General features: G+C 74.8%; 54 protein-coding genes and 1 riboswitch (2 of these 55 running past the window's edge). Of the genes, 23 read left to right on the forward strand and 31 right to left on the reverse strand.

Translation table 11 applies throughout. From position 1 onward, the window contains the following. The 3 genes in view from ABUL08_RS00830 to ABUL08_RS00840 are tightly spaced (at most 52 nt apart) and all read right to left on the reverse strand, a layout consistent with a single transcriptional unit that may run on beyond the window. On the reverse strand, positions 1–947 hold the 5' portion of the coding sequence (locus tag ABUL08_RS00830) for a site-2 protease family protein (RefSeq protein WP_350933689.1). It extends 196 nt beyond the left edge of the window; the window shows 947 of its 1143 coding nt (coding positions 1–947); its start codon is at positions 945–947; its stop codon lies off the left edge, out of view. Positions 948–999: 52 nt separating this feature from the next. Then, positions 1000–1419: a PIN domain nuclease gene (locus ABUL08_RS00835; protein ID WP_350933690.1), complete on the reverse strand. Its 420-nt coding sequence runs from the start codon at positions 1417–1419 to the stop codon at positions 1000–1002. Further along, positions 1416–1625, reverse strand: a complete 210-nt coding sequence (locus ABUL08_RS00840) for a type II toxin-antitoxin system VapB family antitoxin (protein ID WP_350933691.1) — start codon at positions 1623–1625, stop codon at positions 1416–1418. Before ABUL08_RS00840 ends, ABUL08_RS00835 begins: the two co-directional genes overlap by 4 nt. A gap of 111 nt (positions 1626–1736) precedes the next feature. On the opposite strand from ABUL08_RS00840, the gene ABUL08_RS00845 reads away from it, so the two are divergent. Together ABUL08_RS00845 and ABUL08_RS00850 are read left to right on the forward strand one after the other, a co-directional pair. Next, positions 1737–3821: a prolyl oligopeptidase family serine peptidase gene (locus ABUL08_RS00845; protein WP_350933692.1), complete on the forward strand. Its 2085-nt coding sequence runs from the start codon at positions 1737–1739 to the stop codon at positions 3819–3821. 120 nt (positions 3822–3941) lie between these two features. Continuing rightward, positions 3942–4373 carry a DUF6463 family protein gene (locus ABUL08_RS00850; RefSeq protein ID WP_350933693.1) on the forward strand — a complete coding sequence of 144 codons (432 nt, stop codon included), beginning with the start codon at positions 3942–3944 and terminating at the stop codon, positions 4371–4373. Positions 4374–4381: 8 nt separating this feature from the next. Here the strand turns inward: ABUL08_RS00850 and ABUL08_RS00855 are convergent, their stop codons facing one another. Beyond that, a complete protein-coding gene (locus ABUL08_RS00855; RefSeq protein ID WP_350933694.1) occupies positions 4382–5548 on the reverse strand; it encodes an acyl-CoA dehydrogenase family protein in 1167 nt (388 codons plus the stop codon). Positions 5549–5751: 203 nt separating this feature from the next. On the opposite strand from ABUL08_RS00855, the gene ABUL08_RS00860 reads away from it, so the two are divergent. The 4 genes from ABUL08_RS00860 to ABUL08_RS00875 are packed head-to-tail and all read left to right on the forward strand — an operon-like array spanning position 5752 to position 9344. Further along, positions 5752–6720, forward strand: coding sequence for an ABC transporter ATP-binding protein (locus tag ABUL08_RS00860; RefSeq protein WP_350933695.1), 969 nt, complete (start codon positions 5752–5754; stop codon positions 6718–6720). 1 nt (position 6721) lies between these two features. Further along, positions 6722–7525 (forward strand): ABC transporter permease, encoded by an 804-nt coding sequence (locus tag ABUL08_RS00865; RefSeq protein ID WP_350933696.1) that lies wholly within the window; start codon positions 6722–6724, stop codon positions 7523–7525. Between the two features lie 29 nt (positions 7526–7554). Continuing rightward, complete coding sequence (locus ABUL08_RS00870) at positions 7555–8688, forward strand: sensor histidine kinase (protein WP_350933697.1); 1134 nt, start codon at positions 7555–7557, stop codon at positions 8686–8688. Beyond that, a complete protein-coding gene (locus tag ABUL08_RS00875) occupies positions 8685–9344 on the forward strand; it encodes a response regulator transcription factor (RefSeq protein WP_350933698.1) in 660 nt (219 codons plus the stop codon). Before ABUL08_RS00870 ends, ABUL08_RS00875 begins: the two co-directional genes overlap by 4 nt. 6 nt (positions 9345–9350) lie before the next feature. Here ABUL08_RS00875 and ABUL08_RS00880 read toward each other — a convergent pair whose 3' ends face one another. Beyond that, positions 9351–10250 (reverse strand): L,D-transpeptidase, encoded by a 900-nt coding sequence (locus ABUL08_RS00880; protein WP_350933699.1) that lies wholly within the window; start codon positions 10248–10250, stop codon positions 9351–9353. A 104-nt stretch (positions 10251–10354) separates the two neighbouring features. Continuing rightward, on the reverse strand, positions 10355–11800 hold the full coding sequence (locus ABUL08_RS00885) for an alpha-amylase (RefSeq protein WP_350933701.1): 1446 nt from the start codon (positions 11798–11800) through the stop codon (positions 10355–10357). A gap of 346 nt (positions 11801–12146) precedes the next feature. Between ABUL08_RS00885 and ABUL08_RS00890 the strand changes: the two genes are divergently transcribed. Genes ABUL08_RS00890 through ABUL08_RS00905 form a run of 4 tightly spaced genes read left to right on the forward strand, consistent with a single transcriptional unit; the run spans position 12147 to position 16669 of the window. After that, positions 12147–13649 (forward strand): ferric reductase-like transmembrane domain-containing protein, encoded by a 1503-nt coding sequence (locus ABUL08_RS00890; protein WP_350933702.1) that lies wholly within the window; start codon positions 12147–12149, stop codon positions 13647–13649. Further along, positions 13646–15112, forward strand: a complete 1467-nt coding sequence (locus tag ABUL08_RS00895; protein WP_350933703.1) for an NADH-ubiquinone oxidoreductase-F iron-sulfur binding region domain-containing protein — start codon at positions 13646–13648, stop codon at positions 15110–15112. Before ABUL08_RS00890 ends, ABUL08_RS00895 begins: the two co-directional genes overlap by 4 nt. Positions 15113–15131: 19 nt before the next feature. Beyond that, positions 15132–15770, forward strand: a complete 639-nt coding sequence (locus ABUL08_RS00900; protein ID WP_350933704.1) for a redoxin domain-containing protein — start codon at positions 15132–15134, stop codon at positions 15768–15770. Beyond that, positions 15767–16669 (forward strand): cytochrome c biogenesis CcdA family protein, encoded by a 903-nt coding sequence (locus ABUL08_RS00905; protein ID WP_377522862.1) that lies wholly within the window; start codon positions 15767–15769, stop codon positions 16667–16669. The genes ABUL08_RS00900 and ABUL08_RS00905 overlap by 4 nt, the downstream gene beginning before the upstream one ends. On the opposite strand, the gene serS is transcribed toward ABUL08_RS00905, so the two are convergent. The 5 genes from serS to ABUL08_RS00930 all read right to left on the reverse strand — a co-directional run bounded on the left by serS (position 16653) and on the right by ABUL08_RS00930 (position 21928). Next, entirely contained in the window at positions 16653–17939 is a 1287-nt protein-coding gene (serS, locus tag ABUL08_RS00910) for a serine--tRNA ligase (protein WP_350933706.1), read from the reverse strand. The genes ABUL08_RS00905 and serS overlap by 17 nt on opposite strands. A 109-nt stretch (positions 17940–18048) precedes the next feature. After that, positions 18049–19119, reverse strand: a complete 1071-nt coding sequence (locus ABUL08_RS00915; RefSeq protein ID WP_350938420.1) for a DNA polymerase III subunit beta family protein — start codon at positions 19117–19119, stop codon at positions 18049–18051. A gap of 46 nt (positions 19120–19165) precedes the next feature. Next, positions 19166–20344, reverse strand: coding sequence for a saccharopine dehydrogenase family protein (locus tag ABUL08_RS00920; RefSeq protein ID WP_350933707.1), 1179 nt, complete (start codon positions 20342–20344; stop codon positions 19166–19168). A 28-nt stretch (positions 20345–20372) separates the two neighbouring features. Next, positions 20373–21512, reverse strand: a complete 1140-nt coding sequence (locus ABUL08_RS00925) for a zinc-dependent alcohol dehydrogenase (RefSeq protein WP_350933708.1) — start codon at positions 21510–21512, stop codon at positions 20373–20375. After that, positions 21509–21928 carry a hypothetical protein gene (locus tag ABUL08_RS00930; RefSeq protein ID WP_377522864.1) on the reverse strand — a complete coding sequence of 140 codons (420 nt, stop codon included), beginning with the start codon at positions 21926–21928 and terminating at the stop codon, positions 21509–21511. Before ABUL08_RS00930 ends, ABUL08_RS00925 begins: the two co-directional genes overlap by 4 nt. 272 nt (positions 21929–22200) lie before the next feature. Between ABUL08_RS00930 and ABUL08_RS00935 the strand changes: the two genes are divergently transcribed. Beyond that, entirely contained in the window at positions 22201–24951 is a 2751-nt protein-coding gene (locus tag ABUL08_RS00935) for a helix-turn-helix transcriptional regulator (RefSeq protein WP_350933710.1), read from the forward strand. Between the two features lie 4 nt (positions 24952–24955). Here ABUL08_RS00935 and ABUL08_RS00940 read toward each other — a convergent pair whose 3' ends face one another. The 3 genes from ABUL08_RS00940 to ABUL08_RS00950 form a co-directional block, all read right to left on the reverse strand. After that, positions 24956–25507 carry a DsbA family protein gene (locus tag ABUL08_RS00940; protein ID WP_350933711.1) on the reverse strand — a complete coding sequence of 184 codons (552 nt, stop codon included), beginning with the start codon at positions 25505–25507 and terminating at the stop codon, positions 24956–24958. Further along, entirely contained in the window at positions 25504–26001 is a 498-nt protein-coding gene (locus tag ABUL08_RS00945; protein ID WP_350933713.1) for a redoxin domain-containing protein, read from the reverse strand. The genes ABUL08_RS00940 and ABUL08_RS00945 overlap by 4 nt, the downstream gene beginning before the upstream one ends. Before the next feature lie 66 nt (positions 26002–26067). Continuing rightward, positions 26068–26745: a BON domain-containing protein gene (locus tag ABUL08_RS00950; protein ID WP_350933714.1), complete on the reverse strand. Its 678-nt coding sequence runs from the start codon at positions 26743–26745 to the stop codon at positions 26068–26070. 215 nt (positions 26746–26960) lie between these two features. On the opposite strand from ABUL08_RS00950, the gene ABUL08_RS00955 reads away from it, so the two are divergent. Continuing rightward, positions 26961–28679, forward strand: coding sequence for a hypothetical protein (locus ABUL08_RS00955; protein WP_350938422.1), 1719 nt, complete (start codon positions 26961–26963; stop codon positions 28677–28679). Between the two features lie 52 nt (positions 28680–28731). Here the strand turns inward: ABUL08_RS00955 and ABUL08_RS00960 are convergent, their stop codons facing one another. Continuing rightward, positions 28732–29133 (reverse strand): hypothetical protein, encoded by a 402-nt coding sequence (locus ABUL08_RS00960; protein WP_350933715.1) that lies wholly within the window; start codon positions 29131–29133, stop codon positions 28732–28734. 422 nt (positions 29134–29555) lie between these two features. On the opposite strand from ABUL08_RS00960, the gene ABUL08_RS00965 reads away from it, so the two are divergent. Together ABUL08_RS00965 and ABUL08_RS00970 are read left to right on the forward strand one after the other, a co-directional pair. Continuing rightward, the gene (locus ABUL08_RS00965; RefSeq protein ID WP_350933716.1) at positions 29556–29918 is read left to right on the forward strand and encodes an STAS domain-containing protein; all 363 of its coding nucleotides are present in this window, start codon (positions 29556–29558) and stop codon (positions 29916–29918) included. Positions 29919–30004: 86 nt separating this feature from the next. Continuing rightward, a complete protein-coding gene (locus ABUL08_RS00970; RefSeq protein ID WP_350933717.1) occupies positions 30005–30466 on the forward strand; it encodes an SRPBCC family protein in 462 nt (153 codons plus the stop codon). 2 nt (positions 30467–30468) lie between these two features. Here ABUL08_RS00970 and ABUL08_RS00975 read toward each other — a convergent pair whose 3' ends face one another. From ABUL08_RS00975 to ABUL08_RS00995, 5 genes are all read right to left on the reverse strand, one after another. Beyond that, entirely contained in the window at positions 30469–30978 is a 510-nt protein-coding gene (locus tag ABUL08_RS00975) for a hypothetical protein (RefSeq protein ID WP_350933718.1), read from the reverse strand. Between the two features lie 123 nt (positions 30979–31101). Further along, positions 31102–32181 carry a coiled-coil domain-containing protein gene (locus ABUL08_RS00980; protein ID WP_350933719.1) on the reverse strand — a complete coding sequence of 360 codons (1080 nt, stop codon included), beginning with the start codon at positions 32179–32181 and terminating at the stop codon, positions 31102–31104. A 4-nt stretch (positions 32182–32185) separates the two neighbouring features. Further along, positions 32186–32315, reverse strand: a riboswitch (cyclic di-AMP (ydaO/yuaA leader). 143 nt (positions 32316–32458) lie between these two features. Then, positions 32459–33373 (reverse strand): cation diffusion facilitator family transporter, encoded by a 915-nt coding sequence (locus ABUL08_RS00985; RefSeq protein ID WP_350933721.1) that lies wholly within the window; start codon positions 33371–33373, stop codon positions 32459–32461. Between the two features lie 107 nt (positions 33374–33480). Next, positions 33481–35598 carry a HelD family protein gene (locus ABUL08_RS00990; protein WP_350933722.1) on the reverse strand — a complete coding sequence of 706 codons (2118 nt, stop codon included), beginning with the start codon at positions 35596–35598 and terminating at the stop codon, positions 33481–33483. 109 nt (positions 35599–35707) lie between these two features. Beyond that, positions 35708–36646, reverse strand: coding sequence for an alpha/beta fold hydrolase (locus tag ABUL08_RS00995; protein ID WP_350933723.1), 939 nt, complete (start codon positions 36644–36646; stop codon positions 35708–35710). Between the two features lie 150 nt (positions 36647–36796). Here ABUL08_RS00995 and ABUL08_RS01000 point away from each other — a divergent pair, with 150 nt between their 5' ends. Next, positions 36797–37432 (forward strand): carbonic anhydrase, encoded by a 636-nt coding sequence (locus ABUL08_RS01000; protein ID WP_350938424.1) that lies wholly within the window; start codon positions 36797–36799, stop codon positions 37430–37432. A 38-nt stretch (positions 37433–37470) separates the two neighbouring features. On the opposite strand, the gene ABUL08_RS01005 is transcribed toward ABUL08_RS01000, so the two are convergent. After that, positions 37471–37800, reverse strand: coding sequence for a hypothetical protein (locus tag ABUL08_RS01005; protein ID WP_350933724.1), 330 nt, complete (start codon positions 37798–37800; stop codon positions 37471–37473). 325 nt (positions 37801–38125) lie between these two features. Here ABUL08_RS01005 and ABUL08_RS01010 point away from each other — a divergent pair, with 325 nt between their 5' ends. From ABUL08_RS01010 to ABUL08_RS01025, 4 genes are all read left to right on the forward strand, one after another. Further along, complete coding sequence (locus ABUL08_RS01010) at positions 38126–38617, forward strand: DUF3145 domain-containing protein (protein ID WP_350933725.1); 492 nt, start codon at positions 38126–38128, stop codon at positions 38615–38617. Positions 38618–38642: 25 nt separating this feature from the next. Then, a complete protein-coding gene (locus ABUL08_RS01015) occupies positions 38643–40370 on the forward strand; it encodes a glycoside hydrolase family 3 protein (RefSeq protein ID WP_350933726.1) in 1728 nt (575 codons plus the stop codon). Between the two features lie 105 nt (positions 40371–40475). After that, positions 40476–41456 carry a glycosyltransferase family 2 protein gene (locus tag ABUL08_RS01020; protein ID WP_350933727.1) on the forward strand — a complete coding sequence of 327 codons (981 nt, stop codon included), beginning with the start codon at positions 40476–40478 and terminating at the stop codon, positions 41454–41456. Beyond that, a complete protein-coding gene (locus ABUL08_RS01025; RefSeq protein WP_350933728.1) occupies positions 41453–43732 on the forward strand; it encodes a hypothetical protein in 2280 nt (759 codons plus the stop codon). Before ABUL08_RS01020 ends, ABUL08_RS01025 begins: the two co-directional genes overlap by 4 nt. Before the next feature lie 38 nt (positions 43733–43770). On the opposite strand, the gene ABUL08_RS01030 is transcribed toward ABUL08_RS01025, so the two are convergent. The 7 genes from ABUL08_RS01030 to ABUL08_RS01060 all read right to left on the reverse strand — a co-directional run bounded on the left by ABUL08_RS01030 (position 43771) and on the right by ABUL08_RS01060 (position 51226). Beyond that, on the reverse strand, positions 43771–44487 hold the full coding sequence (locus ABUL08_RS01030; RefSeq protein ID WP_350933729.1) for a class I SAM-dependent methyltransferase: 717 nt from the start codon (positions 44485–44487) through the stop codon (positions 43771–43773). A gap of 55 nt (positions 44488–44542) precedes the next feature. Continuing rightward, positions 44543–45868, reverse strand: coding sequence for an acyl-CoA carboxylase subunit beta (locus tag ABUL08_RS01035; RefSeq protein ID WP_449288913.1), 1326 nt, complete (start codon positions 45866–45868; stop codon positions 44543–44545). Positions 45869–45987: 119 nt separating this feature from the next. After that, complete coding sequence (gene fabF / locus ABUL08_RS01040) at positions 45988–47214, reverse strand: beta-ketoacyl-ACP synthase II (RefSeq protein WP_350933731.1); 1227 nt, start codon at positions 47212–47214, stop codon at positions 45988–45990. Position 47215: 1 nt separating this feature from the next. Continuing rightward, positions 47216–47455 carry an acyl carrier protein gene (locus ABUL08_RS01045; RefSeq protein WP_350933732.1) on the reverse strand — a complete coding sequence of 80 codons (240 nt, stop codon included), beginning with the start codon at positions 47453–47455 and terminating at the stop codon, positions 47216–47218. 77 nt (positions 47456–47532) lie between these two features. Beyond that, on the reverse strand, positions 47533–48477 hold the full coding sequence (locus tag ABUL08_RS01050) for a beta-ketoacyl-ACP synthase III (protein ID WP_350933733.1): 945 nt from the start codon (positions 48475–48477) through the stop codon (positions 47533–47535). A gap of 118 nt (positions 48478–48595) precedes the next feature. Continuing rightward, positions 48596–49768, reverse strand: coding sequence for an acyltransferase domain-containing protein (locus ABUL08_RS01055; protein ID WP_350933734.1), 1173 nt, complete (start codon positions 49766–49768; stop codon positions 48596–48598). 117 nt (positions 49769–49885) lie between these two features. Next, the gene (locus ABUL08_RS01060; protein WP_377522824.1) at positions 49886–51226 is read right to left on the reverse strand and encodes a PucR family transcriptional regulator; all 1341 of its coding nucleotides are present in this window, start codon (positions 51224–51226) and stop codon (positions 49886–49888) included. Between ABUL08_RS01060 and pyrE the strand changes: the two genes are divergently transcribed. The 3 genes from pyrE (at position 51225) to ABUL08_RS01075 (ending at position 53205) form a co-directional block, all read left to right on the forward strand. Next, positions 51225–51767 (forward strand): orotate phosphoribosyltransferase, encoded by a 543-nt coding sequence (gene pyrE, locus ABUL08_RS01065; RefSeq protein WP_350938425.1) that lies wholly within the window; start codon positions 51225–51227, stop codon positions 51765–51767. The two genes, ABUL08_RS01060 and pyrE, sit on opposite strands and share 2 nt — an antisense overlap. Positions 51768–51915: 148 nt before the next feature. After that, positions 51916–52242 (forward strand): hypothetical protein, encoded by a 327-nt coding sequence (locus ABUL08_RS01070; RefSeq protein WP_350933736.1) that lies wholly within the window; start codon positions 51916–51918, stop codon positions 52240–52242. A gap of 36 nt (positions 52243–52278) precedes the next feature. Beyond that, positions 52279–53205, forward strand: a complete 927-nt coding sequence (locus tag ABUL08_RS01075; RefSeq protein WP_350933737.1) for an NADP-dependent oxidoreductase — start codon at positions 52279–52281, stop codon at positions 53203–53205. A 24-nt stretch (positions 53206–53229) separates the two neighbouring features. Here ABUL08_RS01075 and ABUL08_RS01080 read toward each other — a convergent pair whose 3' ends face one another. After that, on the reverse strand, positions 53230–53898 hold the full coding sequence (locus tag ABUL08_RS01080; RefSeq protein ID WP_350933738.1) for a hypothetical protein: 669 nt from the start codon (positions 53896–53898) through the stop codon (positions 53230–53232). Between the two features lie 260 nt (positions 53899–54158). On the opposite strand from ABUL08_RS01080, the gene ABUL08_RS01085 reads away from it, so the two are divergent. Beyond that, the gene (locus tag ABUL08_RS01085) at positions 54159–54725 is read left to right on the forward strand and encodes a copper resistance CopC family protein (RefSeq protein WP_350933739.1); all 567 of its coding nucleotides are present in this window, start codon (positions 54159–54161) and stop codon (positions 54723–54725) included. 316 nt (positions 54726–55041) lie between these two features. On the opposite strand, the gene gltX is transcribed toward ABUL08_RS01085, so the two are convergent. Both gltX and ABUL08_RS01095 read right to left on the reverse strand, forming a co-directional pair. Next, positions 55042–56451: a glutamate--tRNA ligase gene (gene gltX / locus ABUL08_RS01090; protein WP_350933740.1), complete on the reverse strand. Its 1410-nt coding sequence runs from the start codon at positions 56449–56451 to the stop codon at positions 55042–55044. Positions 56452–56497: 46 nt separating this feature from the next. Beyond that, a protein-coding gene (locus tag ABUL08_RS01095; protein WP_350933741.1) for an MFS transporter crosses the window boundary here: on the reverse strand, positions 56498–56695 show its final stretch. Its footprint extends 1080 nt past the window's final position; only the last 198 of its 1278 coding nucleotides appear in the window; its start codon lies off the right edge, out of view; it ends in the stop codon at positions 56498–56500.

A 56695-nucleotide genomic window follows, 5' to 3' on the forward strand; every position in this document is an offset into this window, starting at 1 on the left:
CAGGAGACCTCCGCCAGGCTCGTCGACGCCCGCCGGTCGGCGGGGATGCCCCGCACCCGGTCCAGGGTGACCAGCCCCACCGGCCGCCCCTCGTCGGTCAGCGGCAACGCCGAGTGCCGGTACGCGAAGAGGTAGTGGTCGACGAAGTCCGCCACCGTCATCTCCCCGGAGGCGGTCTGCGGCTGCGGCGTCATCACGTCCGCGACCCGCACCCCGCGCAGGGCGCTGCCCATCCGCGCCTGCCGCTCCTCCACGCCGGCCGCGCCGATCAGGAACCAGCCGATCAGCGCCAGCCACAGCCCGCCCACCCCGGCCCCGGCGATGAACTGCCACAGTCCCAGCCCGATCAGCAGCGCGCCGAGCACCCAGCCGGCCCGGGCCGCCACCACCGACGCCTTCGTCCGGTCACCGGTCGCCTTCCACACCGCGGCGCGCAGCAGCCGCCCGCCGTCCAACGGGGCGGCGGGCAGGACGTTGAAGATCGCGAGCAGGATGTTGATCCCGGCCAGCCAGGCCAGCGAGCCCAGCAGCAGCCCGCGCACGCCGGCCAGGGTGAGCAGCACCGCGATGCCACCGAAGAAGAACCCGATGATCAGGCTGACCAGCGGCCCGATCCCGGCGATGCGCAGCTCCGCGCCCGGGTCGCGGGCCTCGCCCTTCAGCTCGGAGACGCCCCCGAAGAGCCAGAGCGTGATCCCCTCGACGCCGATGCCGTTGCGTTTGGCGACCACCGCGTGCGCCACCTCGTGCGCCAGCAGGCCGAGGAAGAACACCACCGCGGCGGCCAGGCCGGCCAGCACGTACGCCCAGGTGGGCCGGTCCGGGTAGGCCCGGGGGAACTGGTTGGCGGCGAGCGCCCAGGCGATCAGCAGGAAGATGACCAGGACACTCCAGTTGACCCCGACCGGTACGCCCGCGATCCGGCCAAGCCGGAAGCTCGCCCTCATGCCCCCGTCATACCCCCGGTACGCCCCGACATGCCAGGGCCGTGGGGACTGGTCAGTCGGCGGTGCCGGCGGGGGCGACCCAGGTGGTGGGCTGACCGGTGATCGCGGTGATCATGTCGTAGTCGCCGTCGTAGTGCAGCACCGTGACCCCGTGTCGCTCGGCTGTCGCCGCGATCAGCAGGTCGGCCATGGACAGGGCGCGATGGTTGCCCTTGTGCAGAGCCTGCACCTGGACGTCGATGGCACGGTCCCAGATGTCGTCGGGCATCGCCAGCCAGTCGAAGCCGCGGAGCAGCCAGCGGGCACGCTGGGCGTCCTTCGCCGTGCGGGCGCTGTGGATCACTTCGACCTCGACCGCCCCGCAGACCGCCAGCAGGCCGCGGTCGGACAGCTCGTCAAGGACCGGTGCGACGGTCGGCTTCGGCCAGCGGGCGAGCGCCGATGTGTCGAGCAGGTAGCGTTCCCGGCTCACGCGGCGTCTGACTCCGCAGTGTCGGCCGGATCGGTGAGGTCGGGGAGGCCGCCGCTCTTGAGCCAGTCGGCGAACTCGCGCCGCTTTTCCCGGTTGACCGCGGCTTGGAGGGCTGCGTTGACGGTGGCCTTCTTGGTCGTGGTGCCGAAGATCTTGGCGGCCTCGGCGAGTAGTGCGTCATCGACATCGAGGATGGTCCGGGACACGTGCGACGCCTCCTGGTGCTGGTGAGGTACCAGGTGATGATATCAAGAATCTCTCAGCTTGATATACGACTGGGCATGATTTCAGGCCACGCATCCGGGATAGTGGCGAGGGTGAGCGACGACGGTGATGACCCGTACCTCTGGTTGGAAGATCTTGATGGTGCGGACGCCGCCGGGTGGGTGCGGGAGCGGAACGCGGCGACCGTCGCGGCGCTGACCGGCGGCGAGACGTTCGGCGCCCTGCGGACCGAACTCCGGCAGGTGCTCGACGCCGACGACCGGATCCCCTGGCCGGGCTGGCGCGGGGACGGCTTCTGGTACAACTTCTGGACCGACGCGACGCACCCACGCGGAATCTGGCGGCGGACCACCCTCGACCAGTACCGCCGGCCGGAGCCCGAGTGGGACGTGCTGCTCGACGTGGACGCCCTGGCCGCCGCCGACGGCGAGAACTGGGTCTGGCAGACGGTGACCGTGCTGCGCCCCGGCTACCGGCGCTGCCTGATCAGCCTCTCCCGGGGCGGCGCCGACGCGGTCGTGGTGCGGGAGTTCGACCTGGAGCGCCGCGCCTTCGTCGAGGACGGCTTCACGCTGCCCGAGGCGAAGACCGACGTCTGCTGGATCGACGCCGACCACATCTTCGTCGGCACCGACTTCGGGCCCGGCTCGCTGACCTCCTCCGGATATCCGCGCGTGGTCAAGCGCTGGCGGCGGGGCACGCCCCTGTCCGCCGCCGAGGTGGTCCACGAAGGCCACGTCGACGACGTCGCCGTCTACGCCGCGCACGACCCGACGCCCGGCTTCGAGCGCGACTTCGTGGGCCGCAGCCGCGACTTCTGGCGTACCGAGAACCATCTGCTGACCGGGGCGGGCGAGCGGATCCGGATCGCCGTACCGGAGGACGCCGGCTGGGACGCGCACCGGGAGTGGCTGCTGATCCGGCTCCGCTCACCGTGGACCGTCGACGGGACGACCCACCCGGCGGGCGCGCTGCTCGCGACCCGGTTCGACGACTTCCTCGCCGGTGGGCGGGAGTTGACCGTGCTGTTCCGCCCCGACGAGCGGACGGCGCTGAGCGGGCACGCCTGGACCCGGAACCAGCTGATCCTCACCACCCTCGCCGACGTGAAGAGTCGGTTGGAGGTGCTGACCCCGGGTGCGGGGGAGTGGCGGCGTGAGCCGCTGGCCGGCGTGCCGGAGTTCGACCACAGCGACGTCATCGAGACCGACCCGGACCACGACGACGCCTACCTGCTCAGCTCCGAGGGCTTCCTGGAACCGGCGACGCTGCGCCTCGGGCAGGTCGGCGGCGAGGTCGAGACGCTCAAGCGGCAGCCGGCCTTCTTCGAGACCGACGGCCTTGCCGTACGCCAGTTCTTCGCGACCTCCGCCGACGGCACCCCGGTGCCGTACTTCGTGGTGGGTGAGCCCGGCGCGACCGGGCCGACGCTGCTGAGCGGGTACGGCGGCTACGAGATCTCGCTGACCCCGTCCTACAGCGGCGTCATCGGCCGGGGCTGGCTGACCCGCGGCGGCACCTACGTGGTGGCGAACATCCGCGGCGGCGGCGAGTACGGCCCCCGGTGGCACCGCGCCGCGCTGCGCGAGAACCGACCCCGGGCGTACGAGGACTTCGCGGCCGTCGCCGCCGACCTGGTGGCGCGCGGGATCACCACGCCGGAGCGGTTGGGCATCGAGGGCGGCAGCAACGGCGGCCTGCTGATGGGAGTGATGCTCACCCGCTATCCGTCGCTCTTCGGCGCGGTCGTCGCGCACGTGCCCGTGCTGGACATGCGGCGCTACCACCGGCTGCTGGCCGGCGCCTCCTGGATGGCCGAGTACGGCGACCCGGACCGGGCGGAGGACTGGGCCTTCCTGCGGGAGTACTCGCCGTACCACAACGTGCGGAGGGATGTGGCGTACCCGCCGATCCTGCTGGTCACCTCGACCCGCGACGACCGGGTGCACCCGGCACACGCCCGCAAGATGGCGGCCCGGCTGCGCGAGCACGGCCACGAAGTGACCTACTACGAGAACGTCGAGGGTGGACACGGCGCGGCGGCCAACAACGAGCAGCGTTCCTTCGTCTGGGCGCTCACGCTGGAGTTCCTCTGGCAGAGGCTGACAGCGGCCGGAGCCCTCCCGCGCCAACCCACCCCGGACTCCGCCGCCGAGCAGACCAGCCCCCGCAGCTGAGGGTGCCGAGCCCAGGCGCCGTGCCTCGTCCCCGCTCAGCGCTCCTGGGTCCTCCGACGGGGGAGGGGCTCGCTCCGGTGGGGGAGGTGCGGACCCGGTGCGGCGGCGGACGCTGTTCGTATGATCAAGAAGCGATTGACGGTCGTTGCCGGCTGGTCGATGGTGGCCATCGGTACCCTGCACGCCGCGGTCTTCCTGCCGCAGCCCTACTGGGGCCAGTGGTTCGCCGGTGGCCTGCGCTCGGGCGAGGGCGGTGACGCCTCCCTGGCCATGTTCTGGGCGCTGCCCGGGGGCTTCGTCGTTCCGCTGGTGCTGTGCGGCCTTCTGGTGGCGCGGCTGGGGCGGCGCGGCGAGCGGGCGCCCGGCTACGCCGGCTGGCTGCTGGGTGGCTGGGTGGCCGGCTGTGTGACGCTCATCGGTCCCAGTGGCTTCCTGCTGGGCTTCGTCCCGGCCGGACTGCTCATCGCCGAAGACCTGCTGGCCCGCCGCAGGGGCACCGGGGCGGGGGTGACCGAGCCGCCACAGCGCGCGGTGGGCCGCCCCGCCTCCTGACCGCCCCGCTACAGCCGGGCCGTGTCCACCTGCTGCCCGAGCAGGACCGCGCCGGCCAGCTCCACGATCTCCGGCCCGACCATGGCGTGCTGGGTGGCGACGTGCACGTCCCGGAAGTGCCGCTGCAACGGGCTGCTCGCGTACACCGAGGTGCCGCCGCCGGCCTGGTAGGCGAGGTCCACGGCGGCGGCGGCCGAAGCGGCCGCGTTCGCCGCCGCCAGTCGGAGCCGGGCCCGCTGCTCCAGCGTGACCGGGTCCCCGGCGAGCGCCGTCCGCCAGCACTCGGCCACCGTCGCGCGGAGCAGTGCCGTGCCGCTGCCGAGCAGCGCCTCGGCCCGGGCGACCGCGGTGCGGACGGCCGGTCTGCCGGCGATCGTGCCGCCCTGGCCGGGGACCGGCTTCGCCCGCGCCAGCCGGCCGATCTCGTCCACGGCGGCCCGGGCGATGCCGAGCGCGGCGGCGCCCACCCCGAGGGAGAGATAGCTGAAGACCGGGAAGGCGTAGAGCGGCCCGGGTCGGGGCGGCAGCGGCCCGAAGAGCGAGAACGACCGGTCGGCCGGCACGAACAGGTCGCGCGCCTCCACGTCGTCGCTGCCCGTCGCGCGCAGCCCGGCGACCTGCCAGGTGTCGTGCGACAGCACCTCCGCCGCCGGCACGACGAGGTGCCGGACGGCCGGTCGACCGGTCGGCTCGGTGACCGGGCCGGTGTCGTCGACCAGCACGGCGCCCAGCACCAACCAGGTGGCGTGCCGGCTGGCGCTGGCGAACGCCCACCGGCCGGTGAGTCGGTATCCGCCGTCCACCGGTCGGGCCCGGCCCAGTGGGGCGGCCACCCCGGCGATCAGGAACCCGGGGTCGGCGAGCAGGTCGGCGGCCACCCGTTCGCCGAGGTGACCGAGCGTCACGCTGGTGGCGGCGGCGATCATCGCGCACCAGCCGACCGACCCGTCCGCCCTGGCCAGATCGTGCACGACCGTGCAGAGGGTCAGCGGGTCGGCCTCCAGCCCGCCGGCCGACCGCGGCGCGGCGAGCCGGAACACGCCCAGCTCGGCCAGTCGGCCGACGAGCGGCTCGGGCAACCTGCCGGCCTGCTCGATGGCGGCGGCGTCATCCCGGACCTGCGTCGCGAGCGTGGCCACCGACTCCACGAGCGGCGCGAGCGTATCGACGGACATGGTCGTCAGCCTAGGGCCGATCGCCGTGCCGGCCGACCGTCGTCGTGGTCCGATACCGGTCACTACGGCGATCGCGGCCGGCCGGTGCGACGCCCGTCGTCCCGGAGCCGTCCGCCGGAGGTCCGGGTGGCCTGACAAATGTCACGGTGCAGAGGTGACGCGCGCTCCGGGGGGCGGGCCGGCGTGGGCCGCAGAGTAAGGGCATGACCGACACCCCACTGGCCGTCGAGCTGGCCGGACTCACCAAGACCTTCGGCCCGGTGACCGCCGTCGACGGGCTCAACCTCCGGATCGCGCCGGGCGAGGTGGTGGCCTTCCTCGGCCCCAACGGCGCCGGCAAGACCACCACGGTGGACATGCTGCTCGGCCTGGCCCGGCCGGACGCCGGCAGCGTACGGCTCTTCGGCGGCACCCCGGCCGACGCCGTCCGGCACGGCCGGGTGGCCGCCGTCATGCAGACCGGCGGCCTGCTCAAGGACCTCACCGTCGCCGAGACGGTACGGATGACCGCGCACTTCTACGGGCAGGCCCGGCCGGTCGGCGAGGTGCTGGCGCGGGCCGGGATCGCCGACCTCGCCGACCGGCCGGTGGGGAAGTGCTCCGGCGGCCAGCAGCAGCGGCTGCGGTTCGCCCTGGCGCTGCTGCCCGACCCGGACCTGATGGTGCTGGACGAGCCGACCACCGGCATGGACGTCGAGGGGCGGCGCGAGTTCTGGCAGGCGATCCGGGCCGACGCCCGGGCGGGCCGGACCATCCTCTTCGCCACCCACTACCTGGACGAGGCGGACGCGTACGCCGACCGGATCGTGCTGGTCCGGCAGGGGCGGGTGGTCGCCGACGGCACCACCGCCGAGATCAAGAACCTGGCCGCCGGCCGGATCGTCCGGGCCACCCTGCCGGGGGCGGACCAGGCGGTGCTCGCCGCGCTGCCCGGCGTCCGGACCGTCGAGGTACGCGGGGACGCGGTGCTGATCCGCACCGACGACTCCGACGAGGTGGCCCGGCACCTGTTGACCCGGACCGCCGCCCGCGACGTGGAGATCACCTCCCGCAACCTGGAGGACGCCTTCCTCGCCCTCACCACCGACAGCGCCCCCGTCGACGCCGACACCCCGACCACCGGCCGCGCCGACACCACCGACCGCCGTACCGCGCAGACCCTCGGAGCCTGAGATGACCGTCGCCGCCTCGCCCGCCACCGCACCGGCCGTCCCCGCCGACCGCCGGCCGCCCGCCCTCGGCGGATTCTCCGTCGCCGTCCTCGGCATCGAGATCCGCCGGGTGCTGCGCAACCGCCGGACGCTGATCTTCATCCTGATCATGCCGGCCGTGTTCTTCCTGCTGTTCGGCCTGCCGCAGAAGGGCCAGCACCTCGACAACGGCCTGCCGGTGATGGGCTGGATCATGATCAGCCTCGCCGTCTACGCGGCCATGGTCGCCACCACCAGCGCCGGCGCGGCCGTCGCCACCGAACGGGCGCTGGGCTGGAGCCGCCAACTGCGGCTGACCCCGCTGCACCCGGCCGCGTACGTGGCGACGAAGCTCGCCACCGCGATGGTGCTCGGCCTGCTCGGGGTGCTGGTGGAGTTCGCCGTCGGTGCCGCCGCCGGGGTACGGCTGCCGGCGCACATCTGGCTGGAGTCCGGCCTCACCGCCTGGATCGGCTCCCTGGTCTTCGCCGCCCTCGGCCTCTTCGTCGGCTACCTCGCCCCGGCCGAGAACGTCATGCAGTTCATGGGTCCGGCGCTGGCCATCCTGGCCATGCTCGGTGGCCTCTTCATCCCGCTGGAGATGCTGCCCCACGTGATGCAGCAGATCGCCAAGTTCACCCCGGTCTACGGCGTCGGCCAGCTCGCCCGGGCCCCGCTGACCGAGGCCGGCGTCGACTGGGCCGCGGTCGGCAACGTGGCCGCGTGGACCGCGCTCTTCGGTCTCGGTGCGGCCCGGTTGTTCCGCCGGGACACCACCCGCGTCTGACCGGTCACCGCAGGGTTAGCGTGGGCGCCATGCAGCTGATGCCGGTCGACCCGTATCCGGTGAGCCGTCGTTGGCGGCTCACCGGCTGGCTGCTGGCCGCGATCTGGCTGGTCTTCCTCAACGTCGCCCTCAGCCGCGCCCTGGCCCAGGAGGAGCTGTGGCGGCGGGTGCTGGGTGTGGGCAGCCTGGTCGCCTTCGGTCTCGCCTACATCTTCGCGTTCGAGTGGGGCCGGCTGATGCGGCGGGCCGGGCGGCCCATCCCGCGGCGGCGGGCGTGGACGATCCTCGGTGCGCTGGTCGCCCTCGGGCTGGTCGGCATACCGGCCACCGGGGGCGAGTGGATGAGCACGCTGGTCTTCGTCTGCGCCGCCGCGATCTTCCTGTTGCCGCTCCGACCGGCCCTCGTCGTGGTGGCGCTCGCCGTGGTGGTGCCGCTGGTGCTGGGCCGGCTGGTGCCGGGCTGGGGGTCGGAGAACGGCATCGTCTTCGCGGTGCTGCTGGCGTCGCTCGCGATGTTCGGGGTGAGCCGGTTGGCCCAGCGCAACGCCGAACTCCAGGCCGCCCAGCAGGAGATCCACCGGCTGGCGGTGGCGGAGGAACGCGCCCGGACCGCCCGGGACCTGCACGACATCCTCGGTCACTCGCTGACCGTGGTGGCGGTCAAGGCGGAGCTGGCCGGGCGGCTGCTGGAGCTGGACCCGGCGCGGGCGGCCATCGAGATCGCCGACGTGGAACGGTTGGCCCGGCAGGCGCTCGCCGACGTGCGGGGCACCGTCGGGGCGTACCGGGGGGTGAGTCTCGGGACGGAGCTGGCCGGCGCCCGGACGGCCCTGGCCGCGGCGGGCATCGCGGCCGCCCTGCCGGACGCGGTGCCGGAGCTGCCGACGGAGCGGGACGAACTCTTCGGCTGGACGGTCAGGGAAGGGGTGACCAACGTGGTCCGGCACAGCGGGGCGCGGCGCTGCGAGATCCGGGTGGGGTCGGACCACGTCGAGGTCTGCGACGACGGGCGGGGCCCGGCGGGGGAGCCGGGCGGGGACGGGCACGGCCTGGTCGGGCTGCGGGAGCGGGCCCGCCGGCTGGACGCGACCGTGTCGGTGGGCCGCCGTCCGGACGGCCGTGGGTTCCTGCTCCGCGTCGCGGTGCCGGCGGCGGGCCGGTGACCGGCCGGGGACCGTCGGCCGACGTCGGCGGGTCGGCCGGGCCGATCCGGCTGCTGCTCGCCGACGATCAGGCGCTCGTCCGGGGTGCCCTCGCCGCGCTGCTTTCCCTGGAGCCGGACCTGACGGTGGTGGCCGAGGTGGGCCGGGGTGACGAGGTGGTCGACGAGGCCCGTCGGACCGCGCCGGACGTGGCCCTGCTCGACGTGGAGATGCCGGGGCTGGACGGGATCGCCGCCACCGCCGCGCTGCGGGTCGCCGTGCCCGGCTGCCGGGTGCTGGTGGTCACCACCTTCGGCCGGCCGGGCTATCTGCGCCGGGCGATGGAGGCCGGCGCGAACGGCTTCGTGGTCAAGGACACCCCGGCCCGGCAGCTCGCCGACGCGGTCCGTCGGGTGCACGCGGGGCTGCGGGTGGTCGACCCGACGCTGGCGGCGGAGACCCTGGCCACCGGGCGGAGCCCGCTGACCGAGCGGGAGACCGAGGTGCTGCGGACCGCCCGGGCCGGCGGCACGGTGGCCGACCTGGCGGCGACGCTGCACCTCTCCGAGGGGACGGTACGCAACCACCTGTCGGCGGCGATCGGCAAGACCGGCGCCCGCAACCGGGCCGACGCGGTCCGCATCGCGGAGGAGAACGGCTGGCTGCTCGGCGAGTGACCGGGCTCAGCCGGTGGCCGGCGACGCCCGGTCGACGACGACCACGGCGGTGCCGGGCCGGACCTGGTCGAGCAGGCGCTGCTGCCCGCTGCGGGTCAGCCGGATGCAGCCGTTGGTGACGTTCTCGCCGAGGGTGTCGTCGTCGTGCCAGCTGTGCAGTCCGATGTGGGCGCCGCGCAGGCCGGTCGGCACCGCGTCCGGGTCGTCGGGGATCGCGCCGAGGGCGAAGATGTCCACGCCGCCGTACACCGGCTGGGGCGGGGGCGTGCGGCCGAGGACGAAGGTGCGCCCGAGCGGGGTGGCCTGGCCGGGCATGCCGAGGCTGACCTGCCACGACGCCACCGGTCGGCCGTCCCGCCACCAGGTGAGCCGGTGCGACCGGCGCTCCACCACGAGCTGGTCGCGCAGGCCGACGGTCGTCCAGCCGCCCGCCGGCAGCCAGGCGATCCGGCGGTTGGCCGAGGGGAGCAGCACGGCCGTCCAGCCGACCCGGCGGGCCACCACCGGCATGGTCAGCGGCACGTCGCTGATGGTCGGGGCGAGGAAGGCCAGCGGCCGGCCGCCCGGCGCGTCGTAGGCGGCGATCCGCGTGGTCGGCGTGAGGCCCTCCGTCAACGGCGTGGTGTCGCCGGCGTCGGGGTCGGCGGGGAAGCCGGTCGGCGCCGGGTCGTACTCCACCACCGGCAGGTCGTCCGGCGCGGGCGCCGCGTCCGGCACCGGCTCGCCGGTGGGCACCGTCGCGGTCGCCGTGGCGACCGGGCCGGTGGCGGCGTGGCCCGGGGCGGGTGCCGGGTCGCGGGTGAGCGCCGGGCCGACCAGCAGCACGGCCGCGAGCAGCAGGGGTACGCCGAGGGCGGCACCCAGCCAGCCGAGCGCCCAGCGCGAGGTCAATCGGGCGAAAAGCACAAAGGGACTGTAATGGAAAGGTGGCCCCCGGCTCCGCGAAAGGCGGTGCCGGGGGCCTCCCGTTCGGGTCCGGGCCGGTCGGATCTGCGCCGGCCAAGGCCGGGTCAGGGCAGCTTCGCCCCGATGTGGATGGCGACCGCGTCGTGGGCGTTGATGTTCGCCGCGAACCAGCCGCTGCCGTCCACGGTGATCACCGGCCCGCTGCACGTGCCGTTGCTGTAGTCGCCGTGGATGACGTCGCAGTACCGACCGGCGGGCAGCCCGGTGAAGTACGACCGGCCGGTGATCGCGAAGTCCTCGTCGTTGATGGTGAGGAAGCCCTTGCCGGCCCGGCTGAAGGCGATGTGCTGGTAGCCGTTGTCGTACCAGTTGGCCACCGCCGCGCCCTGGGTGGCGTTGTTGAACGCGACCATGTTGGCGATGCCCCGCCAGCGGTGCTCGCACTCCCAGCCGGAGTAGCAGGTGGTGTTGCTGATCTTGTTGCTGGCGTCCGAGGGCGGCCCCTGGTCCTTGTTGCTGAACGTGAAGCTCGACATCACCGCCGGGGTGCCGTACGGCCAGGCCAGCATGAAGGCGTTGGCGAGGGCGTACTCGCCGCGGTCCTTGTAGGTCAGCACCCCGCCGTCGCGCTGGGTGTCGTGGTTGTCGGTGAAGACGACCGCCTGGCTGCTCGGCAGGTAGCCCCAGGACTCGCCGAAGTTCTTCAGGTAGGCCAGCCGCTCGCTGTTGAACATGCGGGCGAGGTCCTTGCCGTAGCGGAACTCGTGCACGTCGCCGTTGCCGGTGTACTCGGTCGGCTGGATCGGCTCACCGGCGCCGTAGATGACCTCCTGCACGATGTACGCCGAGCGGGAGAGCTTGCCCTTGATCGCGGCGATGTCGGCGGCCGGCATGTGCTTGCTGCCGTCCAGCCGGAACCCGTCCACGCCGAGCGAGAGCAGGTCGTTCATGTACCCGGCGATCGTCGACCGGACGTAGTCCGACTCGGTCTTGAGGTCGGCGAGGTTGACCAGCTCGCAGTTCTGCACCTCGTACCGGTCGCTGTAGTTGACGATGTCGTTGTTGCCGTTGCGACCGCAGTAGTGGAAGTCGGCGGAGCTGTAGGTGCCCGGGTAGTTGTAGTGGCCGTACGACGTGCCGGCCCAGCCGGTGCCGCCGTTGTCCTGGCCGGACATGTGGTTGATGACGGTGTCCACGATGACCTTGACACCGGCGTTGTGACAGGTGGTCACCATCGACTGGAACTGCGCCCGGGTGCCCTTGCGGGACTCGATCCGGTAGCTGACCGGCTGGTACGAGACCCACCACGGGGCGGCGTTGACGTGCTCCTGCGGCGGGGAGACCTGGACGTAGCCGTAGCCCTTCGGGCCGAGCGTGTTGGTGCACTCGCTCGCCACCGAGGGCCAGTTCCACTCGAAGAGCTGGACGATGACCTTCTTGCTGCCGGACGTCGCCGCGACGGCCGGGGGTGCCGCCACAGTGGTCGGGACGAGCAGGCTGGCGATCACGCCGAGGGCGAGGACCGCCGAGCGGCATCGACGTCGATGCATCGGTACTCCTGGGGGTGCGGGGGACGGGGGTGGTGGTACGGCGCGGGGAAGGGACTCCAGTGCCGGCTTCTTGCAAGTCCGGACTGAAATTTTCGGCAAGGTTACAAGCGCGTTGCAAGAGCTGTCAACGGATAGAAATACGTCGTTGCGCACTGCGCCAGACGCGTACCTCCGCGTGACGGCCGCCACGTCCGATCCACCGCCACACGCGCGCCGGGGCGGGACGGTTCGACGGAGCGGCCGAGAAATTCACCACCGGGCTGATCCGCTCGCCCCGTCGGTCCGTACTGGAGGAGGGAGCAGGGTCGGTCGGTGGGGGCGCCGCCGTGAGACGATCGAGGAGCAAATGGCCCGGGCACAGCAGAACGAGAAGGCGGCGACCGTCCGGACCGCGAGCACCAGTCGAGGTGTCCGGACCCGACCGAGGACCGCACTGGCGGCGCTGGTCGCGTCCGCGCTGGCCATCGCGTGGGCCGGCGTCGAGCTGGCCGGCGCGGGCACCGTGCTGTACGCGTACGGCTTCTTCTTCACCGAGTTCTTCGCCGGGGTGGTCGCCCTGGTGTCGCTGAGCCTCACCGTGATGATGGGGCTGCTCGCCACCGACCGGCTGGTGATGGGCATCCGGCACCGGGTGCTGCTCCAGTCCGCGCACCGCGCCACCGGCATCCTCGGCGTGGCCGGACTGGTCTTCCACGTCATCACCAAGATCGCGATCGGCCGGGCCGGCCCGACCGACGCCCTGGTGCCCTTCGTCGGCGGCCGGGGACTCTATGTCGGGCTCGGCACCGTGGCCGCGTTCCTCATGGTCAGCGTGCTCTGGACCGGCCTCATCCGGGTCCGCTTCGCCGGCGTCGGTCCGAAGTGGTTCTGGCGGGCGCTGCACTCCATGGCGTACGTCTCCTGGCCGTTCGCCCTCGTCCACGGCCTCAACGCCGGTCGGGCGGCGAAGCCCTGGGTGGTGCTGAGCTATCTGGCCTGTGTGCTGCTGGTGGTGGTGGCGCTGCTGGTCCGCGCCTCCGTCCACCTCGGCAAGCGCAGCCGCGAGCAGCACCAGGCCGCCGCGCTCAACCAGGCGATGGCCGGCCGCCCCACCGAGGAGAGCCGGGGCCTGCTGGCCGGGCTGGGCCGCAAGCGCTCCGGGGACGGGGAGAAGAAGGAGAGCCGCGGCGCCGGCCGTGCCGGCGGCTGGGCGGAGACCACGGCCACGTCGTGGGGTGGCCCGGCCGGCACCGCCCGCCGCCGCGACCCCGACCGGTTCACCGTCCCGGTGGTGCCGGAGCCGGGCAGCCTCCGGGAGCCCGTCCGTGCGACGACCCGGCGACGGCGTGCGGAGGACCTGGAGCCGGCCGCCCGCCGCCGCGACGACGAGCCCCGCCGCGAGGAACGGGAACCGGTGGTCCGCCGCGCCGACGCGGAGCGGTCCGGCCGCCGCTACCGGGACGAGGAGGAGGCGCCGACCCGCCGCTCCCGCGCGGACGCGCGCTACTCGTCGCCGCCCCGGGCGGCCGAACCGGAGGAGCCGTGGGACAGCCCGCGCCGCTGGGAGAGCGACGAGCGCCCGGTGTCGGCCGAACCGATCTCGGCCGGACCGATCTCCGCCGCGCCGCGCAGCGGGGGCGGCCGGCACAGCGCCGAGGACGAGGTGCCCGTCGAGGCCGACTACTGGCGCCCGCCGGCCAGCTACGTCCCGGACGACGTGCCCGTCGACGACACCCCGACCCTGGTCGACCTCGCCTCGCGGCGGGCGCTGCGGGCCGCCGGCGAGGCCCGCTCCTCGCGGCGACGCCGGGCCAGCGCCGACGCGGTCGACGGGGCGTACTGGGCGGGGCTGCGGGGTGAGGCGAAGTGATGCGGACGACGGTGCCCCCGGTGGCCTGCGTCGGCGAGCCCCGGCTCACCGCGGGCTTCGCCGAGTTCGGCCGGCTCGACCTGCTCGCCCACGAGGACGTGCACGGCCCGATCGGGCCGATGGAACCGGTCAACCTGCTCCGGCTGGCCGAGGCGATCGACCTCAAGGGCAAGGGCGGGGCCGGCTTCCCGTTCGCCCGCAAGCTGCGCGCCGTGCTGGAGTCCTGCGAGCGGCAGGACCTCGGCGCGGTGGTGGTGGTCAACGCCACCGAGGGTGAGCCGGCCAGCTGGAAGGACAAGGTGCTGCTCACCCGGGCCCCGCACCTCGTCCTCGATGGCGCGGCGCTGGCCGCGTACGCGCTGGACGCCGAGGAGATCGTGATCGGGGTGGCCGACGACGAGGTGGGCCGGCCGTCGCTGACCGAGGCGCTCTCCGAACGCCGGATGCCGGTGCCGACCACCATCGTCACCGTCCCGCACCGGTTCATCTCCGGCGAGGGCGGCGCGCTGGTCAACGGCATCAACGGGCTGCCGCACATCCCACCCGGCACCAAGAAGCGCTCCAGCGACTCCGGCGTCAACAACCTGCCCACCCTGCTGTCCAACGCGGAGACGTACGCGCAGCTCGCCGTCGCCGCCCGGCTCGGCCCGTACGAGTACGCCGCGCTCGGCACCGACGACGAGCCGGGCACCGTGCTGCTCACCGTCAGCGGCGCGGCGGGCCGCCCCGCGGTGGTGGAGTGCGCCGCCGGCACGCCGCTGCGCGAGATCCTCGACCTCTGCGAGGTGCCCGACGGCCCGGGCATCCTGATGGGCGGCTACCACGGCAAGTGGATCACCTCGGAGGCGGCGGCGCGGGCGGAGGTCTCCCGCAGGGGGCTCGCCGCCGTCGGCGGCACCCTCGGCGCCGGCATCGTCCTCCCGATCAGCCGGGACACCTGCCCGCTCGGCGAGGTCGCCCAGGTGGTCCGCTACCTGGCCGGCGAGTCGGCCGGGCAGTGCGGGCCGTGCAAGATGGGCCTGCCCGACCTGGCCCGCGCCGTCGACCTCGCCGTCTCCGGCAGCGCCCCGGTCGAGATCGTCCGGGCCGCGGCGGGCGACGTGAAGGGGCGCGGGGCGTGCAGCCACCCGGACGGCACCGCCCGCTTCGCCCTCAGCGCGATGGAGGTCTTCGCCGACGACCTGCGGTTGCACACCACAGGCGACGGCTGCGGCAAGCGGGTCAAGGGCCTGATGGGGCTGCCCGGCGCGCCGGACGCCAACCCGCAGAAGCTCACCCTGGACTGGTCCCGCTGCGACGGGCACGGGCTCTGCGCCCACGTGGTGCCGGACTTCATCCGGCTCGACGCCAACGGATACCCGGCCTTCCCGGCCACCCCGGTCCCCACCTGGCTGCGGGAGGGCACGCTGAAGGCGGTCAAGGTCTGTCCCGAACTCGCGCTCCGGCTCGCCAGCGCCGAATAGCCGACCGAGAGGAGACGCGATGCCGCGTCGAACGTCAGCGCCGGCTCGGGCGGTCCCGCCCCGACGCCTGGGCACCGCCGCCGTGCTCGTCGCCGCGCTGCTCGGCGCGGCCTCCTGCGCGGTCGGCCCGGAGCCGGGGTCGCCGGTGCGCGTCGCCGCCGCGTCGCCCGCCACCGCGTCGGCCACGCCGACCGCCAGCGCCGTGGCCGCGCCGACCGGGACGCCCGCCGCGCCGCCGGTGGTCCCGGCCCGGGTGCCGGAGACGTTGACGTTCAGCGCGAAGACCCTCGACGGTACGACCTTCTCCGCCGCCCGGCTGGCCGGCAAGCCGGTGGTGCTCTGGTTCTGGGCGCCCTGGTGCGCCACCTGCGCCAGCCAGGCCTGGACCGTCGCCGAGATCGCCCCGAAGTACCGCGACACGGTGCCGATCATCGGCGTCGCCGGCCTCGGCGAGCAGAAGGCCATGAAGGAGTTCGTCGCCGAGTTCGACCTCGGCGGCACACCCCAGCTCGACGACCGGGCCGGTGCGCTGTGGCGCCGCTTCGAGGTGGTCGAGCAGAGCACCTTCCTGATCATCGACCGGGACGGCCGGGTCGTCCAGCAGGGCTTCCTCGACGGTGAGTCACTCAGCCGTCGGGTCGCCGAGCTGGCCGGCTGATGACCGGCCCGCTGCTGCTCGCGCTGACCGCCGGCATGCTCGGCGCGGTCAACCCGTGCGGCTTCGCGATGCTGCCGGCGTACCTCTCGCTGCTGGTCGCCGGTCCGCCCGACGGGCGCGGCGCGGTGGGCCGCGCGCTCACCGCGACGGTCGGGCTCACCCTCGGGTACGTGCTGGTCTTCGGCGCCTTCGGGCTGGCCCTGGCCCCGCTGGCCGACCGGCTGCGCCCCCGGCTGCCGTGGACCACGGTGACCCTCGGCGTGCTGCTGGTGGCGGCCGGCTGCTGGCTGCTGGCCGGGCGTCGACTGCCCGCCCCGCGCGGGCTCACCCGTGCCCCGCGGCTGACCCGTTCCTGGCCGTCCATGGCGCTCTTCGGGATGGCGTACGCCCTGGCGTCGCTGACCTGCTCGATCGCCCCGTTCCTGGCGATCGTGGTGACCAGCCTCCAGGCCGGCTCGACGCTGCGCGGGCTGGCGCTCTTCGGCGCGTACGCGACGGGCATGGCCCTGGTCCTCGCGGTGGCCGCGCTCGGTGTGGCGCTGCTGCGCGGCCGGCTGGTGGCCCGGCTGCGCGGCGCCGGCGCGTGGGTGCCCCGGCTCAGCGGCCTGGTGCTCCTGCTGGCCGGCGGCTACGTCGCCTGGTACGGCTGGTACGAGGTGCGGCTCGCGCAGGGCCGGCACGACGCCTTCGGTGACCCGGTCGTGCTCGCCGCCGCCCGGCTCCAGCACGCCCTGGTCGCGGGGCTGGCCGCGGCCGGCCCGGCGGTCCTCGCCGCGGCCCTGGCCGCGCTCCTGCTGCTGGGCCTGGGGCGGCGCGCCGCGGCGTTCCGGAGACGACGCACGGCGGGCGTCGGAAGATCCGACGCCCGCCGTGCGCGGGTGGTCAGCGGAGCGGGGTGAGCCGGTCCGTGCCCAGCTTGTCGCGGAGCACCTCCGGCACCAGCACCGAACCGTCGGGCTGCTGGAACTGCTCCACGATGGCCGGGAAGAGCCGGCTGGTGGCCAGCGCCGAGCCGTTCAGCGTGTGCACGAAGCGGGTCTGCTTGCCGCCCGGCTCGCGGTAGCGGATCGCCGCCCGGCGGGCCTGGTAGTCACCGGCCCAGGAGACCGACGACACCTCCTTGTACTTCCCGGTGCTCGGCATCCACACCTCGATGTCGAGGGTCTTCTTCATCGAGGCGCTGGCGTCGCCGGCGGCGAGCAGGCTGGTCTGGAAGTGCAGGCCCAACTGCTCGACCAGGCCCTCCACGTGCCCGACCATCGCCTCCAGCGCGGCGTCGGCCTGCTCGGGGAGGGTGAACTGGAAGATCTCCACCTTGTTGAACTGGTGACCGCGCACCGTGCCGCGCTCGTCCGAGTGCGAGCCGGCCGCCTCGCGGCGGTAGCAGGGGGTGTAGGCGAACCGCTTCAGCGGCAGCTTCGCCGTCTCCAGGATCTCGTCCTGGTACGCCCCGAGGATCGCCGTCTCCGACGTGGGCAGCAGGAACTGCCCGCGCGGCGCCGACTCCCGGTCCAGGTGGTAGACGTCGTCGTAGAACTTGGGGAACTGGCCGGCGGCGAAACCGGCGGTGTCCAGCAGCAGGTGCGGCGGGAGCAGGAACTCGTACCCGGCCTTGACGTTCTGCTCGATCAGCCAGTTGACCAGCGCCCACTCCAGCTGGGCACCGATGCCGGTGTACATCCAGAAGCCGGAACCGCCGAGCTTGACGCCCCGCTCGTGATCGACCAGACCGAGCGACCTGCTCAGCTCGACGTGGTCACGAACCTGCGCGATGGCCGGCGGCTCACCGAAGGTGCGGACGACCCGGTTCGCCTCCTTGCCGCCGGGCACCACGTCCTCGGCGGGCAGGTTGGGCAGCTCGCTCATCGCCTCCCGGAGCCGGGACTGCACCTCGTCCAGCTGGGACTCCAGCTCGGCGAGCTGCTTGCGCTCGGCCTCCGGGGCGCTCGGCTCCGGCGCGGTGCCGGCCCGCTTCGCCTGCGCGTACGCCCGCGACTCCGCCTTACGGCGCTGCCGTTCGGCGTCGATCCCGCTGATCAGGGCGCGGCGCTCCTGGTCGAGCCGCTGGATCTCGTCCAGCGCCCGGTTGACCTCGGCAGGATCCAGACGCTTCGCCAGCGCGGTCGCCACCGCCTCGCGATCCTTCCGGATCAACTCCATGTCGAGCATGCTGCTCGTACGCCTCCGTCCAGGCAGTCAGGTGGGACCCCCAGATGCTACCGTCGCGCCCGTTTCCGCCCGTGCCGCACCCGGGTGCTCCGCCCGCGCGGCACCCGGATCAGAGCCGGATCGGCATCAGGATCGAGAAGGCGTGCTCGTCGTCGGGGCGGCGGACGGCCAGCGGGGCGATCGGGCCGTCCAGCTCCAGCACCAACTGCCCCCGGTCACCCGCGTCGAGCGCGTCGAGCAGATATTCCCGGTTCACGCCGACCCGGAGCGCGTCGCCGTCGGTGTCGTCCGGGGCGACGACCCGCAGGCCACCCCCGGCGTCCACGCCCAGCACGGTCACCTCGGCGCGTACCCCGTCGTGGTCGTGCACGTGCACCGGCACGCCGTCGGCGGTGAGCGCCGCGCGCAGCGCGACCACGTCCACCGGCACCCGGCGGGTCGGTGCGCCGGTGCCCTTGCCGTGCAGCAGCCGCCGGTGGTCCGGGAAGTCGTACGGCAGGGCGGCGGCACCGACGCTGCGGTCCGCGACCGAGAACCGGACGTCGTCGCCGGTCACGGTGACGTGGACCTCCGGCGCGGTCCCCGGGTCCAGCAGGGCGCGGGCCTCGTCGACGAGCCCGACCGGGGCGAGCACCCGCAGCGGCGGGCCGTCGACCGTCCCGCCGACCCGGGCCAGGGCCAGGCGGTAGCGGTCGGTGGCGACCAGCCGGAGGCCGTCCGGCTCGACCTCCAGCAGCACCCCGGCCAGCATCGGCAGCTCCGGGTCGGCGCTGACGGCGAAGCGGACCGCGTCGACGGCGGCGGCGAGGTCGACACGGGACAGCACGAGGCGGGTGGTCATCGGGAACTCCTCCGGTTCGATCAGGGCACGGATCCGGGAGAGTTCACGGCGGGCGTCGGCGAGGCCGTCCTCCAGCCGGCGCAGGTGCGCGTCCAGCAGCCGGCCGACCACCGCCGGCTCCGACCGGTGCCGCAGCGCGGCGGCGATCCCGGCCAGTGGCATCCCGACCCGGCGCAGCGCGGCCACCAGCCGGGCCGGGTCGACCTGGTCGTCGGCGTACCAGCGGTAGCCGGTGACCGGGTCGACCCGGGCCGGGGCGAGCACGCCGGAGCGGTCGTAGAACCGCAGCGCGCTCACCGTCAGCCCGCTGGCCCGGGCCAGCTCGCCGATGCTGCGCAGTTCGCTCTCCACGGCGGAGATCCTGTGCCCTCGACCCACTTCAGGGTCAACCGTCGGTCCGCACCCGGAAGGTGAGGCCCGCGCGGGTGAGCCGGTCGAGGAGGGCGTCGCCCATCGCGGTGACCGGGGTGACCTGACCGGCGGTGGGCGGCAGGTCGTCGCAGGCCAGGCAGAGCGCGGACTCGGCGAGCATCTTGGCGGTCTCGTCATAGCCGGGGTCGCCGCCGGCCACCTCGGTGAGCACGGTCCGGCCACCGCCGGTGCCGACGAAACGCACCTTGAACCAGGACTTCGCCCGCTGCTCGGCGGTCGGCCCCTGACCGGAGGCGAGCCGGCCGAGCAGCCACCGTCGGGTCGGCGGCAGCTTCACCAGCCCCACCAGGCCGGCCATGCCGACCCCGGCGACCAGGATCGTCGGCAGCCGCTTCATCGCGGCGAAGTGCCGGTAGCGGAAGTCCGGGCCGTACTCCGGGCGGGCCGCCGCCGAGCGGCGGACCACCTGCGGGTCGATGGTGGGCAGCGGCACCGCCCACATGCCGATCTCCTTCGCCCGGCCCACCTTTCCCGGCACCGCCCGCACCCGGCGTCCCTCCGGACGCGGCTCCACGGCCTTGCGGGCCTTCGCCGCCCGGCTCATCTCCCCGGTACGGGAGAACGCGGTCAGCGCCGAGTGGTACGTCCCGGCGGAGAACTTCCCGCCGGCCCGGACGTAGCCGTCCACGGTGACCGGCCCGGAGGTGTCCAACTGCTTGAGGGTGTACCAGACCCCGAGGTCGTGCGGGATCGAGTCGAAGCCGCAGGCGTGCACCAGGCGCGCGCCGGTGCGGACCGCCTCGGCGTGGTGCCGCACGTACATCAGGTCGACGAACTCCGGCTCACCGGTGATGTCCAGGTAGTCGGTCCCGGCGGCGGCGCAGGCCGCGACCAGCGGCTCCCCGTGGTGGACGTACGGCCCGACGGTGCTGGCCACCACCCGGGCGCTCTCCGCCACGGCGCGCAGCGACGCCGGGTCGGTCACGTCGGCGGTCAGCAGCGGCAGCCCGGCCAGCGCCGGGTCGATCGCGGCCAGCCGGTCCCGGACGCCGGCCAGCTTGCCGGGGTTGCGACCGGCGAGGGCCCAGCGCAGCCACGTCGGGGCGTGCCGGGCCAGGTACTCGGCGGTGAGGGCGCCGGTGAAGCCGGTCGCGCCGAACAGGACGAGGTCGTACGGGCGATCGTCAGGCATCCGCCGAGTGTGCCACCTGCCCGGCCGGTCACGGCGAGAAGACCGCCCGTACGCACCCGTCCGCCCGGTCCCGGAACAGGGCGTAGCCTTCCGTGCCCCGCTCCAGCGGCAGCCGGTGCGTGGCCAGGTGCTCGGTACGCAGCTCGTCGCGGGCCATCCGGTCCAGCAGCATCGGGATCCACCGCTGCCCGTGCTGCCGCGAACTGCGTACGCTCAGCCCCTTGTTCATCACCGCGCCGAGCGGGAACGCGTCCACGAAACCCGTCCAGGTGCCGAGGACCACCACCGTGCCGCCCTTGCGGCAGGAGTGCACCGCCTCCCGCAGCGCCAACGGCCGGTCCGCGCCGCCGCCCCACCGCCCCGGTGCTTCCGCCTCCGCGCCGACGGCCTCCACGCACACGTCGGGCCCCCGGCCACCGCTGCGTTCCCGCAGCTCGGCGGCGACGTCGACGTAGCGGTAGTTGAGCGGCTCCGCGCCGACGTGCCGCTGCACCATCCGCAGCCGGTCGTCGTGGCGGTCGACGACGATCACCCGTTCCGCGCCGCGCAGCAGGGCCGCCCCGGCGGTGAGCTGCCCGACCGCCCCCGCGCCCCAGACCGCCACCACGTCACCCGGCCCCACCCCGCCCAGCTCGGCGCCCATCCAGCCGGTCGGCGCGGCGTCGGAGGCGAACACCGCCCGGTCGTCGCTGACCGGCTCCGGCACCCGGAACGCGCCCACGTCGGCGTACGGCACCCGGACGTACTCGGCGTGGCTGCCGGCGAAGCCGCCCAGCGCGCCGGGGTGGCCGTAGCAGCCGCCGGTCGGCTGCCCCCAGGCCGCCTCGGTGACCGCCGGGCCGGTGCTGCCGTTGTCGCAGCAGGCGAAGAGGCCCTGCCGGCAGAACCAGCAGGCGCCGCAGGAGACCGCGGCGCAGACCACCACCCGGTCCCCGGGCCGGTGTCGGCGCACCTCGGGGCCGACCTCGACCACCTCGCCGAGGAACTCGTGCCCGAGCACGTCCCCGACGGCCAGGAAGGGCGTCCGCCCGCCGAGCAGGGCCAGGTCGGCGCCGCAGGTGGCGCTCCGCCGCACCCGGACGATCATGTCCTGGGCGTTGCGCAGCTCCGGGTCGGGGACCTCGCGTACCGCCAGCTCGTCGGTGCCCGCCCAGCACAGCGCCCTCACCCGGCCGCCTCCGGCCGGTCCACCGGCGACCGGTCGGCGCGCAGCACCTCGCCGGTCTCGGCGAGCTGCTTCACCTGCCGCAGCCGCTCCCGCAGGAAGAGGCCGAGGTCGTCGCCGACCAGGTGCGCGGCCGGGCCGGGCAGCGCCGCCTCCCCGCGCAGCGGCCGGGCGGCGAGTTCGGTGCCACGTCCGCCGGGCGCGGGCCGGGCGTGCAGCTCGACCGCGCCGTCCAGCCGGCGCAGCGGCTCCGGCCAGCGGCCGGTGGGCAGCACGTCCTCGGGGCGGCCCGCCACGGTGACCACCTGCCACCGGCCGGGCCGCGGGTCCGGCCCGGCCGCCCGGGGCCAGCCCGCCCGCCGAGGTACGACCAGCGCCCGTACCGCCGTCGCCCCGGCGGCCAGCACCGCGAGCGCCATCCCGCCACCGGCCAGCCGTCCCATCCGTGTCACCTGCCCCTCGCCTCGCCGTGGGTCACCGGGCGGCGCACGCCTGTGCTCTGCTGCAGCCCATGCAACACAGATCGCCTCCAGGTGTCGCCTCCACCGGTGCAGAGCAAAGTCGGCCGCCCGCGTCCCCCCACGATCCGGCCGACCCGGGTGAAGCCGGCTCGCCCCGAAGGGGTGAACCCGGCCGGGTCGGGTAACCGCTGCCGGCACGACCGGGGCGGGCACGACGGGGGAGGGGCCGCATGGCGGAGCAGTACAGCCGCGTCGAGGTGGCCGGGACGCCGTCGGAGCCGGTGACCGGCGAGGTCGCGCCCGAGCTGACCGCCCCGGCCGGGGCGCCGCTGCTGACGTCCCGGCTGTCGCCGCCCGCGCCGCCGGAGCCGCTGCTGCTGCGGCCCCGCCTGCTGGACCGGCTGGACCAGGGGGTGGCCGGGCCGGTCACGCTGGTCCGCGGGCCGGCCGGCTGGGGCAAGACCACCCTGCTCGCCACCTGGGCCCGGCACACCGCGACGACGCCGGCCTGGGTCGGCGTGGAGGAGGGCGACACCGGGCCACGGCTCTGGTCGTACCTGGCGGCGGCGCTGCGGTCGGCCGTCGAGGGCGGGCCGGACGACGGGGCGCCGGTGCCGGACACCCCGCCCCGGCCGGACCAGCTGGAACTGCTCGCCGCCGCGCTGGCCGCCCGGGAACGACCGGTGCTGCTGGTCCTGGACGACCTGCACCGGATCACCGACCCGGCGGCGCTGGCCGGGCTGGAGTTCCTGCTGCGCCACACCGAGCAGCGGCTGCGGCTGGTGGTCGGCGCGCGGACCGGGCTGCCGCTCGCGCTGCACCGCTGGCGGCTGGCCGGGGAGCTGACCGAGGTGGGCCCGGATGAGCTGGCCCTCACCGACGACGAGGTGGCCGACCTGCTGGTGGCGCACGGGGTCCGGCTGCCCGCCGCCGCGGTGCCCCGGCTGCGGGAACGCACCGGCGGTTGGCCGGCCGGCCTCCGCCTCGCCGCGCTGGCCCTGCGCGCCGAGGCGGATCCGGCCCGCGCGGTGGAGCGGTTCGGCGGGGACCACCCGGACGTGGCCGGCTACCTGCGCGAGGAGGTGCTCGGCCCGCTCGACCCGGACGCCCGGGACCTGCTGTTGCGCAGCGCCGTCGCCGACGCCGTCTGCGCGGACCTGGCGGGCGCGGTCAGCGGCCACGGGGACGCCGGGCAGCGCCTGGCCGACCTGGCCCGCGATGGTGGCTTCCTGAGCCACGACGACAGCGGCCCGCCCTGGTACCGGTGCCAGCCGCTCCTGGCCGACCTGCTCCGCGCCGAGCTGGGCCGGCTCCCCGCCGACGAGCTGCGCGACCTGCACCGCCGGGCGGCCGGCTGGTACGCGGGCAACGGCCGCCCCGCCGACGCGTTGCGGCACGCGCTGGCGGCCGGCGAGTGGGACCGGGCGACCGAGCTGCTCATCGCCGAGTGGCCCGAGCTGGCCCCGTACGAGCGGGCGGTCCCGGCCGGCCCGCCGCCCGCCGAGCCGCCCGTCGAGGCGCTGCGCCGCGACCCGGAGCTGGCGCTGGCCTACGCGGCGGAGCGGGCGTACGCGGGAGACGTCGCCGCGGCGGCCGGGCACCTGCGGACCGCCGTCGGGTACGCCCGGGAGCTGCCCGTGCCGCGCCGGGACCGGTTCCGCCGGCTGGCCGCCGCGCTGGAACTCACCCTGGCCCGGCTGGCCGGCGACCACGGGGAGGTACGCCGGGCCGCCGCCCGGCTGCTCGCCACGCGTACCGCCCCGGGGCCCGGGGACGATCCCCGGGCGGGAACCGGGGAGGACGCCGACGCGCGGGCGGTCGCCGGTACGGCGCTCGGCCTGGTCGAGCTGGCCGAGGGGGAGCTGCGCGCCGCCGGGGACCGGTTCGCCACGGCACTGCTGGCCGCCCGGCAGACCGGTCGGGCCCGTACCGGGCTGGTCTGTGCCAGCCGGGTGGCGTTGCTCGACGCGCTGCGCGGTCGACTGCGGGTCGCCGAGCGGACCGCGGCGGAGGCGTTGACGATGCCGCCCGGCCAGGGCTGGTCGTGCCGGGTGGACTGCGGGCACGCGTACCTCGCGCTGGCGGTGGTGGCGCTGCACCGGGACGAGCCGGCGGAGGCGGCGGCGCAGCTGGCCCTGGCCGGTCCGGCCGTGGCGGAGCCCGGGGTGGCCCCGCTCGCCGCGCTCTGCGGGGCGGAGCAGCTCGCCGAGCGGGGGGAGGAGGCCGCCGCCCTGCACGCGCTGACCGCCGCCCGGGAGCCGGCGGTCGGTGGCGCGGAGCCGGCCGCCTGGCTGACCGCCGCCGAGGCGCAGCTGCGCGCCGCCGTCGGTGACGTGGAGACCGCCCGTACCCTCCTCGCCGACGCGTCCCCGGGCGGCGAAGCGGACGGGCCGGTGGCCGCCGTGCTGGGGGTGGCGGCGGCCCGGGTCGAGCTGCGGGCCGGCGACCCCCGGGCCGCCGGGCAGGCGCTGCCCGACTGGTCGGCCCCCGGCGCGGACGGCTGGCCGCTGTCGGTACGCCTCGCCGCCGGGGTGCTCGACGCGGTGCTGGCCCGCGCGGCCGGCGACGAGCGGCGGGCCGGCCGGATCCTGGAGCAGGTGCTCGACCTGGCCGCGCCGGAGGGGTTCCGCCGGGTCTTCACCCGGGGCGAGCCGGGGGTACGCGACCTGCTCGCCGCCCACCTCGACTCCGGCACGGCGCACTGGGCGACGGTGAGCGACCTGGTCCGGGAGGTGGACGAGCACGCCGCCGACGAGACGCCGCGCGAGCGGGCGGACCGGGCCCTGGACGAGCCGCTCACCGAGCGGGAGCTGACCATCCTGCGCTACCTGCAGAGCATCCTGTCCAACGTGGAGATCGCCGGTGAGTTGTCGCTCTCGGTCAACACGGTCAAGACGCACGTGCGCAACATCTACCGCAAGCTCGACGCGACCCGCCGGCGCGAGGCGGTCCGGCGGGCCCGTGAGCTGCGGCTGATCTGACTGGTCAGGGGTTCGCCGCGGCGTCCACCACGGCCAGCAGCTCCGCCAGGTCGTAGCCGCCGTCGTGGCGGGCGCCGTTGACGAAGAGGGTCGGGGTGCCGTTCACCCCGCTGCGGATGCCCCCGACGAAGTCCTGCCGCACCCGGTCGGCGTACGCCCGCGCCTCGATCTCCGCGCTGACCTCGTCGGGGGGCATGCCGAGCTGCTCGACGCCGAGTGAGAGGTGCACCGGGTCGAGCTGGTCCTGGTGCTCGTAGAGCCAGTCGTGCAGCTCCCAGAACCGGCCCCGCCGGTCGGCCGCCTCGGTCGCCTCGGCGGCGCTCTCCGCGTACGGGTGGACGTTGGCGATCGGGAAGTGCCGGTAGACCAGCCGGACCTGCTCGCCGCGCTGGCGCAGCAGCTCCGTCAGGTTCTGGTGCGCGGCGCCGCAGAACGGGCACTGGAAGTCGCCGTACTTGACGATGGTGACCGGCGCGTCGACCGGCCCGCGGGCGTGGTCCGTCCCGGTCACCGGGGTCCGCAGCTTCGCGGTGGTGACCTGCAGTGGCGTGGTCATCGGGCCATCACCCGCCGCTCGTCCGCCAGCCCCTCCAGGGCGTCGAGGATGCCGTCCACGCCCGGGTTGACGTCCATCGGGGAGAGGTGGCTCCAGGCCACCGTGCCCTCGGCGTCGATCACCACGAGCGCCCGCGCCGCCTGCCCCTGCGGGGTGTACGCGCCGTACCGGCGGGCCACCTCGCCCTTGGGTTCGAAGTCGGCGAGCAGCGGGAAGTGGACGCCCTGCCGCTCGGCGAACGCCCGGTGCGACGCGAGGCTGTCCACCGAGATGCCGAGCAGCACCGCGTCGTGGCGTTCCAGCTCCGGCAGCGCGGCCTGGTAGAGCGCCATCTGGTCGCCGCAGACGGGTGTCCAGTCGGCCGGATAGAAGGCGAGCACCACCGGACGGCCCAGGAACTGCCCGGGGCCCACCGCTTGCCCGTCCGGGGTCGCCGGCAGGGTGAACCCGGGCGCGGGGCGCCCGGGTCCGATCAGCCCGTTCGGATCAGTCATGGCTCCCACGCTCGCTCCGGGAAGGGTGAGCCGGGCTCACCCGGGCGGGATGGTCTTCCGGCCGGCTCAGCGCCCCACCGTGATGTGGTTCTGCACCTCCCGGATGCCCGGCGCGGACCAGACGACCCGCTCGATCTCCTCCCGTTCCGGTACGGAGTGGACCAGCCCCGCCATCACCACCGTGTCGCCGTGCACCCGGACGCTGATGCCCTCGGCCTCGGTGGCCCGGTTGCGGGCCAGCGCGTCCACGATCCGCTCGGCGAGGTCCCGCGAGTCGGCCGCGACCCCGGGCCGGACGGTGATGCCGTTGCTGACCCCGCGTACGCCGGTCAACCGGCTCACCGCGCGCTCGGCGGCCCGGCGCTGGTATTCCCACTCGACCTGGCCGTGCAGGGTGACCCAGCCGTCCGCCACGGTCACGTCGAGCGTCTCGACCGGCACGAACGCGTCCCACTCCAGCGCGCGCACCGCCGCCGTGGCGATCTCCGGGTCGCTCTTGGCGGCCCCGGTGCCGATCCGGACCGCCAGGTCGTTGGCGACGGCGCGGACCCGGGCGACCCGGTGCGCGGCCCGTTCAGCGGCCCACTTCTTGGCGTAGCTGTCCACCCAGCCGGTCAGGGTGACCACCCCGTCGGTGACGGTCACGCCGATCTCGTTCGGCCGGACCCGGGGCTCCCAGGTCAGCTCGTCGAGCACGTCGGACTGGATGTCCTGGTCGGTACGGGTGATCGTGGCGGTGGCCATCGCCGGCTCCCTTCCGTGGCGCGGACTGCTCGGGCGGGCGCGGACGCGTGCCCGCCGACTGCGATCCTGTCGCCGTCCGGGGTGACCCGCCCTCACCCGCCGGGGGTGACGTGGAGGTGAAGGTGCGGGACGATCCAGGGCGGGGACGGGGAGGCACGGTGCGAGCGGTGGCGCAGAGGGTCGGGACGCGGGGGCGGGCCGTCCCGACGCGGCGGGTGTGGTGGCACCGGCCGGTCCGGCTGGCGGCCCGGGTGGTGGGGCACGAGTGGACGCTGGCGGCGTGCGGCGCACTGCTGCTCGCCGTCGTGATGACCTGGCCGACCCTGCGGGACGTCACCGGCACGCTGCCCCAGGACACCGGCGACCCGACGTTGCAGGCGTGGCAGATCGCCTGGGGTGGGCACGCGCTGAGCACCGATCCGGCGCGGGTGTGGCACTCCAACACGTTCTTCCCGGAGCCGTGGACCTACGCCTACTCCGACACCCTGCTCGGCTTCGCCCCGGCGGGGATGCTGGGCTCCGGTCCGGTGGCGGCGGTGGTCCGCTACAACGTGCTCTACGTGCTGGTGCACGCGTTGGCCTTCTTCGGGGCGTACGCGCTGGCCCGGCAGTTGGGGGCGGGGCGGGCCGGCGCGGCGGTGGCCGGGGCGTCCTTCGCGTACGCGCCGTGGAAGCTGGCCCAGGCCGGGCACCTGCACGTGCTCTGCGTCGGTGGGATCGCCCTGGCGCTGGCCATGCTGGCCCGGGGGCACGGCTGGTCGCTGCGTCGGGGCCACCGGCCGGAACGGGTCCGTCCCGGCTGGGCGGCGGCCGGCTGGGCGGTCGCCGCGTGGCAGGTCACGCTCGGCTTCGGCATCGGCCTGCCCTTCGCGTACGCCCTGGGTCTGCTCTGCCTCGGCGGGGTGGCCGGGTACGCCCGGTCGTGGTGGCGGCGGCGCAGTCGGCCGGTGTTCCCGCGCGGGCTGCTCCTGGCCGACCTGGCCGGCGGCACCGGTTTCGCCGGGGTGACGCTGCTGATGGCCGCGCCGTACTTCGAGGTGGTGGCCCGGCACCCGCAGGGCCGGCGGACGGTCGCCCAGATCGGGATGTTCTCCCCGCCGGTACGCGGCTTCGTCACCGCGCCGCCGGAGTCCTGGCTCTGGGGTGGACCGCACGCGGCGGCGCGGGCGACGTTCGGCTTCCCCACCGAGATGACGCTGCTGCCCGGGATGGTGCTGCTCGGGCTGGCCCTGGCCGGGCTCTTCTTCTCGGTCTGGCGGATCCAGCACCGGGTGGCGCTCGCGGTCGGGGTGCTGGTCAGCGCGGCGCTGGCGGCGGGGACCACGCTGGGCGGGGACGGCGATCCGGGCTACGTCACCCTCGTCGAGCACGTGCCCGGCTGGGACGGCCTGCGCACCCCGGGCCGGCTGGTGCTCTGGACCACGCTGCTGCTCGGGCTGCTGGCGGCCGGCGCGTTGACCGTACGCCGGTCGGAGCTGCCGCCCGGCGTGGCCGGCTGGCGGCGGTGGGCGCAGTGGGTGCTGGTCCTGCCGGTGCTGCTGGTGCTGCTGGAGGGGGTGAACACCACCCCGCACGTGCCGGTGCCCACCGAGCCGGCGGCGCTGCGCGGGCTGGTCGGGCCGGCCCTGGTGCTGCCCAGCGGCGGCACCCGCGAGTTCCACGTGATGCTCTGGTCGACCGACGGCTTCCCGCGCGTGGTCAACGGGTTGGCGTCGTTCACCCCGGCCGGCCAGGAGCAGATCCGGACGGCCAGCCTGACCTTCCCGGACGCCGGCTCGGTGGCGTACCTGCGCGGGGTCGGGGTGCGCACGGTGGTGCTGCTGCCCGCGTACGCGGTCGGCACGCCGTGGCGGGACGCGGCGGACCGGCCGGTGGACGGGTTGGGGATCCGCCGGGAGCAGGTGGGCGACGGGTGGGTCTACCACCTGGACTGACGACGGCGGCGCCCCCGGGATGGGGACGCCGCCGTCGTGGTGGTCGGGGTGGTCAGCCGTCGAGGCCGACCGGGGAGTTCGGCCGGTCCACGTCGACGAACTCGATGTCGTCGACGGCCCGTTCGCGGCTGCCGGCGGCCCGGGCGGCGGTGCCGGCCGCCCAGCCGATCGCCGCGCCGACCAGCGCGGCGCTGATCAGCAGGGTCCACGGCAGCGCCGGCCGGCGCCCGGCGAGCGCGTCGAAGGCGAGGGTGGCCCGGCGGCGGGCCTCGTCAGCGGCGGAGCCGACCAGGTCGGTGGCCTCGTCGGCCAGGCCGGAGCCGCCCCGACGGGCGGTCCGGGCGGTGTCCCGGACGCTGTCACCGGCGGAGCTGACGGCGGAGACCAGGTTCTGCCAGGCCTGGTCCGCGATCCGTTCCGGCTTGCGGCGATCCAGCAGGTTGGTTCCGAACATCGTGCCTACCTCCTCGGGGTGCCAGAGCCCGGTGGCCACTTCGGACTCGGGTGGCCCTCCGGCGCGCGACTGTCGGTTCACCGCGCCAGTGCCCCGTCGGGCACCCCCGCAAACCTGGTGCGTCGAATGGCCGGGACGTGCCGTCAATCACCCGTACGCGCGCGCGTGCCGGGTACGGCCGGACGGGCACCGGCCCGCTACCCTGATGCGGCGGATCGGCCGGTGCCGGTCCGGTCGGTGCGGTCCGGGAACCCCGCACCGAGGGAAAATAGGAACCGGAAAGTCCGGATACGGCCCGTTCGTTGTGTCGGTTCGCGAATTGCTCATCCCGAGGGGTGGCGACCGAGGCCGTCGGAGGAATACTCTCGGTCGCGGCCCGCGTACTGATGAGGCGCCCGGTATGGGCGAGTGGAGGTGCTCGCGTGAGCCTGTCGATCGTGAAGTCGGTTCTGTCGGGTGGTGTCATCGAGATCGCCCCGCGGGGTGAGATCGACGTCGACACCGCGTACGAGGTGCGCGAAGCGGTCGCCGAGGTGCTCGCGAAGGGCCGCCCGGCCCGCATCGAGCTGAACATGCGGCTGGTCACCTTCATCGACTCGGTCGGCATCAGCGCCATGGTCGCCGGTTTCCAGACCGCCGAGGTGAGTGGCGTGAAGCTGGTCGTCACCGAGCCCAGCCGGTTCGTGCACCGCCAGCTCTGGGTCACCGGCCTGCTCGGCCTCTTCGGCGCCCCGGAGCCCTACCTCGCCGGCGTCGCCGCCCGCGAGGTGCTGCCCGGCGCCTGAGCGCCCGCCGCACCGCCGGGCGACCGTTGCCAGCCCGTCCCCGGTACGGGACGATCGTCCGGACCGGCCACGGGTGAGGAGACGGTGTGGGCAGACGGGACACGTTCGGCTACACCGTCCAGGCGCGCTGCTCCCGGGCGGAGGCGGCGGCCCTGCTCGGCGACCTGACCCGCCAGGGTGAGCTGCACCCGCTGATCGTCCGCGTCCGCCGGCTGACGCCCCGCCCGGGCGCGCTGGCCAGCTATGCGATCACCGACCGGCTGGCGGCCGGCCCGCTGCGCTTCCCGGTGACCTACCAGGCCGACGTGCTGATCGCGACCGAGGACGAGGTGGTGACGGTGGCCCGGCAGCGCCCGGCCACCACCGTGCGCAACCACACCCGGCTGCGGGACGAGCCGGGCGGCGTGGTCCGGATCGACGTCGAGATCACGTTGACCGCACCGGCGCCGCTCTTCGGCTACGCCTTCCGCCAGGCCCGGGCGGCCCACCTGGGGCTGGCCAGCCGGCTCGGCGCGGTGCTCGACCGTGGCCCGGACGCCCCCGCCTGAGGTCAGCCGCGTCGCCCGGCGGTGACCGGCCGGCGGGTCGTCGGCGCGGCCGCCCGCAGCCGCCCCCACGGCTTGTACGTCGACAGCACGGTGGCGACGACCAGCAGCGTGCTGGAGACGGCCGGGGCGACGACCAGGTCGGCCCGCAGGTGGCCGGAGGCCGCCGCGCCCAGCTCGCCGAGCCGCCGGATGCGGGGGGTGAGGAGCAGCAGGACCAGGCCCAGCATGCCCGTGGTGAGGGTGAACTTGACCAGCACCCAGCGCCAGCGCAGCAGCCCCCACGGGGTGAGCAGCGCGCTGGCCACGCCGACCAGCCAGACCAGCCCGCTCAGCGGCGCGAAGAGCCAGGTCACCACCAGCCCGGCGGTCGGATAGACCGCTGTCGGCGGGGCGCCGCGCAGCCCGGCGATCCCCAGGATGAGCAGCACCAGGTCGGTGCCGAGCCAGCCGAGCGAGGTGACCAGGTGCAGGGTCAGCAGCGCCTTGCGGGTGGTCGGGGAGAGCCGCCTCATGCCCCGATAATCGCCGCGGGGGAGCGCGGCGTCGTGGGTCCGGCGGCGACACCCGGCGTACGTCGGGCGACGTAGCAGCCGCGTCGCCCGACCCGGGGACGGGCCGGGCGACGCGGGTGGGGCTCAGTAGACCGACAGGTGCACGTGGTTGGTGTGGTCGCTGGACGGGTCGCCGTTGCCGCCGCTGTACGCCTTCCAGCCACTGCTCGGCAGCCAGATCCGCTTGAACCAGATCACGTAGAGCACGGCCAGCGCGTCGGCGTTGCGGATGAAGTACGCCGCCAGGTTGTCGCCGTACGTCCGGTCCCCGCCGGAGGCGACGCCGCCGAAGCCGTCGGTCTGCGCGGCGAAGTCGCAGGCCCGCCCCTTCGGGTGTTCACCGGAGCCGCTGGGTCGGTGGCAGGAGACGTACCGCTTGAAGCCGGCGGCCTGCGCCTGCCGCAGGGCGTGCAGGGTGCGCGGGGTGATGCAGCCGTCGGCGGGGGTCGGGTCGTCCACGCTGCACGACTCGGGCGGCCAGGAGCCGTCGGAGTTGCGCGGTGCCGGGGTCGCGTTGGCGCTGGAGGTGCCCCGGTTGCCGCCGCTGTCGGCGGTACGGGGGGCGGGGGCGTCGGCCTTGGCGTTCGCCACCTCGATGGCGCGTTCGGCCTGCTGCTTGCGCTTCTCCATCACCGTGACCTGCTTGCGCTGCTCCTGGATCTCGATGCCGAGCGCGGTCCGGGTGCTGGTGGCCTGGTCGCGGGTCTCGATCAGCTCGCGCAGCGCCCGGTCCTCGTGCGCGGCGACCTGCTCCAGCGCCGAGGCGCGGTCCATGAAGCCTTCCGGGCTGCCGCTGTTGAGCAGCGCCGACGCCGCGCTCAGTCGACCGGCCCGGTACGCCACCCCGGCGATCTCGCCGACGTTGGCGTCCCGGGCGGCCAGCTCGGTCTCGACCGTCTTGAGCTGGGTGGTGAGCTGCTGCTGTCGGCTGATCGAGCGGGCCAGCGCGGCCTTCGCGTCCAGCCAGCCCTTGCTCGCCGCGTCGAGCTGGGCGCGCAGCGCCGGGGTGCCGCCCTCGTCGTCGTCGCCGGGCGCGGCGGCGCGCAGCGGGGGTGCCGCCGTCGCGGGGGAGACCGGCGCGACCACGACGCCGAACGCGAGCGTCGTGACGAGCAGGGCCGCCAGCCGGGCGGCCGTCCGTCGTACTGGTGCCACTGATGGCATGCACATGTCCTTCCGTCAGCCGCCGACCGGGTTAGCTGACGGGTTCGGGACGGAAGATCCCTACCGCTGACGCGGATGCACCCCACGAACATGGTTCCCCGGCTCGCCCTGTGGCGATTAGGCGGCGGCCACCGCAGGCGCCGGAGGGCGCCGCCCGGCGGAGGCCGCGGTCGAGCCTACCGGCGTGTCCCCGGTCCGGCGCGGTACGCGGCCGGTGTCGAGCGGGGCAAAACCGGCATATGACTACAATAACCACACAGATTTAAGAGTGTGCTAATTACCACTCAACCGCACCGCAGGCACCTGCTGACGCTCCGGGTTCGATCTGCAACGTGGCGTGGTCGATGTGGAAGTCCTCGTGCAGCGCGGTCCGCGCCGCCGCCAGCACGTCGCCCACCTCGGCCCCCGACGTCATGGTCAGGTGCGCGGAGGCCACCTCCATCCCCGAGGTCAGCGTCCAGACGTGCAGGTCGTGCACCTCGGCGACGCCGGGGACCGCGGCGAGACGGTCGTGCACGGCGGTCACCTGGAGGTGCGCCGGGGCGGCCTGGACCAGGATGCGGACCGCCGCCCGGCCCAGCCGCCAGGTGCGCGGCAGGATGAACACGCCGATGGCCACCGCCACCAGCGGATCCGCCCACCACCAGTCGGTGAGCGCGATGACCAGCGCGGCCCCGATCACGCCCAGCGAGCCGAGCAGGTCGCCCAGCACCTCCAGGTACGCCCCGCGCAGGTTGATGCTCTCCTTGGCCCCGCCGCGCAGCAGGGCGAAGGCGACGACGTTGGCGAGCAGGCCGAGCACCGCCACGGCGAGCATCGGCCCGGCCAGCACCTCCGGTGGCGCGCCGAACCGGCGGACCGCCTCGATCAGGACGTAGACGGCGACCCCGCCGAGCAGCACGGCGTTGGCCAGCGCGGCCAGCACCTCCAGCCGATAGAGCCCGAAGGTGCGCTGCGGGTCGGTGTCGGCGCGCCGGGTGGCGGTGATCGCGGCGAGCGCCATGCCGATGCCCAGCACGTCGGTGAACATGTGCCCGGCGTCGGAGAGCAGTGCGAGCGAGCCGGTCGTGAAGGCGGCCACCGCCTCGACCGCCATCAGGGCGGCGAGGACCCCGAACGCGGCCCAGAGCCGACCGCGGTGGCGGTGCGCGGCGTTGGCGATCGCGCCGCTGTGGTCATGACCTGCGCCCACGCCCACACCCTCCGTCCCTCGGCCGAGCCGGGCCCAATCTATGTTCACATCGCTATGTGTGCAACTGACCGCCGGGCAACCGCCCCCGCAACTGCCGGCGAGCCGGATCAGCCCGTCGGGTCGATCGTGGTGAGCCGTTGGGTGGCCCGGGACAGCGCCACATAGAGCGTCCGCACCCCGGAGCCCGGATCCGCCCGGATCTCGCTCGGCGCGACCAGTACGACACCGTCGTACTCCATGCCCTTGGCCTGGAGGCTGGTCACCACCTGGAGCCGGGAGCCGCCGACGCCCTCCAGCCAGCCGGCCACCTCGTCCCGGCGGGGCACCGGCGTGATCACGCCCACCGTCCCCTCCACCTCGGCCAGCAGCGCGCCCACCGCCTCGACCGTCGCGGCGGGCAGCCCGGCCGCCGGCACCGTCCGCTCGACCGGGGCGATCCCGGTGGAGCGGACCGCCGTGGGCAGCGCCAGCTCCGGATACAGCCGGCCGATCTCCGCCGCCGCCACCGCGAAGATCTCCGCCGAGTTGCGGTAGTTGGTGGTCAACGTGAACTGGTGCCGGCGCCGCCGCCCCAGCGCCTGGTCCCGCGCCCGGGTCAACTCCTCCGGATCACCCGTCCAGGCGGTCTGCGCCGGGTCACCCACCACCGTCCAGGACGCCAACCGGCCCCGCCGGCCCACCATCCGCCACTGCATCGGCGACACGTCCTGCGCCTCGTCGACCACCACGTGCGCGTACTCCCGGTAGTCCTCCGGGCGCTCCCGGGCGGCGTCGCGGGCGGCCCGCTGCCGCTCGACGGCGGTGCTCAACTCGCGCACCCCACCGGCGAGCTGGTACGGGTCGCGCTTCTGCCGCGCCGGGCGCACCGGCTGGCCGAGCAGCGCGTCCAACTCGTCCAGCAGCGCGATGTCCGCGATGGTCAGCCCCGCGTCGGCCAGGCTCCGGTACGCCGCCGTCAACAGCCGGATCTCCGCGCCGGAGAGGATCCCGCCCGCGTACCGGCGCAGCCGCTCCGGTCGGGCCAGCCAGCCCAGCACGTGCCGGGGGTGCAGGCGCGGCCACCAGGCCTTGAGGAACTCCCGGAACTCGGGCCGCTCGATGATCTCGTCCTCGAAGGCGCGCTGCGCCGGCAGCCCGCCCACCCCGATCCGGCGGGCCTGCGCGTACAGCGCGGCGAGGACCCCGTCGAAGCCCGCCCGGCGGACCTCGTTGCGGCGGGCGCCCCGGGTCAGCGCCCGGTCCCGGATCTGGTCCAGCTCGGGGCGCTCCAGCCGCAGCAGCGCACCCCGGTAGAGCAGCCGCAGCTCACCGGGGGAGTCCGGCACCGCGTCCCGGGCCGCGCGCTCCAGCACCCGGCGCATCCGCAGCGACCCCTTCACCGCCGCGACCTCCGGCGGGTCGGTCCGGGACGCCGACATGCCCGGGAAGAGCGAGCCCAGCGAGTGCAGGGTGGCCGTCTCCTCGCCGAGCGAGGGCAGCACCGAGGCGATGTACTCGACGAAGACCCCGGACGGGCCGACCACCAGGATGCCGCCGCCGGCGTACCGGCTGCGGTCGGAATAGAGCAGGTAGGCGGCCCGGTGCAGGGCGACGGCCGTCTTGCCGGTGCCCGGTCCGCCCGAGACGATCGTGACGCCGTTGCCGGGGGAGCGGATCGCCTCGTCCTGCTCCCGCTGGATGGTGGCGACGATGTCCCGCATGCCCCGACCGGTGGCCCGGGACAGGGTGGCCAGCAGCGCCCCGTCCCCCACCACCGCCATCTCCGGCCCGGCGGCGGCCGGGTCGAGCAGGTCGTCCTCGATCCGGGTCACCTTCTCGGCCGACGAGCCGATCGTGCGCCGCCGGACCACACCCATCGGCTCCGCCGGGGTGGCCTGGTAGAACGCGGCGGCGGCCGGCGCCCGCCAGTCCACCACCAGCGTCTCGGCGTTCTCGCCGCGCACCCCGAGCCGCCCCACGTGCAGCACCTGCCGGGTCCGCAGGTCCAGCCGGCCGAAGACCAGCCCCTCGTGCTCGGCGTCCAGCACGTGCCGGCGCTGCGCCGCGTGGAAGACCATCGCGTCCCGCTCCACCAGCGCGCCGAAGTTGCCGACCCGGGCCAGCCGGTAGCCCTCCCGTTCCGCGTCGGCGGCGGACCGCCGCAGCTCGGCCAGGCGGGCGTACACCCGGTCGAGATGCCGCTGTTCGGCGGCGATCTCCTGTTCCAGGGTGGTCTGGTCGCTCAACGCGGGGGCTCCTGAGGTCGCGGGGCAGGCTGAATGAGGGTACGGGCACCGCGCCGGCCCGCGTCGGGGCCATGCCGGTCCCCGGCGCCCCGCCCGCCTCGGATGCCCGTTATCCGGCCGTTCCCACCCCGGTCGCCGATTCCGCCACCGGCTGCGCCAGCACCTGCCCGAGCACCCCGGTCAACGCCGCGTTGACCTCCTCCGGCCGCTCCATCATCAGCATGTGCCCGGCGCCCGGGCAGACCGTCAGCTCGGTCGCCGGCAGCACCCCGGCGATCGACTCCGCGCAGGGCGGCGGGGTGAGCCGGTCCCGGTCGCCGACCAGTGCGGCGGCCGGCAGGTGCCCCAGCTCGGCCAGGGTGTCCAGCCGATGCTGGGCGCCGATCGAGGCGCGGAACCCGCCGATCGAGCGGAGCGACGCGCGGGCCACCGCCGAGGTGACCAGCCGGATGTCGGCCGGGTCGCAGCGGTCGCCGAAGAGCATCCAGCGGATGCTCGGGCGCAGCGCGCGCAGCAGGGCGTGCGGCGGGCGCCAGGATCCGCAGCGGGCCAGCACGCCCGCGCCGGTGGTCTCGGCGAGCCGGATCAGCCGGGCGATCCGGGGCGAAAGGCCGTAGACGGTGTGGGTGTGCCCCTCGGCGGTGGTCGAGACGAAGACCAGCCCGGCCGTCCGGGCGGCGAAGTGGTCGGGGTGGCGGTGCGCGTACTCCATCACGGTCATGCCGCCCATCGAGTGCCCGACCAGGACGACCCGCCCGGTCGGCGCGAACTGGTCGATCACCGCCGCGAGGTCGTCGCCGAGCTGGGCCAGGGTCGCCGTCCGCAACGCCATGCAGCTCGACCGGCCGTGCCCACGGGCGTCGTAGGTCACCACCCGGACCCGGTCGCCGAAGCGCTCCCGGATCTCGGTGAGCTGCCGGTGCCAACTGCGCCCGTCGAGCGTCCAGCCGTGCAGCAGGACCGCGGTGACCTCGGCGTCGGCCGGCCCGGTCACCTCCACGTGCAGGCGTACGTCGTCGGGAAGCCGTACCTCCGTCTGCTCCGGCATCCGTCACCTCCCCAGGCCGGCCGGTATCTCCACACCGGCGTGACCCGGCGGTGACAACCGGCTACCCGTCATGACAACACGCCAACCGTGGTGGTGAGAAGATTCGCAACCCGACAACGCACGATCGGATCGGTGACCAGGCTGGAGGACATGCCGCCCAACCCGGCTCGGACGCCCCGCTCCGCGCTCGCCGAACTGCTCACCGGCAACCGCCGCTTCGTCAGCGGCCAGCCCGTGCACGGGCACGACGTGACCGCCGCCGCGGCCGTCGCCTCCGGCGACCAGCAGCCGTACGCGGTGGTGCTCGGCTGCATCGACTCGCGGGTGCCGTTGGAGGCGATCTTCGACCAGACCTTCGGGTCGATCTGCGTCATCCGCACCGGCGCGCACGTGCTCGACCGGGCGGTCTGCGGCTCGATCGAGTACGTGGTGGGCCAGCTCGGGGTGCCGCTGGTGATGGTGCTCGGGCACGAGCGCTGCGGGGCGGTCGCCTCGGCGGTGGAGAGCCTGCGCGAGGGCGTCCGGCCGGGCGGCTCCCTCGGCTACGTGGTGGACCGGATCGCGCCGGCAGTCCGGGAGGTCGGGGTCGACGACCCGTACGCCCACCCGCTGGCGATCCGCCGGCACGTCCACCGGACGGTCGACACGCTGCGCGCCGACGACCTGCTCGCCGGCCCGGTCGAGGCCGGCCGGGTCGCCGTGGTCGGTGCTCTCTACGACCTCGCCACCGGCACCGTCCACCTGCTGCCCGAAGAGGCGCAGAGACAGCACCGCCCGCCGGGGTGACCCGACGGGCGGTGCTGGTGGTGTTGCTCGGGGAGGGCTCAGCCCTCGAAGACGCCCGCCTCGACGAGACGCTTCTCGGTCTTGTCCCAGCCGTCGCCCGGGTGGGCGGCGGCGAGGGTGTTGAGCTCCGCCCGGATCTTGGCGGCGTGGCCGGCGGCGGCCAGCACCCGGATCTCCTCGACGAAGGCGTCGGAGTCGGTACGCAGGTGCACGGTCTTGCCGTTGGTCAGGTTGCGGACGTACGCGTGCTTGCCGCTGTTGAGCGGGATCACGTACTTGAACTCGCCCAGCACGCTGAGGGCGCCACCCTGGCCAGCCTGGCCGGCCCGGACTGACGCGCGCGCGGTCTTAGAGGTGTTGCTCGCCACGGAGGTACTCCTTGCAGACGTACGGGAGGACTTGATCGTCCGGGGGCTGTGCGGGTGACGCCCGGATGGAGCCTCGGCCCGCGAAGATGTACGGCGGCACTCCAACCGCCCAAGAAACTGTACACGACTGCGAAGCCTGGCTGGTCATCGCACCGTCAGGAGGGGTCAACCAGGTCAGCCTCCCGGGTATTTCCCGCCGCCGACCGCCGGCGAATTTTCCGATTCCCTGGCGCACCATCCGTCACACGGGTCATCATGTGTTGCAGAAGCCACCTGGCGGACGAGGTCGTAGGGGAAGACGCACCTCGCTCTCCGGGAGGTCACCGTGCCAACGCGTGGCGTCGTATACGTCCACTCGACCCCGCTCGCCGTGTGCTCACACGTCGAGTGGGCGATCGCGCGCGTCCTCGCCGCGCCGGTCAACCTGCAGTGGACGGCCCAGCCCGTCGATCCCGGCGCCCGCCGGGCCGAGTGCGGGTGGACCGGTAGCCCGGGGACGGGCGCCGAACTGGCTGCTGCCCTCCGGCAGTGGCCCATGATCCGTTTCGAGGTGACCGAGGAACCCAGTCCCGGCTCCGACGGCGAGCGGTTCATGTACGTCCCGGGGCGGGGCCTGTTCCGGGCCACCGTCGGCGCGGCCGGCGACATCCAGCTCGGCGAGGACCGGCTGCGCAGCCTCATGGCCGCCGCCCGCGCGCCGGAGGCCCTCGCCCACGCCATCGACAAGGCCCTCGGCACCGCCTGGGACGCCGAACTGGAGCCCTACCGGTACGCCGGCGACGGCGCGCCGGTGACGCTGCTCACCCGGGTGGGGTGACCGGCGGCCGAGTTGCCCCGATACGGTGGGCCACGTGTCGATTTCCCCGCGACGTGCCGGCGTCGCGCTCGCCGCACTGACCGCGCTGCTCGTCTCCGGCTGCACGGGGGACCCGGAGCGTCCACGCCCCACCCCGTCGGCGGGCGCGTCCTCGGCCGCCCCCGCGCCGACCCCCACCGCCGGTGACCCGGGCGCCCGCGCCGCCGCCCTGGTCGGGACGCTCGCCGACGAGGACCTCGTCGGCCAGGTGCTGATGCCCTACGCCTACGGCAGCTCGGCGACCGACGTCTCGCCCGGTTCGGCCGCCGGCAACCGGGCCCTCGCCGGGGTGGACACCCCCGCCCAGATGGTGGCGAAATACCGGCTCGGTGGGGTGATCCTGGTCGGCTTCAGCGCCGACGACCCCACCTCCGCCAACCAGGCCACCACCAACGTCGACAGCCCGAAGCAGGTCCGGGAGCTGACCACCGGGCTGCGCGACGCCGCCGGGAAGCTCGCCGCCGGCCCGGCGCCCTTCCTGATCGGCACCGACCAGGAGTACGGCGTGGTCACCCGGATCACCGACGGGGTGACCCTGCTGCCCAGCCCGCTCGCCGCCGGAGCGGCCCGGAACCCGGCGCTCACCGAGGCCGCCTGGAGGGCCGCCGGCAGCGAACTCGCCGCCATGGGCGTCAACCTCGACTTCGCCCCCGTCGCCGACGTGCTCGCCACCCGCAGCGCCGTGATCGGCTCCCGCTCCTTCGGCGCCGACCCGACGAACGCCGCCGCCCAGGTCACCGGCGCGGTCAAGGGCCTCCAGTCGGCGGGCGTGGCGGCCAGCGTCAAGCACTTCCCCGGGCACGGCCTGAGCGCCACCGACTCGCACAAGGACGTCCCGGTCATCGGCCAGTCCCGCGCGGTGCTGGACCGCACCGCCTTCCCGCCGTTCCGGGCCGGGATCGACGCCGGCGCGATGGCGGTGATGTCCGCCCACCTCGACGTCAAGGCCATCGACCCGGGCACCCCGGCCACCTTCTCCCACAAGCTCCTCACCGACGTGCTGCGCGGCCAGCTCGGCTTCCAGGGCGTGGTGATCACCGACGGCATGAACATGCCGCCGGCGAAGCGCTGGTCACCGGGGGAGGCGGCGGTCCGCGCGCTCACCGCCGGCAACGACCTGATCCTGATGACCCCGAACGTCGGCCAGGCGTACGACGGGCTGCTCGCCGCGCTGCGCGACGGCTCGCTGCCCCGCACCCGGCTGGTCGAGGCGGCCACCCGGGTGCTCACCATGAAGTTCAAGCTCGCCGACCGGCCGGCCCCCGGGATGTCCACGCTGAACAGCGCCGAGCACCGCAAGGCCGCCGCCGACCTCGCCGCCGCGGCGGTCACCCAGCTGCGCGGCACCTGCGGCGCCCCGGTGCGCGGCCCGGTCACCGTCACCGCCTCCGCCGGGCGGGACCGGACCCGGGCGGCGCTGACCGAGGCGCTCACCGCCGCCGGGGTGAAGGTGGTGCCGAGCGGCGGCACCGTGGTGCACCTCGTCGGGTACGGCGACGGCGCAAAGGACCTCCGCGCCGACGCCGCCGTGACGGTCGCCATGGACACGCCGTACGTGCTGGCCGACGCGAAGTCACCGACGCTGCTGGCGACGTACTCGTCCGGGCGGGCGTCGATGACCGCCCTCGCCGACGTGCTCGCCGGCAAGTCCCGGCCCGGCGGTCGCTCCCCGGTCCCGGTGACCGGGCTGCCGGCCACCACCTGCGGCACCTGACGCCCCCGGCCGACCGGGCACGGCACCGCGACCGGCCCGAACGTGACCTGCGCGACTGGTAGCGTTCGGGCCGTCCGCCGCCGCTGGAACGGAGGGTCGAGTGCCGTGACGGAACCGGAGCCGGCACTCTCCGTGGTGGTGCCGATGTTCAACGAGGAGAGCGTCCTGCCGCTGCTCGTGGCGCGGCTGCGGGCGGTCCTCGACGACCTCGGCGAGGCGTACGAGGTGGTGGCCGTCGACGACGGGAGCACCGACGGCACCACCACCGGGCTGCACACCCTCCGCGCGGTCTGGCCCGAACTGCGGGTGCTGCGACTGCGCCGCAACAGCGGTCACCAGGCGGCCCTCGTCGCCGGTCTGCTCCGCGCCCGGGGCCGGTACGTGGTCAGCATCGACGCCGACCTCCAGGATCCGCCCGAGGTGATCGCGGCGATGCTGCGGCTGGCCCGCGCCGACCAGCTCGACATCGTCTACGGCGTACGCGCCGACCGCAGCCGCGACACGGTGTTCAAGCGGTGGACGGCGGCCGGCTACTACCGGCTGATGCGGCGGCTCGTCGGCAAGCAGGTGCCCGCCCAGGCCGGCGACTTCCGGCTGCTCAGCCGGGCCGCCGTGGAGGCGCTGCGGGAGCTGCCCGAACGCCAGCCGGTGCTCCGACTGGTGGTGCCCTGGCTCGGCTTCCCCAGCGGCGAGGTGGCCTACCAGCGGCAGGACCGCGCCGCCGGCCGGACGAAGTACCCGCTGTCCCGGATGGCCGGGCTGGCCGCGGAGAGCGTCACCAGCTTCTCCGCCGCGCCGCTGCGGGTCGCCACCTGGCTGGGGCTGGGCGGGGTGGCCGTCTGCGGGGTGCTGGTCGTGGTGGCGGTGCTCGCCTGGTGCAACGGCGCCACGGTCACCGGCTGGCCCTCGCTCTATGTCGCGATCCTCTTCCTCGGCGCGGTGCAACTGCTCTGCCTCGGTCTGCTCGGCGAGTACGTCGCCCGGATCTACACGGCGGTGCAGGGCCGGCCGGCGTACTTCGTGGCCAGCGACAGCGTCGCCCGGGCCGGCTCCGAGCCGGTCGAGCTGGTCGACACCCTCCGGTGACCGTCCTCGCCACCGGGGTCGCCCCCGGGCCGACCCTGCCCCCGCGCCGCCGCCCGCCCCTCGCCCGCGTCGCCCCGGCCCTCGCCGGTTACGCCTTCGTCGTGGTCGTCCTCGTCGGCGCCGGCACCCCCGCCGTCGACATCGCCCGCTGGACGACGTACGCCCTGCTGGCGGTGCTGCTGCCGGGCACCCTGGTCTTCCGGGCGCTGCGCGGGCGGCCGCACACCCTCGTCGAGGACCTCGCCATGGGGGCGGCGGTCGGGCTGGTGCTGGAACTGGCCGCCTGGGCCGCGTTCACCGCCGTCGGGGCGCCCGGCTGGCTGCGGGCCTGGCCGCTGGCGGTGCTGCTGCCGTTCGCGGCGGTGCCCCGACTGCGCCGACACTGGCGGCCCCGGTACGCCACGGTCGCCCCGGCCGGCTGGGCCTGGTCGCTGGCGGCGATCGTCGCCGGCTTCACGCTCTACCTGTCCGAGTCGTTCCTCCAGGTCAACCCGGTGCTCCCCACCGACGAGGGTCAGGCGCAGTACATCGACCTGGCCTTCCAGCTCTCCATCGCCGGGGCGGCCACCCACCAGGTGCCGCCGGACGTGCCGCAGGTGGCCGGGGAGCCCCTGCACTACCACTGGTTCGGCTTCGCCCACCTGGCGGCGACCAGCCTGGTCAGCGGCGTCGACCTGCCGACGGTGCTGTTCCGGCTGGCCGTACCGGCGCTCTGCGCGCTCGCCGCCGTGCTCGTCGCGGTGGTCGGCTGGCGGATCTCCGGCCGCCCGTACGTCGGGGTGGTGGCGTCGGCGCTGATGTTCACGGTCGGGGAGTTCGGCTTCGAGAACGGCTGGCGGCAGCTCTTCGGCACCCAGACCACCTTCATCGTCTGGGGCAGCCCGTCGATGACGTACAGCTGGGTGCTGCTGGTGCCGCTGCTCGCCGTGCTCGGCGAGGTCGTCGGCCGGGCGCGCGGGGTGGCCGTACCCCCGCTCGGGCGCGGCGGGTGGGTGCTCGCCGGGCTCTTCCTGGCGGCCTCGACCGGGGCGAAGGCCAGCTCGGTCCCGGTGGTGCTGGCCGCGCTCGCCTTCACCGCCGTGCTGCTGCTGGCGGTCCGCCGCCGGCTGCCCCGGGCGGTGCTCGTCGCCGCCGGGCTGGCGCTCGCCGCGCAGGGCTTCGCCACCGCGGTGCTCTTCGCGTTCGAGAGCCACGGGGTGACCCTCGACCCGCTGTCGGGGCTGCGGACGTACGTGCCGACCGACCGCTCCGCCGGGGTCACCGCAGCGGTCTGGGTGGCGGTCTCCGTGGCCTTCCTGCTCAGCCTCCAACTCCGGCTGGCCGGGGTGGTGGCGCTGCTGCGGGTACGCCGCGCGCGGCTGGAGCCGGTGCAGGTGTTCCTGTTCGGCGGCGCGCTCGCCGGACCGGCGACCTATCTGCTGGTCGGTCACCCCGGCAGCAGCAACCAGTACTTCACCCGCGCCGGCTTCGCCTTCGGCGTTCTGCTGTCCGCGTGGGGCTGGGTCGAGCTGGCCGAGCGGGCCGCCCTGTCCGCCCGGGAACGGCGGCTGCTGGCCGTGGCGGCGGCCGGGTTCGCCGTGCTGCTGACCGCGATCCAGCTCGACTCCACGACGGTCACGCCGGCCACCCCCGCGTACGCCCCGGTGCTGCCGTTGCTGGTCTGGGCCGGTGGGCTCACCGTGGTGGGGCTGCTGCTGGCGCTCTGCTGGCCGGCGCTGACCGGGCGCTTCCCCGCGCTCGCCGGCCGGGGCGGCCTGCTGGTGCTCACCGCCGTGCTGGTCGCCGGGGCGCCCGGCCTGGTGCTGGACGCCGCCGCCGGCCGGGCCAACCCGAACGGCGGGGCGTACCCGGTGGTGCCGATGCCCGCCTCGCGCGTCGAGGCGGCCCGCTGGGTGCGGGCGCACAGCGACCCGGACGACGTGGTGGCGACCAATGTGCACTGCCGGGTCGTGGTGAACGGCTGGTGCGACGCCCGCACGTTCTGGCTGAGCGCCTACGCCGAGCGGGCGGTGCTGGTGGAGGGGTGGGCGTTCGCGCCCCGGATGGTCGGCCTGCCCGAGGGCCCGTACGCCCCGTTCTGGGACGCGGAACGGCTGCGCGTCAACGACGCCGCCGTCACCGCCCCCACCGCCGCCGGCCTCGCCACCCTGCGCCACCGGTACGGGGTGCGCTGGCTGGTGGTGGACCGGGACGTCGGCGTCGAGTCCCCGCAGCTGCGCACCCTGGCCGACCTGCGCTTCACGAACGCCCGGATGGCCGTATACCACCTGGGCTGACCGGCCCGACCCCGCGGGCGGTGGCGCCCCGTCACTGGTCAGCCGTCGGTCGGGCGGTGGGCGCGGAGCATCAGGGAGACGCCGGGCAGGGACCGCACCGGCAGGTAGCGCTCGGCGGTGACGATCGTGCGCAGCCCCAGGTTGACCACCGGGTGCAGGGCGTCCAGGTCGCTGCCGGTGGAGCGGCGGCGACGCCAGGCGGCCACCGGGCGGAGCAGCACGTTCCAGCTCCACACCTCGTCCACCACCAGCCCCGCCTTCTCCACCACCGCGCGCAGGCCGGCCCGGTCGTAGCGGCGGACGTGCCCGACCGCCACGTCGTGCGCGGACCAGAGCCGCATGTCGCACGGCACCGCGATCAGCGCCGTCCCACCCGGCCGCAGCGTCCGGCGGATCTCGGCGGCCGCCAGGTGGTCCTCGTCGAAGTGCTCCAGGATGTCGAAGGCCACCACCAGGCCGAGGCCGGCGGAGGGAACGGGCAGGTGACGCGCGTCGGCCCGGATCACGTCGAGGCCGCGTTCCCGGGCCACCCCCGCGCCCTCCGCGCCGTACTCCAGGGCCAGCGGTCGCCAGCCGTGCGCCCGCAGCACCCGGGTGTTGCCGCCGCCGGCCGCGCCGATGTCCAGGGCCTGCTCCGGGCGCACCCCGGAGGCCGCCAGCCGGCGCAGCGCCCGGCCCAGCAGGGCGCGCCGCTCCCGGTACCACCAGTGGGTGTCCTCGAGCGCGGCGAGCTTGCGGACCTCGGTCGCTTCCACGCCCAGACCGTAACAGGGCGGTTCTCTACCGGAGCGGCCCTGCGCAGCGCCGCCGTTACAGCGGGATGTTGCCGTGCGCGCCCCGGGCGGCCGGCGCGCCGGCCAGCGCCTGGGCGAGCCGCCGACGGGTCTCCTCCGGCTTGATCACGTCGTCCACCACGCCGATCTCCAGCGCCCGGTTGACGCCACCGGCGACCCGGATCTGCTCCTCGACCAGCCGCGCCCGCAGCGCCTCCCGCTCCCGCGCCGGCGCGGCGGCGAGCCTCCTGCGGTGCAGGACGTTCACCGCGGCGCCCGCGCCCATCACCGCGACCTCCGCGTTCGGCCAGGCGAAGACCGCAGTGGCACCGAGCGAGTGCGAGTTCATCGCGATGTACGCCCCGCCGTACGCCTTGCGGGTCACCAGCGTCACCCGCGGCACCACCGCCTCGGCGAAGGCGTGCAGCAGCTTCGCGCCGCGCCGGACCACGCCGTCCCACTCCTGGCCCAGGCCGGGCAGATAACCGGGCACGTCGACCAGCACGATCAGCGGCACCCCGAGCGAGTCGCACATCCGCACGAACCGGGCCGCCTTCTCGGCGCTGGACGCGTCGAGGCAGCCGCCCAGCCGCAGCGGATTGTTGGCGACCACGCCCACCGTGCGGCCGGCGAACCGGCCCAGCGTGGTGACGACGTTCGGCGCCCACTTGGCGTGCAGCTCCACACCGGGGGCGTCGAGTAGCGCCGCGACCACCGGCTTCACGTCGTACGCCCGGTTCGGCTCCGCCGGCATCCGCGCTGTCAGGTCGTGCCCGTCCTCGACGCCGGCCGGCACGTCGTCGGGGCAGAGCCGGCCCTGGCGGCCCAGCAGCGCCGCGAGCTTGCGCGACTCGTTCAGCGCCGTCTCGTCGTCGGCGCAGGTCACGTGCACCACACCGGAACGCCGGCCGTGCGGCTCGGGGCCGCCCAGCCGCTCCATGTCGACCTGCTCACCGGTGACGCTGCGGACCACCTCCGGCCCGGTGACGAAGATCCGGCCGGCCCCGCTCATCACCACGATGTCGGTCAGGGCCGGCCCGTACGCGGCGCCGCCGGCCGCCGGGCCGAGCACCACGGAGATCTGCGGCACCCGCCCCGACGCCCGCACCATGGCGGCGAAGACCTGCCCGACGGCGTCGAGCGCCACCACACCCTCGGCCAGCCGGGCGCCGCCGGACTGCCAGAGACCCAGCACCGGCACCCGCTCCCGGACCGCCGTGTCGATCGCGTCGACGATGTGCCGGCACCCGTCGATGCCCATCGCGCCGCCCATCCGGGTGGCGTCCGTGGCGTACGCGATCGCGGGCGTGCCCTCGATCTCACCCCGCGCCCAGAGCGCGCCGGAGGTGTCCCGCGGCGCCATCAGGCGCAGCGAGCCGGCGTCGAACAGGGCTCGGAGCCGGACCTCGGGGTCGCGATGGTCCGGCGTCGAGTCGTTCGCGGCCAGGGCGGGCGTGGTCACTCGTGCCTCCGGGCGTGCTGTCAGGGCCGCGTGAAGACGAGCGCCACGTTGTGGCCGCCGAAGCCGAAGGCGTTGTTCAACGCGGCCGGGATCTCCATGTGCCGCGCCTTGTGGGCGACCACCTCCATGGTCAGGCCGTCGTCCGGGTCGTCCAGGTTGATCGTCGGAGGAATGACCCCGTCCCGGATCGACAGGATGGTGGCGATCGACTCCAGCGCCCCGGCCGCGCCGAGCAGGTGACCCGTCATCGACTTGGTCGCCGTCAGCACCGGGTGGTCGCCGAGCGCCTTGTGCAGCGCCCCGATCTCCAGCATGTCGCCCACCGGGGTCGACGTGGCGTGCGCGTTGACGTGCACGATGTCCGTCTTCGCCACGTCCGCGTCGGCGACGGCCTTGGCGATGGCGCGGATCGCGCCCTCACCCTCGGCGTGCGGCTGCACGATGTCGTACGCGTCCGAGGTGATGCCGGAGCCGGCGAGCCGGGCGTAGACCCGGGCGCCGCGGGCGGCGGCGTGGTCGGCCCGTTCCAGGACCACCACGCCCGCGCCCTCACCGAGCACGAAACCGTCGCGACCCTTGTCCCACGGGCGGGAGGCCCGCTCGGGGTCGTCGTTGCGGGTCGACATGGCCCGCATCGAGGCGAACCCGGCGATCGGCAGGGGGTGGATGACCGCCTCCGTGCCGCCGGCCACCACCACGTCGGCGCGGCCGGCGCGGATCATGTCCAGGCCGAGCGCGATCGCCTCCGCGCCGGTCGCGCAGGCGCTGGCCACGGAGTGCACCCCGGCCTTGGCGCCCATCTCCAGCCCCACCCAGGCGGCGGGACCGTTCGGCATCAGCATCGGGATGGTGTGCGGGGAGACCCGGCGCGGGCCGGACGCCTCCAGGATGTCGTCCTGGGCGAGCAGGGTCAGCGCGCCGCCGATGCCGGAGCCGACGCTGACGCCCAACCGCTCCGGGTCGAGCCCGGAGTCGGCCAGGCCGGCGTCCGCCCAGGCCTGCTGCGCCGCGATGATCGCGATCGCCTCGGACCGGTCCAACCGGCGCAGCTTGACCCGGTCCAGCAGGCCGGCCGGGTCCACCGCCAGCGGGGCGGCGATCCGGACCGGCAGTTGCTCGGCCCACTCCTGGGTGAGCGCCCTCACCCCGGAGCGGCCGGCGAGCATGGCGTCCCAGGTCGACGCGACGTCCCCGCCGAGCGGGGTCGTCGCGCCGAGCCCGGTGACGACGACGTCGGGACGACTCATGTCAGGACTGCGCCGCGATGAAGCTGACAGCGTCCCCGACGGTCTTCAGGTTCTGCACCTCGTTGTCCGGGATCTTGACGCCGAACTTCTCCTCGGCGGCCACCACGACCTCCACCATGGAGAGCGAGTCGACGTCCAGGTCGTCGGTGAAGGACTTCCCCTCGGCCACGTCGTCCGGGTTCACCCCGGCAACCTCTTCGAGGATCTCGGCGAGGCCGGCGGTGATCTCGTCACGGGTCATTGTGGTGTGGTTCCTCTCCATAGGGGGTTGTTCTCCGCCGGATGGCGGTGCGGTACGGCCGGAGCCGGACCGGGTCCTCAGGGGCAGCGGACGACCTGACCGGCGTAGGTCAGGCCGCCGCCGAAGCCGAAGAGCAGCACCGGGGCGCCCGAGGGCACCTCCCGCCGCTCCACCAGCTTGGACAGGGCCAGCGGCACGCTCGCCGCGGAGGTGTTGCCCGACTCGACGATGTCCTTGGCGATGATCGCGTTCGGGATGTTCAGCCGCTTGGCGATGCCGTCGATGATCCGGGCGTTGGCCTGGTGCGGCACGAACGCGGCCAGCTCGCTCGGGGCGACCCCGGCCCGCTCGCAGGCCTGCAGCGCCAGCGGGGCCAGGGCGGTGGTGGCCCAGCGGAAGACCGACTGCCCCTCCTGCGCGATGTACGGCCGCCAGCCCTCGATCCGGACCGCGTCGCTCTTCTCCGGCGCGGAGCCCCAGACCACCGGGCCGATCCCGGTCGGCTCGTCGTCGGCGGCGGCGGTGACCACCGCCGCCCCGGCGCCGTCACCGAAGATGATGCAGGTGGAGCGGTCGGTCCAGTCGGTGAAGTCGGAGAGCTTCTCCGCGCCGATGACGATCGCGTTGCGGGCCGCACCGGCCCGGATGGCGTGGTCCGCGGTGCCCAGCGCGTACGCAAAACCCGAGCAGGCGGTGTTGAGGTCGTACGCGGCGGGTGCGGTGATGCCGAGCTTGGCGGCGACCCGGCAGGCCACGTTGGGGCTGCGGTCGACCGAGGTGCAGGTGGCGACCACGACGAGGTCGATGTCGGCGGCGGTGAGCCCCGAGTTGGCCAGCGCCTTGCCGGCCGCGGCGGTGGCCATGTCGGCGACCGTCTCGTCACCGGCGATCCGGCGGGTGACGATGCCGACCCGGTCCCGGATCCACTCGTCGTTGGTCTCGACGAGCTGGGCGATGTCGTCGTTGGTGACCACCCGGGACGGCTGGTAGTGCCCCATCGCGAGGATCCTGCTGCCGGCCATCAGTGCCTGCCTTTCGTTCTCCGACTGCGGGACCCGCAGGACGGCTCGTTCCGCGCGGTCATCGGGCTGGTCTTCGTTCGCGGCTGCGGGGCTCGCAGGACCGGCTCACTCCTCGCGCTCACAGGGCAGCCCCGCCGATCCGGGCGAGCGGCTGGCCCGGGGCGACCGGGTCGTCGTGGTGGGCGAGCCACTCGGTGAGCAGCCCGCTGTCGTGCGCGGTGACCTCGACCGGCCCCTGCCGGGTGGCCACCTGGCCGATGATCTGCCCGGTGCGCAGGTCGGCGCCCTCGGCCAGGTCGGCGGCCGGCTGGAAGGTGCCCGCGGCGGGGGAGACCACCACCCGGAACTGGACCACCGGCTCGTGGCCGCGCAGGCCGCTGTGCCGGGCGATCAGGTCCCGGGCGGCAGGCAGGTCGTCGGGGGTGTTCAGGGTGACGATCTCGGGCACCCCGGTCGCCTTCAGCTCCCGCTTGAGCAGGCCGGCCAGGGTGCCGGCGGGCGGCAGCTCGATCACGCCGGTGACCCCGAGGTCGGCCAGGGTGCGCATGCACAGGTCCCAGCGGACCGGCGCGGTGACCTGGCGGACGAGCCGCTGCACCATCTCCCGGCCGTGGTTGACGGCCGACCCGTCCAGGTCCGACAGCAGGATCCGGACCGGGTCGCCCGGCGTGATCCCGGCCGCGACCCGGGCCAGCGCCGCCTCGGCGGGGCCCATGTACGGGGTGTGGAAGGCGCCGGCCACCTTGAGCCGGGTCACCCGGGCCCGGGACGGCGGCTCGGCGGCGAGCTTCTCCAGCCCGTCGATCGCGCCCGCGGCGACGATCTGCCCGGCGCCGTTGCGGTTGGCCGGGTGCAGCCCGTGCTTCTCGATGGTGGCCAGCACCTCGTCGGCGTCGCCGCCGAGCACGGCGGCCATGCCGGTGGGCTCCAGCGCGCAGGCGGCGGCCATCTCCCGGCCGCGTACCCCGGCGAGGGTGATCGCCGCCTCGGCCGGCAGCACCCCGGCGAGCGCGGCGGCGCCCAGCTCGCCGACGCTGTGCCCGGCGGTCACGGCCACGTCGTACATCGGCAGGTGCTCGGCGGCCAGCAGCGCGGCGGCGACCAGCAGCGGCTGGGTCCGGGCGGTGTCCTTGATCTCCTCGGCGTCGGCCTCCGTGCCGAGGTGGACCAGGTCGACGCCGGCCAGCGCCGACCACCAGCGCAGGCGCGCCTCCGTGCCGGTCAGGTCGAGCCAGGGAGTGAGGAAGCCGGGCTTCTGGGAACCCTGGCCGGGTGAGAGTACGGCGAGCACGTCTATGACTCTGACGGATACTCACCGGTCGCGCTGTAGCGTGCGCCACCAAACCGCACTAGAAGAGTTGTCGGGTTCCCACAAAAATCGGCGGCGGTCGTCACCGGTCTGTGACGTTCATCGCACGCCTGGGGTCGGTGTCTGGTTCGGGGCTGGTGGCACCACTGGGACGATCGGGTCCAGCCGGCCCACCGTCAGCGCCACCTGGAGCGCGAACGCGTCGCGCGGGGTGAGCGGGGAGAAGCCGGTCACCTCCGCCACCCGCTTCAACCGGTACCGCACCGTGTTCGGGTGCACGAACAGGGCGCGGGCGGCGCTCTCCAGCGTGCCCCCGGCGGCGAAGAAGGCGTCCAGCGTCTCCAGCAGCTCCCCGCCGGCCCGGGTCAGGGCGGCGTACACGTCGTGGCGCAGCCGGCGGCGGGCCTCCGCGTCGCCGGCCAGGGCCCGCTCCGGCAGCAGGTCCGCGGCCGGCACCGGGCGCGGCGCGGTCGGCCAGGCCGGCGCCGCGCGGAACCCGGCCAGCGCGGCCCGCGCCGACTCCGTCGCCTCGTCCAGACTGGGTACGGCGGGCCCCACCACCACCGGCCCGTCCCCGAACGCGGTGAGCAACTTCTCCGTGGCGGCCATCGGTTCGGCCGCCCCGCCGAGCACGATCACCAGCCGGTCGCCGTGCACCCCGCCGATCACCTCCACCCCGATCCGCCGGGCCTGCCGGTAGACGGTGTGCAGCACGGCGGCCACCTCGCCGCCGGGGGAGCGGCCCACCGCCACCGCGACCGGCGGGGCGTCCGGCCAGCCCAGCGCGGCGGCCCGGCTGGCCAGCACGTCCGGTGAGTCGCCGCGCAGCAGCGCGTCCACCAGCAGCGCCTGGAGCCGGGCGTCCCACGAGCCGCGCGACTCGGCGGCGCGGGCGTAGACCCGGGCGGCGGCGAAGGCGATCTCCCGGGAGAAGCGCAGCACCGCCTCGCGCAGCTGCTGCTCCTCGCCCTTCGCCGCCAGGTGCGACACCTGCTCCTCGACGACGTCGATGGTCACCTTGATCAGCGCCACCGTCTGCTGGAGGCTGATCGAGCGGGCCAGCGCCTGCGGGGCGGTGGCGAAGACCTCGTCGGAGACCTCCTGGGTGCTGTCCGCGGTGCCGCCGCCCTCGCGCAGCCACTGCACCAGTGACCGCGCGCCGGCCTGCGCTACCAGCATGACCCAGGAACGCTGGTCGGCGGGGAGGGACCGGAACCAGGGCAGGCTCTCGTCCATCCGGGAGACGCTGGCGGTCGCCAGCGCCCCCGCCGCCCGTTCGATCCGGCGGAGGGTGGCCGACAGGTCGCTCGCGCCCGGCTCGCTCACCGCTCCAGCCTGACATGTCCTGACCTGCGCCGGAACGCCGAGGTCCGGCTGTCGGCGGGAGGCGGCTCGACGCGGGACCCCCGGCCGGTGAGAATGTCCTCCCGTGACCGACATCCACACCGATCACGGGACCGCCGCGCTGGCCCGGGAGATCGACGCCACCTGCCGGCTGACCGGACGTTTCGTGCTGCGCTCCGGCCGGGTGGCCGACGAGTACTTCGACAAGTACCGGTTCGAGGCCGACCCGGTGCTGCTGGACCGGGTCGCCGCCGGCCTGGCCGCGCTCGTCCCACCGGACACCGAGGTGCTGGCCGGCCTGGAGATGGGTGGCATCCCGGTGGTCACCGCGCTGGCCCGGCACGTCGGGCTGCCGTGCGCCTTCGTCCGCAAGACCGCCAAGCCGTACGGCACCGCCCGGCTCGCCGAGGGCGCCGAGGTGGCGGGCCGCCGGGTGCTGGTGGTGGAGGACGTGGTCACCTCCGGTGGTCAGGTGGTCATCTCCACCGGTCAGCTCCGTGAGCTGGGTGCCCGCATCGACCACGCGCTCTGCGTGATCGACCGCGCCGAGGGCGGCGGGGAGGCGCTCGCCGCGCACGGCATCACGCTGCGCGCCCTGCTCACCCGCGCCGACCTGGAGGCCCACCGGGCCGGCTGAGCGCGTCCGCACCCGGCCGGTCCCGGACCGGTCGCGTCCGCCGGCCGACCCGGTACGCGCCGCAGAGCCCGTCCGGACCGGCCAGTACGGTGTCAGGGCACGTGGGGGCGACCTGCCCCACGGGCGGTGCGAGCGTGAGGAGACCGGGATGGCGCACGGGGAGGCCGAGCACGGCTGCGCCCAGGGCGAGCCCTGCCGGCCGGGCCACGACCAGGGGGCGGCCGGCAAGCACCCCCGCCGGTCGACCGGTGTGACACATCCGGCCGAGCCGACCGCCGGGTGGGTGGCGGAGCGCGCCGAGGACGACGCGCCGGTGCCCCGCCAGCGGGACCAGGAGCCCCTGGTGTCGGCGGTGACGCCCCCGCAGGGCTGCCGCAGCGAGCTGGCCGGGTGGGCCGGCGCGCACCGGCACGGCGCGGTCCGGCCGCGGACCCGGACGATCCGCCGGGAAAGGCCGCCACGTCGCTGGTGCTGACCACGCGGACGCCGCCGGGCGACTAGCGTGAGCAGGGTGAAGGCGATCGCGATCGACGCGTACGGCCCGGCCGACGCGCTCACCCTCCGGGAGCTTCCCGACCCGCCCGTCGGCCCGGACACCGTGCTCGTGCGGGTGCGCGCCGCCGGGGTCAACCCGGTCGACTGGAAGGTGCGCGAGGGTCATCTGGCCGGGGCCATGCCGACCCACTTCCCGCTGGTGCCCGGCTGGGACGCCGCGGGCGTGGTGGAAGCCGTCGGGCCGGCGGTGACCGGCTTCGCGGTGGGCGACGAGGTGATCGGGTACGTCCGGCGCGACGACGTCCAGCACGGCACGTACGCGGAGCTGGTGCCGGCCCCGGAGCGGACCCTCGCGGACAAGCCGGTGCGGGCGTCCTGGGCCGAGGCGGGCGGGCTGCCGCTGGCGGGGCTGACGGCCTACCAGGCGTTGCAGTCGGCCCGGACCGGCGCGGGGGACACCGTGCTGGTGCACGGGGCCGCCGGCGGGGTGGGGCACCTGGCGGTGCAGGTGGCCCGGGCGCTCGGCGCGGACCGGGTGATCGGGACGGCGAGCGAGGCCAACCACGACTTCGTCCGGTCGCTGGGCGCCGAGCCGGTCAGCTACGGCGACGGCCTGCTGGACCGGGTCCGCGCGGTCGCGCCCGACGGGGTGGACGTGGCGCTGGACCTCTTCGGCGGCGAGGCGCTGGACGTGTCGGCCGAGCTGTTGACCCGCCCGGCCCGGTTGGTCTCGACCGCCGACCCGGAACACGTCACCCGGCTGGGCGGGAGTTATCTCTTCGTGAAGCCGTCCACGGCGGACCTGAGCATGCTGGCCGGGCTGGTCGACGCCGGCCGGCTGACGGTGCACGTGGCGCGGACGTTTCCGCTGGCCGAGGCGGGGCCGGCGCAGCAGCTGGTGGCCGAGGGGCACGTCCGGGGCAAGGTCGTGCTGGAGGTCTGACCGTCGTCCCGCCCGGCGGCCGGGTCAGTGGGTGCGGTGCCGGATGAGCAGGGCGATCCCGGCGAGTCCAAAGGTGATCACGAGCATCACCCCGACGTTGAGCAGCAGCAGCCGCTGGAGTTCGCCGAGCACCTCGTCGATGTCCCGCGCCGGGTCCAGGCTGTCCTCCGGGATGACCCGCTCGCCGCCACCGACGCCGCCGGTGACCGTGTCGAACTGCCGCTCCAGCGGCACCCCGGCGGTCCGCAGCGTCTCGGACATGTTGAGCCGGCCGAAGAACCAGCCGGCCTTGGCCCGGGTGGCGCCGGGCTGCCGGGCCGGCCGGTAGACCCGCGGTCCGCCCTTGGCGAGCGGGTAGAGGTCGTACGTCGACCGGGGCGCGTCACCGGCGAGCACCACGATGGTGTACTTCGGACCGAGGCTGTCGGCGGCGGGCCCGCGCTGCTGCCCGGTGCTGCCGAGCCAGCTGACCTGGTCGATGACCGCGACCACCTCGGCGGGGTGGGTGTCGGGGCGCAGCCGCAGCGGCTGGCCGAGCCGGTCGCCGGTGATGTCCACCCCGGCCGGTGGCGGCTTCGGCGCGGTGCTGCCGGCAGCCCGGGCCGGTGCCGCGCCGACCAGTGCCAGTGAGCAGGCGGTGGCGATCAGTGCGCCCGTCACCGCGGCCACCAGACGCTTCACCCTTCGGACCATCGCCGCCTCCTCGCCCCGTTCGATGGGTGGCTTCCACTGCAGGTGACACGCTGACCGGCCGACGGCGGTGGTCGTGCCCGTACACCGGGTGCCCACCTCAAAGACTCCGCAGAACGTCGCTGGGTTGCAGCTGCTGGAAGAGTAATTGGAACTATCTGCGATCTGCGCCCGACTAACTTGGGACCGTTGATCAGCGGCCGGATCGTACCTTTACGGAGGCGTGCATGGGGGGCAGGGCCGGACGCGTGGCGCGTACCTGGATGACCGTTCTGGGGGTGGCGCTCGGCGTGTCACTGGCGTTGCCGGCCGCACCGGCGGCGGCACACAACTCGTTGACCGGCAGCAATCCCCGCGACGGGGCGCGGCTGGCGACGGCGCCGAAGCGGATCGAACTCCGCTTCCTCGCCACCCCGTCCCCCGATACGACGAAGATCACAGTCACCGGGCCGGACAACGCTGCCGCCTCCGGCACACCGACCTTCGCCGGCAACCGGGTGAGCGTGCCCTTCGTCGCCGGTCCGTCCGGCGTCTACACGGTGGCGTACCAGGTCGGCTCGACCGACGGTCACCCGGTGCGGGGCCAGCTCACCTTCACCCTGACCACCGGGGCATCCGCCACCGCCTCCGCGGGCACCTCGGCGACCAGTCCATCTTCAGCCAGCGCGGCGCCGGCCACACCGCCACCCACCGCCACCGGCCCCTCGCCAGCCGCATCCACGGCGGACGACCCCGGTAGCAACGGATGGTGGTGGGCGCTCAGCGTGGTGATCGTCGCGCTGGCTGCGGGGTTGCTGCTGCTGCGCCGTCGCCGCGCCGGTCGTCGCTGACCCCTTCCACTCGGGTCGCCGGTCGAACCCGGCACCGGACCGACCCACCCCCACGGGCCCTTTGCTCTGCAGCCATGGACGCAGCACCCGGGTGGCGCGCCGGTGATGCGTGGAGGGCTGCAGAGCAAAGGCGGCACGGAGACCCCTGTCTCGGGCCGTCCGGGGCCGCGACCGCCGCCGTCCGGGCCCGCGACCGCCGCTGTCCGGGCCCGCGACCGCCGCTGTCCGGGGCCGCGACCGCCGCCGTCCGGGGCACTACCGCCGGCGTACGACGCAGGGCCCGCCGGCTGACCGGCGGGCCCTGCGGATGTCGGGGTCAGACCAGGCGCACCCGGGCGGCGCGCAGCCGGGTCAGGGTGCGCTCGCGGCCGAGCACCTCGAGTGACTCGAAGAGCGGCAGCCCGACGGTGCGGCCGGTGACCGCGACCCGGACCGGGGCCTGCGCCTTGCCGAGCTTCAGGCCGCGCTCGGCGCCGACCGCCTCCAGCGTGGACTTCAGCGTCTCGGCGTCCCAGGACTCCAACGCCTCGAACGCGGCGACGGCCGCGTCCAACAGGTCGGCCGCGCCCTCCTTCATGGCCTTGGCCCACGCCGCCTCGTCGATCAGCGGGTCGGCCAGGAAGAGGAAGTCGACGTTCGGCACGATCTCGCTGAGCACCGCGATCCGGGTCTGGGCGAGCGGCGCGACCGCGGCGAACGCGGCGGCGTCGAACTCCTCCGGCTGCCACGGCGGCGGGGCGATGGTGTCGGTGCCGGTCAGCCAGGGCTGGCAGGCGGCGACGAACTCCTCGACCGGCAGGGCGCGGATGTACTCCCCGTTGAACGCGCGCAGCTTCTTCTCGTCGAAGAACGCGGGGGAGGGGTTCACCTCCTCGAGCCGGAACTCGTCCTCGATCACCGACCAGGGCACGATCTCCCGGTCGCCGGAGGGCGCCCAGCCGAGCAGCATCAGATAGTTGCGCATCGCGCCGGCGAGGTAGCCCTCGTCCCGGTACGCCTCCAGGGCGACCTTGTCCCGCCGCTTGGAGAGCTTCTGCCGCTTCTCGTTGACCACCACCGGCACGTGCGCCCAGACCGGCGGCTTGACGCCGAGGGCGTCCCAGAGCAGCTGCTGCTTCGGGGTGTTGGGCAGGTGCTCCTCGGCCCGGATCACGTGGGTGATCCCCATCGTCATGTCGTCGACCACGTTGGCCAGCAGGAAGACCGGCGACCCGTCGCCCCGGGCGATGACGAAGTCCTCGATCAGCTTGTTCTCGAAGGTCGGCTCACCGCGGATCAGGTCGACCACCACGGTCTCGCCCTCGTCGGGCGTACGGAAGCGCAGCGCCCGCCCCTCGCCGGCCTCAAGCCCGCGGTCGCGGCAGAAGCCGTCGTAGCCCTGGTACTGGGAGCCGGTGCGGGCCTGCACGGCCTCCCGGGTGCAGTCGCAGTAGTACGCCCGGCCGGCGTCGTGCAGCCGCTGCGCGGCGGCCCGGTGCTCCCCGGCATACGACGACTGGAAGTACGGGCCCTCGTAGCTGCCGCGCTCGATGCCGATCCAGTCCAGCGCCGACAGGATGCCCTCGGTCCACTCGGGCTTGTTGCGGGCCGCGTCGGTGTCCTCGATGCGGAGCACGAACACCCCGCCCTGCTGCCTGGCGTAGATCCAGTTCTGCAGGGCCGAGCGGGCGCCGCCGACGTGGAACATACCGGTCGGGGAAGGGGCGAAGCGTACACGTACCGTCACGCCCCCAGCCTACGGCCGCCGCCCAGCGGATTACCGAGGGGGCCGGTCAGGGCACCGAGCGGATCTTGAGGACCAGGGCGCTGCCGAGCAGGGTGACCGCGGCGGTGACCGCGTAGAGGGTGGGATAGCCGCCGAGGTGGACCACGATCGGGGCCGACAGCGCCGGCCCGAGCACCTGCGGCGCCGAGTTCGCGATGTTGATCACGCCGAGGTCCTTGGCCCGGTCGGTCGCGGCCGGCAGCAC

The organism is Micromonospora sp. CCTCC AA 2012012, from assembly GCF_040499845.1.
GTDB lineage: Bacteria > Actinomycetota > Actinomycetes > Mycobacteriales > Micromonosporaceae > Micromonospora > Micromonospora mangrovi.

Coding starts and splice junctions, on each gene's coding strand:
- ABUL08_RS00960 (WP_350933715.1), bottom strand. CDS start 29,133: ATGTTCGGAACCAACCTGCTGGATCGCCGCAAGCCGGAACGGATCGCG.
- fabF (WP_350933731.1), bottom strand. CDS start 47,214: ATGAGTCGTCCCGACGTCGTCGTCACCGGGCTCGGCGCGACGACCCCG.
- ABUL08_RS00900 (WP_350933704.1), top strand. CDS start 15,132: ATGCCGCGTCGAACGTCAGCGCCGGCTCGGGCGGTCCCGCCCCGACGC.
- ABUL08_RS00995 (WP_350933723.1), bottom strand. CDS start 36,646: ATGCCGGAGCAGACGGAGGTACGGCTTCCCGACGACGTACGCCTGCAC.
- ABUL08_RS00945 (WP_350933713.1), bottom strand. CDS start 26,001: ATGACTGATCCGAACGGGCTGATCGGACCCGGGCGCCCCGCGCCCGGG.
- ABUL08_RS00980 (WP_350933719.1), bottom strand. CDS start 32,181: ATGCCATCAGTGGCACCAGTACGACGGACGGCCGCCCGGCTGGCGGCC.
- ABUL08_RS00865 (WP_350933696.1), top strand. CDS start 6,722: ATGACCGTCGCCGCCTCGCCCGCCACCGCACCGGCCGTCCCCGCCGAC.
- ABUL08_RS00860 (WP_350933695.1), top strand. CDS start 5,752: ATGACCGACACCCCACTGGCCGTCGAGCTGGCCGGACTCACCAAGACC.
- ABUL08_RS01050 (WP_350933733.1), bottom strand. CDS start 48,477: ATGGCCGGCAGCAGGATCCTCGCGATGGGGCACTACCAGCCGTCCCGG.
- ABUL08_RS00935 (WP_350933710.1), top strand. CDS start 22,201: ATGGCGGAGCAGTACAGCCGCGTCGAGGTGGCCGGGACGCCGTCGGAG.
- ABUL08_RS00885 (WP_350933701.1), bottom strand. CDS start 11,800: ATGCATCGACGTCGATGCCGCTCGGCGGTCCTCGCCCTCGGCGTGATC.
- ABUL08_RS01000 (WP_350938424.1), top strand. CDS start 36,797: ATGCCGCCCAACCCGGCTCGGACGCCCCGCTCCGCGCTCGCCGAACTG.
- ABUL08_RS00950 (WP_350933714.1), bottom strand. CDS start 26,745: ATGGCCACCGCCACGATCACCCGTACCGACCAGGACATCCAGTCCGAC.
- ABUL08_RS00920 (WP_350933707.1), bottom strand. CDS start 20,344: ATGCCTGACGATCGCCCGTACGACCTCGTCCTGTTCGGCGCGACCGGC.
- ABUL08_RS01070 (WP_350933736.1), top strand. CDS start 51,916: ATGGCGCACGGGGAGGCCGAGCACGGCTGCGCCCAGGGCGAGCCCTGC.
- ABUL08_RS01035 (WP_449288913.1), bottom strand. CDS start 45,868: ATGGCGCCGCGGGACACCTCCGGCGCGCTCTGGGCGCGGGGTGAGATC.
- ABUL08_RS00940 (WP_350933711.1), bottom strand. CDS start 25,507: ATGACCACGCCACTGCAGGTCACCACCGCGAAGCTGCGGACCCCGGTG.
- serS (WP_350933706.1), bottom strand. CDS start 17,939: ATGCTCGACATGGAGTTGATCCGGAAGGATCGCGAGGCGGTGGCGACC.
- ABUL08_RS01045 (WP_350933732.1), bottom strand. CDS start 47,455: ATGACCCGTGACGAGATCACCGCCGGCCTCGCCGAGATCCTCGAAGAG.
- ABUL08_RS01060 (WP_377522824.1), bottom strand. CDS start 51,226: ATGTCGGTCACGGGAGGACATTCTCACCGGCCGGGGGTCCCGCGTCGA.
- ABUL08_RS00975 (WP_350933718.1), bottom strand. CDS start 30,978: ATGAGGCGGCTCTCCCCGACCACCCGCAAGGCGCTGCTGACCCTGCAC.
- ABUL08_RS01080 (WP_350933738.1), bottom strand. CDS start 53,898: ATGGTCCGAAGGGTGAAGCGTCTGGTGGCCGCGGTGACGGGCGCACTG.
- ABUL08_RS00930 (WP_377522864.1), bottom strand. CDS start 21,928: ATGGCGCTCGCGGTGCTGGCCGCCGGGGCGACGGCGGTACGGGCGCTG.
- ABUL08_RS00850 (WP_350933693.1), top strand. CDS start 3,942: ATGATCAAGAAGCGATTGACGGTCGTTGCCGGCTGGTCGATGGTGGCC.
- ABUL08_RS01085 (WP_350933739.1), top strand. CDS start 54,159: ATGACCGTTCTGGGGGTGGCGCTCGGCGTGTCACTGGCGTTGCCGGCC.
- ABUL08_RS00890 (WP_350933702.1), top strand. CDS start 12,147: ATGGCCCGGGCACAGCAGAACGAGAAGGCGGCGACCGTCCGGACCGCG.
- ABUL08_RS00870 (WP_350933697.1), top strand. CDS start 7,555: ATGCAGCTGATGCCGGTCGACCCGTATCCGGTGAGCCGTCGTTGGCGG.
- ABUL08_RS00855 (WP_350933694.1), bottom strand. CDS start 5,548: ATGTCCGTCGATACGCTCGCGCCGCTCGTGGAGTCGGTGGCCACGCTC.